Source organism: Pseudomonas sp. (genome assembly GCF_049300855.1).
In the GTDB taxonomy this organism is placed as follows: Bacteria; Pseudomonadota; Gammaproteobacteria; order Pseudomonadales; family Pseudomonadaceae; genus Aquipseudomonas.
Map to the genome: position 1 here is coordinate 168073 of NZ_JBAQKH010000028.1, position 55787 is coordinate 223859.

General features: G+C 59.0%; 55 protein-coding genes (2 of these 55 only partly in view). 29 read left to right on the plus strand and 26 right to left on the minus strand.

The window, feature by feature from the left end:
* Positions 1-117: the 5' portion of a cyclic nucleotide-binding domain-containing protein gene (locus WA225_RS14915; RefSeq protein ID WP_034153174.1), read on the minus strand. Its footprint begins 357 nt before the window's first position; only the first 117 of its 474 coding nucleotides appear in the window; the start codon lies at positions 115-117; its stop codon lies beyond the left edge, outside the window.
* Between the two features lie 202 nt (positions 118-319).
* Entirely contained in the window at positions 320-2374 is a 2055-nt protein-coding gene (locus tag WA225_RS14920) for a S9 family peptidase (RefSeq protein ID WP_422608480.1), read from the minus strand.
* A gap of 237 nt (positions 2375-2611) precedes the next feature.
* On the opposite strand from WA225_RS14920, the gene WA225_RS14925 reads away from it, so the two are divergent.
* From WA225_RS14925 to WA225_RS14935, 3 genes are read left to right on the plus strand one after another with little or no spacing between them, the layout of a single operon-like run.
* A complete protein-coding gene (locus tag WA225_RS14925; protein WP_034153176.1) occupies positions 2612-3109 on the plus strand; it encodes a hypothetical protein in 498 nt (165 codons plus the stop codon).
* A gap of 15 nt (positions 3110-3124) precedes the next feature.
* Entirely contained in the window at positions 3125-3901 is a 777-nt protein-coding gene (locus WA225_RS14930) for a class II glutamine amidotransferase (protein WP_007911322.1), read from the plus strand.
* Between the two features lie 12 nt (positions 3902-3913).
* Entirely contained in the window at positions 3914-4456 is a 543-nt protein-coding gene (locus WA225_RS14935; RefSeq protein WP_422608481.1) for a DUF2937 family protein, read from the plus strand.
* A gap of 109 nt (positions 4457-4565) precedes the next feature.
* Here the strand turns inward: WA225_RS14935 and WA225_RS14940 are convergent, their stop codons facing one another.
* Positions 4566-5477: a LysR family transcriptional regulator gene (locus tag WA225_RS14940; RefSeq protein ID WP_422608482.1), complete on the minus strand. Its 912-nt coding sequence runs from the start codon at positions 5475-5477 to the stop codon at positions 4566-4568.
* A 159-nt stretch (positions 5478-5636) separates the two neighbouring features.
* On the opposite strand from WA225_RS14940, the gene WA225_RS14945 reads away from it, so the two are divergent.
* From WA225_RS14945 to WA225_RS14960, 4 genes are all read left to right on the plus strand, one after another.
* A complete protein-coding gene (locus tag WA225_RS14945) occupies positions 5637-6923 on the plus strand; it encodes an MFS transporter (protein WP_422608483.1) in 1287 nt (428 codons plus the stop codon).
* Between the two features lie 62 nt (positions 6924-6985).
* Complete coding sequence (locus tag WA225_RS14950; RefSeq protein ID WP_422608484.1) at positions 6986-7738, plus strand: 5-oxoprolinase subunit PxpA; 753 nt, start codon at positions 6986-6988, stop codon at positions 7736-7738.
* Positions 7735-8439, plus strand: coding sequence for a 5-oxoprolinase subunit B family protein (locus tag WA225_RS14955; protein ID WP_422608485.1), 705 nt, complete (start codon positions 7735-7737; stop codon positions 8437-8439). Before WA225_RS14950 ends, WA225_RS14955 begins: the two co-directional genes overlap by 4 nt.
* Positions 8436-9353, plus strand: coding sequence for a biotin-dependent carboxyltransferase family protein (locus WA225_RS14960; RefSeq protein ID WP_422608486.1), 918 nt, complete (start codon positions 8436-8438; stop codon positions 9351-9353). Before WA225_RS14955 ends, WA225_RS14960 begins: the two co-directional genes overlap by 4 nt.
* A 159-nt stretch (positions 9354-9512) precedes the next feature.
* Here the strand turns inward: WA225_RS14960 and WA225_RS14965 are convergent, their stop codons facing one another.
* Entirely contained in the window at positions 9513-10691 is a 1179-nt protein-coding gene (locus WA225_RS14965; protein ID WP_007911295.1) for a vWA domain-containing protein, read from the minus strand.
* A 12-nt stretch (positions 10692-10703) separates the two neighbouring features.
* Positions 10704-11549 carry an AAA family ATPase gene (locus WA225_RS14970; protein ID WP_123452482.1) on the minus strand — a complete coding sequence of 282 codons (846 nt, stop codon included), beginning with the start codon at positions 11547-11549 and terminating at the stop codon, positions 10704-10706.
* A gap of 291 nt (positions 11550-11840) precedes the next feature.
* Here WA225_RS14970 and WA225_RS14975 point away from each other — a divergent pair, with 291 nt between their 5' ends.
* Positions 11841-12137: a DUF2442 domain-containing protein gene (locus tag WA225_RS14975; RefSeq protein ID WP_238785231.1), complete on the plus strand. Its 297-nt coding sequence runs from the start codon at positions 11841-11843 to the stop codon at positions 12135-12137.
* On the opposite strand, the gene WA225_RS14980 is transcribed toward WA225_RS14975, so the two are convergent.
* Positions 12097-13173 (minus strand): DUF748 domain-containing protein, encoded by a 1077-nt coding sequence (locus WA225_RS14980; protein WP_422608487.1) that lies wholly within the window; start codon positions 13171-13173, stop codon positions 12097-12099. The genes WA225_RS14975 and WA225_RS14980 overlap by 41 nt on opposite strands.
* A 127-nt stretch (positions 13174-13300) precedes the next feature.
* On the opposite strand from WA225_RS14980, the gene cysK reads away from it, so the two are divergent.
* The 4 genes from cysK to WA225_RS15000 all read left to right on the plus strand — a co-directional run bounded on the left by cysK (position 13301) and on the right by WA225_RS15000 (position 16983).
* Positions 13301-14275 (plus strand): cysteine synthase A, encoded by a 975-nt coding sequence (gene cysK, locus WA225_RS14985; protein WP_422608488.1) that lies wholly within the window; start codon positions 13301-13303, stop codon positions 14273-14275.
* A 184-nt stretch (positions 14276-14459) separates the two neighbouring features.
* Positions 14460-15398, plus strand: a complete 939-nt coding sequence (locus WA225_RS14990) for an aspartyl/asparaginyl beta-hydroxylase domain-containing protein (protein ID WP_422608489.1) — start codon at positions 14460-14462, stop codon at positions 15396-15398.
* Positions 15399-15859: 461 nt separating this feature from the next.
* The gene (locus WA225_RS14995; protein WP_422608490.1) at positions 15860-16024 is read left to right on the plus strand and encodes a hypothetical protein; all 165 of its coding nucleotides are present in this window, start codon (positions 15860-15862) and stop codon (positions 16022-16024) included.
* A 95-nt stretch (positions 16025-16119) separates the two neighbouring features.
* Positions 16120-16983, plus strand: coding sequence for a DMT family transporter (locus WA225_RS15000; RefSeq protein ID WP_422608491.1), 864 nt, complete (start codon positions 16120-16122; stop codon positions 16981-16983).
* 117 nt (positions 16984-17100) lie between these two features.
* Here WA225_RS15000 and WA225_RS15005 read toward each other — a convergent pair whose 3' ends face one another.
* Positions 17101-18009: a DMT family transporter gene (locus tag WA225_RS15005; protein WP_422608492.1), complete on the minus strand. Its 909-nt coding sequence runs from the start codon at positions 18007-18009 to the stop codon at positions 17101-17103.
* Positions 18010-18093: 84 nt separating this feature from the next.
* Positions 18094-19719 (minus strand): methyl-accepting chemotaxis protein, encoded by a 1626-nt coding sequence (locus WA225_RS15010; RefSeq protein WP_422608493.1) that lies wholly within the window; start codon positions 19717-19719, stop codon positions 18094-18096.
* A gap of 398 nt (positions 19720-20117) precedes the next feature.
* Here WA225_RS15010 and aceK point away from each other — a divergent pair, with 398 nt between their 5' ends.
* The 5 genes from aceK to WA225_RS15035 all read left to right on the plus strand — a co-directional run bounded on the left by aceK (position 20118) and on the right by WA225_RS15035 (position 28589).
* A complete protein-coding gene (gene aceK / locus WA225_RS15015) occupies positions 20118-21839 on the plus strand; it encodes a bifunctional isocitrate dehydrogenase kinase/phosphatase (protein WP_422608494.1) in 1722 nt (573 codons plus the stop codon).
* A gap of 416 nt (positions 21840-22255) precedes the next feature.
* On the plus strand, positions 22256-26167 hold the full coding sequence (gene hrpA / locus WA225_RS15020; protein ID WP_422608495.1) for an ATP-dependent RNA helicase HrpA: 3912 nt from the start codon (positions 22256-22258) through the stop codon (positions 26165-26167).
* A 319-nt stretch (positions 26168-26486) separates the two neighbouring features.
* Positions 26487-27608, plus strand: a complete 1122-nt coding sequence (locus tag WA225_RS15025) for a beta-ketoacyl-ACP synthase III (protein ID WP_422608496.1) — start codon at positions 26487-26489, stop codon at positions 27606-27608.
* Positions 27609-27744: 136 nt separating this feature from the next.
* A complete protein-coding gene (locus tag WA225_RS15030) occupies positions 27745-28356 on the plus strand; it encodes an RNA polymerase sigma factor (protein WP_422608497.1) in 612 nt (203 codons plus the stop codon).
* Entirely contained in the window at positions 28350-28589 is a 240-nt protein-coding gene (locus tag WA225_RS15035; RefSeq protein WP_422608498.1) for an anti-sigma factor family protein, read from the plus strand. Before WA225_RS15030 ends, WA225_RS15035 begins: the two co-directional genes overlap by 7 nt.
* A gap of 196 nt (positions 28590-28785) precedes the next feature.
* On the opposite strand, the gene WA225_RS15040 is transcribed toward WA225_RS15035, so the two are convergent.
* A complete protein-coding gene (locus tag WA225_RS15040) occupies positions 28786-30108 on the minus strand; it encodes a putative porin (RefSeq protein WP_422608499.1) in 1323 nt (440 codons plus the stop codon).
* A 359-nt stretch (positions 30109-30467) separates the two neighbouring features.
* On the opposite strand from WA225_RS15040, the gene WA225_RS15045 reads away from it, so the two are divergent.
* A complete protein-coding gene (locus WA225_RS15045; RefSeq protein WP_422608500.1) occupies positions 30468-31793 on the plus strand; it encodes a hypothetical protein in 1326 nt (441 codons plus the stop codon).
* Between the two features lie 107 nt (positions 31794-31900).
* Entirely contained in the window at positions 31901-33025 is a 1125-nt protein-coding gene (locus WA225_RS15050) for a GNAT family N-acetyltransferase (protein WP_422608501.1), read from the plus strand.
* Positions 33026-33142: 117 nt separating this feature from the next.
* Here the strand turns inward: WA225_RS15050 and aqpZ are convergent, their stop codons facing one another.
* From aqpZ to WA225_RS15075, 5 genes are all read right to left on the minus strand, one after another.
* Positions 33143-33835, minus strand: a complete 693-nt coding sequence (gene aqpZ, locus WA225_RS15055) for an aquaporin Z (RefSeq protein ID WP_422608502.1) — start codon at positions 33833-33835, stop codon at positions 33143-33145.
* A 279-nt stretch (positions 33836-34114) separates the two neighbouring features.
* Positions 34115-35947, minus strand: a complete 1833-nt coding sequence (locus tag WA225_RS15060; RefSeq protein WP_422608503.1) for an ABC transporter ATP-binding protein — start codon at positions 35945-35947, stop codon at positions 34115-34117.
* Between the two features lie 88 nt (positions 35948-36035).
* Positions 36036-36593 (minus strand): peptidylprolyl isomerase, encoded by a 558-nt coding sequence (locus tag WA225_RS15065; protein ID WP_201146975.1) that lies wholly within the window; start codon positions 36591-36593, stop codon positions 36036-36038.
* 3 nt (positions 36594-36596) lie between these two features.
* On the minus strand, positions 36597-37400 hold the full coding sequence (locus WA225_RS15070) for an alpha/beta fold hydrolase (RefSeq protein ID WP_422608504.1): 804 nt from the start codon (positions 37398-37400) through the stop codon (positions 36597-36599).
* Between the two features lie 14 nt (positions 37401-37414).
* Positions 37415-38338 (minus strand): LysR family transcriptional regulator, encoded by a 924-nt coding sequence (locus WA225_RS15075; RefSeq protein ID WP_025110609.1) that lies wholly within the window; start codon positions 38336-38338, stop codon positions 37415-37417.
* Between the two features lie 49 nt (positions 38339-38387).
* On the opposite strand from WA225_RS15075, the gene WA225_RS15080 reads away from it, so the two are divergent.
* From WA225_RS15080 to WA225_RS15090, 3 genes are all read left to right on the plus strand, one after another.
* Complete coding sequence (locus WA225_RS15080) at positions 38388-38702, plus strand: 3-phosphoglycerate kinase (protein ID WP_422608505.1); 315 nt, start codon at positions 38388-38390, stop codon at positions 38700-38702.
* Positions 38703-38935: 233 nt separating this feature from the next.
* Entirely contained in the window at positions 38936-39535 is a 600-nt protein-coding gene (locus WA225_RS15085) for an FMN-dependent NADH-azoreductase (protein ID WP_422608506.1), read from the plus strand.
* A 345-nt stretch (positions 39536-39880) separates the two neighbouring features.
* Positions 39881-40747: a carboxylate/amino acid/amine transporter gene (locus WA225_RS15090; RefSeq protein ID WP_422608507.1), complete on the plus strand. Its 867-nt coding sequence runs from the start codon at positions 39881-39883 to the stop codon at positions 40745-40747.
* A 123-nt stretch (positions 40748-40870) separates the two neighbouring features.
* Here WA225_RS15090 and WA225_RS15095 read toward each other — a convergent pair whose 3' ends face one another.
* On the minus strand, positions 40871-42169 hold the full coding sequence (locus WA225_RS15095; RefSeq protein ID WP_422608508.1) for a mechanosensitive ion channel family protein: 1299 nt from the start codon (positions 42167-42169) through the stop codon (positions 40871-40873).
* A 191-nt stretch (positions 42170-42360) separates the two neighbouring features.
* On the opposite strand from WA225_RS15095, the gene WA225_RS15100 reads away from it, so the two are divergent.
* On the plus strand, positions 42361-43701 hold the full coding sequence (locus WA225_RS15100) for a DEAD/DEAH box helicase (RefSeq protein ID WP_422608509.1): 1341 nt from the start codon (positions 42361-42363) through the stop codon (positions 43699-43701).
* 55 nt (positions 43702-43756) lie between these two features.
* Here the strand turns inward: WA225_RS15100 and WA225_RS15105 are convergent, their stop codons facing one another.
* The 4 genes from WA225_RS15105 to WA225_RS15120 form a co-directional block, all read right to left on the minus strand.
* A complete protein-coding gene (locus WA225_RS15105) occupies positions 43757-44356 on the minus strand; it encodes a hypothetical protein (protein ID WP_422608510.1) in 600 nt (199 codons plus the stop codon).
* 12 nt (positions 44357-44368) lie between these two features.
* Complete coding sequence (locus WA225_RS15110; protein WP_422608511.1) at positions 44369-44953, minus strand: papain-like cysteine protease family protein; 585 nt, start codon at positions 44951-44953, stop codon at positions 44369-44371.
* A gap of 243 nt (positions 44954-45196) precedes the next feature.
* Positions 45197-45472: a hypothetical protein gene (locus WA225_RS15115; RefSeq protein WP_422608512.1), complete on the minus strand. Its 276-nt coding sequence runs from the start codon at positions 45470-45472 to the stop codon at positions 45197-45199.
* Between the two features lie 85 nt (positions 45473-45557).
* Complete coding sequence (locus WA225_RS15120) at positions 45558-46292, minus strand: DUF899 domain-containing protein (RefSeq protein ID WP_422608513.1); 735 nt, start codon at positions 46290-46292, stop codon at positions 45558-45560.
* Positions 46293-46467: 175 nt separating this feature from the next.
* On the opposite strand from WA225_RS15120, the gene WA225_RS15125 reads away from it, so the two are divergent.
* On the plus strand, positions 46468-46860 hold the full coding sequence (locus WA225_RS15125) for a transcriptional regulator (protein ID WP_422608514.1): 393 nt from the start codon (positions 46468-46470) through the stop codon (positions 46858-46860).
* 118 nt (positions 46861-46978) lie between these two features.
* Here the strand turns inward: WA225_RS15125 and WA225_RS15130 are convergent, their stop codons facing one another.
* The 3 genes from WA225_RS15130 to WA225_RS15140 all read right to left on the minus strand — a co-directional run bounded on the left by WA225_RS15130 (position 46979) and on the right by WA225_RS15140 (position 49047).
* Positions 46979-47848, minus strand: coding sequence for a DUF6279 family lipoprotein (locus tag WA225_RS15130; protein ID WP_422608515.1), 870 nt, complete (start codon positions 47846-47848; stop codon positions 46979-46981).
* A 77-nt stretch (positions 47849-47925) separates the two neighbouring features.
* On the minus strand, positions 47926-48642 hold the full coding sequence (locus WA225_RS15135) for a TorF family putative porin (RefSeq protein WP_422608516.1): 717 nt from the start codon (positions 48640-48642) through the stop codon (positions 47926-47928).
* A 216-nt stretch (positions 48643-48858) separates the two neighbouring features.
* Entirely contained in the window at positions 48859-49047 is a 189-nt protein-coding gene (locus tag WA225_RS15140; protein ID WP_016985943.1) for a hypothetical protein, read from the minus strand.
* Positions 49048-49387: 340 nt separating this feature from the next.
* On the opposite strand from WA225_RS15140, the gene WA225_RS15145 reads away from it, so the two are divergent.
* The 3 genes from WA225_RS15145 to WA225_RS15155 all read left to right on the plus strand — a co-directional run bounded on the left by WA225_RS15145 (position 49388) and on the right by WA225_RS15155 (position 51873).
* Positions 49388-50224 (plus strand): CvfB family protein, encoded by an 837-nt coding sequence (locus tag WA225_RS15145; protein ID WP_129390679.1) that lies wholly within the window; start codon positions 49388-49390, stop codon positions 50222-50224.
* Positions 50225-50270: 46 nt separating this feature from the next.
* On the plus strand, positions 50271-50672 hold the full coding sequence (locus WA225_RS15150) for a DUF2177 family protein (protein WP_422608517.1): 402 nt from the start codon (positions 50271-50273) through the stop codon (positions 50670-50672).
* 268 nt (positions 50673-50940) lie between these two features.
* The gene (locus WA225_RS15155) at positions 50941-51873 is read left to right on the plus strand and encodes a DMT family transporter (protein WP_422608518.1); all 933 of its coding nucleotides are present in this window, start codon (positions 50941-50943) and stop codon (positions 51871-51873) included.
* On the opposite strand, the gene WA225_RS15160 is transcribed toward WA225_RS15155, so the two are convergent.
* Positions 51818-52999: an MFS transporter gene (locus tag WA225_RS15160; RefSeq protein ID WP_422608519.1), complete on the minus strand. Its 1182-nt coding sequence runs from the start codon at positions 52997-52999 to the stop codon at positions 51818-51820. The genes WA225_RS15155 and WA225_RS15160 overlap by 56 nt on opposite strands.
* Before the next feature lie 104 nt (positions 53000-53103).
* On the opposite strand from WA225_RS15160, the gene ptrR reads away from it, so the two are divergent.
* The gene (ptrR, locus tag WA225_RS15165; RefSeq protein ID WP_422608520.1) at positions 53104-53997 is read left to right on the plus strand and encodes a putrescine utilization regulator PtrR; all 894 of its coding nucleotides are present in this window, start codon (positions 53104-53106) and stop codon (positions 53995-53997) included.
* A gap of 142 nt (positions 53998-54139) precedes the next feature.
* Entirely contained in the window at positions 54140-54268 is a 129-nt protein-coding gene (locus WA225_RS15170; protein WP_007914492.1) for a PA1414 family protein, read from the plus strand.
* Between the two features lie 105 nt (positions 54269-54373).
* Here WA225_RS15170 and WA225_RS15175 read toward each other — a convergent pair whose 3' ends face one another.
* The 3 genes from WA225_RS15175 to WA225_RS15185 form a co-directional block, all read right to left on the minus strand.
* Complete coding sequence (locus WA225_RS15175) at positions 54374-54622, minus strand: phosphopantetheine-containing protein (protein ID WP_034153223.1); 249 nt, start codon at positions 54620-54622, stop codon at positions 54374-54376.
* A 42-nt stretch (positions 54623-54664) separates the two neighbouring features.
* Positions 54665-55390 (minus strand): MBL fold metallo-hydrolase, encoded by a 726-nt coding sequence (locus WA225_RS15180; protein WP_422608521.1) that lies wholly within the window; start codon positions 55388-55390, stop codon positions 54665-54667.
* Between the two features lie 86 nt (positions 55391-55476).
* Positions 55477-55787, minus strand: partial view of a sodium:solute symporter gene (locus WA225_RS15185; RefSeq protein ID WP_422608522.1) — the 3' end only. It continues 1069 nt past the right edge of the window; the window shows 311 of its 1380 coding nt (coding positions 1070-1380); the start codon falls outside the window, past its right edge; the stop codon is at positions 55477-55479.

A 55787-nucleotide genomic window follows, 5' to 3' on the forward strand; every position in this document is an offset into this window, starting at 1 on the left:
GCTGATGCTGAAGTAGCCAGAAGCTGCCGCAAAGTCGGCCAGCTGCAATTGATCGAACAGGCCACAGTCCATCAGCCAGTCGCGGATTTCGTTGTTCAGGAAGGTCGGTTCTGACATGTAATTGCGGTCTTTTTGTTTTCACTTTATCCGGGCGCTGCACGAACCCTGTGGGAGCGGGCTTGCCCGCGAAGGCGGCTTGTCAGTCAGCAATGATGTTGCGGCTGATGGCCTCTTCGCGGGCAAGCCCGCTCCCACAGGGTTTTGTGTGTTATCGACCACCGGAGTCTTGAGTTAAGACCCAAGTGATCGACGGAGTTCCTCAGGCCAGGCCCAAAACCTTGAAAACAAATGCGTATTCGAGCGCTACGTCACGTAATCCCTGATAACGCCCGCTCATCCCGCCATGTCCGGCGCCCAGTTCGGTCTTGAGCAGCAACACATTGTCGTCAGTCTTGGTCGCGCGCAGTTTCGCCACCCACTTGGCCGCTTCCCAATACTGCACGCGGCTGTCGTTGTAGCCGGCAATCACCAGCGTCGCCGGATAATCCTGCGCGCTGACGTTTTCGTATGGCGCGTAAGCCTTGATCCGCTCGTAGACGTCCGGCTCCTCGGGATTGCCCCACTCGTCGTACTCGGTGACGGTCAGCGGCAGTTCCGGGTCGAGCATGGTATTGAGCACGTCGACGAACGGCACTTCGGCAATTGCCACGGCGAACAGATCCGGACGCTGGTTCAACACGGCGCCGATCAGCAAACCACCGGCGCTGCCGCCGCTGATCGCCAGTTTCTCGGCCGTGGTAATGCCGTTGAGGATCAGGAATTCGGCGCAGGCAATGAAGTCGCTGAAGGTGTTGTGCTTGTGTTCCTGCTTGCCGGCGCGATACCAGGCTTCGCCCAGTTCACCGCCGCCACGCACATGGGCGATGGCGAAGGCCATGCCGCGATCCAGCAGACTCAGGCGGGCGTGGGAGAACCACGGATCGAGGCTCGAACCGTAAGCGCCGTAACCGTACAGATACAGCGGCACCGCTTGGCCGACCATTTCGCGCTTCATCACCAGACTGATCGGCACTTGCGTGCCGTCCGGCGCAGTGGCCCATAGACGCTGGCTGACGTAAGCGTCGGCGTCGAACGGGCCGAGCACCGGGGTTTCTTTCAAAACGGTTTGCTCGCCGCTCGCCAAGATCAACTGACGCACTTGCGCCGGGCGATTCAACGCTTCGTAACGCAGACGAATGCGGTCGCTCTCGAACTCCAGGCTGTTTTGCACATAGAGGCTGTAGGCCGCGTCCGGCAGTTGCACGCGATAAGGCGCCAGGCCCTGTGGGTGAACTTCGATGATCGGCAGGCCACCTTCGCGCAGGCTCAGGGTCATTGCCTCGGTGTTGAGGCTGACGCCATCGAGCATCACCGTGTCGCTGTGGGGGATCAGGTTTTGCCAGTCGGCTTCGGTCGGCGCGATGCCGGTGTCCGGGGCCTGATACAGGGCGTAGTTGATGCCGTCACGGTTGGTGCGGATAAACCATGCCCACACGCCATCGAGCAGGCCGTGATCGACGTCGTATTCGTGATCTTCGACCCGTGGCGCCAGGCAGGTGAACGGCAGATACGGCTGGTTGGCGTCGAGCGCCCAGACTTCGCTGGTGGTCTTGCTGCCCAGCGACAGCAGCAGTTGCTGCTCGGAACTGGAACGGTAGCAGTGCAGAAAGAAACGCCCGTCCTCCTCGTGAAAGACTTCTTCAGCAGCGGTGCCGTCAAGACGATAACGGAACAGTTTGTGCGGACGATGGGTGTCGTCGAGTACACCGAAAAACAGGGTCAGGCTGTCGTTGGCCCAGGTCATGCTGCCGTCGCAGTCTTCGAATTCCAGTTCGCTGACTTTGTCGTTGGCCAGTTCCTTGACGAACAGCGTGTAGATCTCATCGCCCGAAGCGTCGACGCTATAGGCCAGACGCTGATGATCCGGGCTGATGCTGAACGCGCCCAACGAGAAGAAACCGCCATTGGCCAGCAAATTCGGGTCGAGCAGCAGTTGTTCGCGGCTTTCGTCGAGGTTCAGGCTGTCGTCCGCCGGACGCGGGCAGCGGTAATGCCGGGCGTATTCGTCACCGGCGGTAGTGCGCGTGTAATACAGATACGGGCCCCACGGCGAAGACAGGGACAGGTCGGTTTCAAGAATCCGGCCCTTGATCTCTTCGAACAGCGTTTCACGCAATTCGGCCTGATCGGCGGTCTGCGCTTCTTGATAAGCGTTTTCGGCCTTGAGGTAATCGAGCACCGCGTCGGTGTCGCGTTCCTGCAGCCAGGCATACGGGTCGGCACCGGCAGCCTTGTGGGCGATCGGGGCACTGTTGGCGTTGGCGGATTGGGGCATGGAAGGCTCTCGGACAATGTACGGAATAGGGGTTTTCGCGGATCTTGAAACCGCCGCAGCCCCATGTGGGAGCGAGCTTGCTCGCGAAGGCGTCGTGTCAGATGACATTTGTTTCACTGACCCAGCGCTTTCGCGAGCAAGCTCGCTCCCACAGGGTTTGCTGCTGGCCGTCTGGTATTGGGACAAGCCGCACGGGCGAAAAGTCGTTACTATAAGCGCCTCTTTGCCTGCCTTGCCATGGACACCATGACCGAGAACGACTATCTGATCGCCTGGGGCCTCTACGCCTTTGCCGCCGTGGGCTGCCTGTTGGTATGGATGCGCCTGACCACCTGGATGTGGCGCTGGTTGCGCGAGCCACTGCGCGTGTTGATGGCGGTGTTGCTGTTCAGCCCGACCATCATTGATCCGGTGAAAGCCAAGGTTGCGCCGTCCATCGCCATCACCGCGCTGGATCTGGCCTTCAAGGTCGGCAACAACGCCTGGCGGGCGATTTCCGATCTGTTCATGTACAGCATGATCGCTTTCGGCATCTACCTGATTTTCGTGCTGATCCGCTTCCCGATCGAACGTGCTTCGCGCGCGCGTCGTGAACAGGCCGAAGCCGCCAAGGCCGCCGCTCGCGCCGATGATCGCGATGACGATCAACCGTTTGGCGGTGCCGGTGACGACCGCTACGGTCGTCCTCCATTGCCGAACAATCCGCAGCGCATGCGGGTCGAGCCGCGCCTGTAACCCGAGAGTCCGCACATGTGTGAATTACTGGGCATGAGTGCCAACGTGCCGACCGATATCGTGTTCAGCTTCACCGGCCTGATGCAGCGCGGCGGCCGCACCGGCCCGCACCGTGACGGCTGGGGCATCGCCTTTTATGAAGGCCGTGGCTTGCGTCTGTTTCAGGACCCGGCGGCGAGTTGCGAATCGGAAGTCGCCAATCTGGTGCAGCGTTATCCGATCAAAAGCGAAGTGGTCATCGGCCACATCCGCCAGGCCAACGTCGGCAAGGTCTGCCTGTCCAACACCCACCCGTTCGTCCGTGAACTGTGGGGGCGCAACTGGTGTTTCGCGCATAACGGCCAGCTCGCCGATTTCACCCCGATCAAAAGCTTCTACCGCCCGGTCGGCGATACCGACAGCGAGGCGGCGTTCTGCGATTTGCTCAATCGGGTACGTGCAGCATTTCCGGAGCCGGTCGATATAGAAGAACTGCTGCCGGATCTGGTCGCCGCGTGCGCCGAATACCGCAGCAAAGGCGTGTTCAATTGCCTGCTCAGCGATGGCGACTGGCTGTTCTGCTATTGCTCGACCAAACTCGCACAGATTACTCGCCGCGCACCGTTCGGCCCGGCGCGCCTGAAGGATGTCGACGTGATCGTCGATTTCCAGGCGGAAACCACGCCCAACGACGTGGTCACGGTGATCGCCACCGAGCCTTTGACCGAAAACGAAACCTGGACCCGCTACGAACCGGGCCAATGGAGCCTGTGGCGACGCGGCGAATGCGTAAGCCAAGGCAAGACCGAATAAGGATCTACCCCGATGTTGCTCAGTTATGTACGGCTGGTGTTGTTTGCGGCGGGCCTGTTGATCGGTGTCCAGGTGCCGGGGTTCATCAACGATTACGCCAAACGCGTCGAGGCGCATCTGATCGAGGCGCAGACCGGTCTGCGTGGCTTTCAGGGCACCGCCGAGCAGTTTTTCAAGGGCGATATGCAGGCGCTGGTCGCGCATTATCGCGCCAGTGAAGACCCGGTGTTTCGCAGCGATGCCGACAGCCTGAGCACCTTGCTCAGCCGTCAGATCGCGCTGGACAAGCAATATCAGGCGATGCAAGGCCCGTGGTACATCCGCTTCCTGCAAGTGGTGCTGGCCGCCGATCCGGATATTCGCAAGGAAACCTGGAACGGTTACAGCTACCAGATCCTGCTGACGCCGGAAGCGATGATCTGGGGCATGAGCGGCGCGTTGTTGCTGTCGTTCGGCATTGAATGCCTGTTCCGCTTGATCGATTGGGTCGTGCTCGGTGGCCGACGTTTGCGCCAGAGCCGGCCGATCGAAGACCGTGACGTGCGCGGTCTCTGATGATCGTTCCCACGCTCTGCGTGGGAATGCCTCAACGGACGCTCCGCGTTCGGCTTTCGAGGGACGCGGAGCGTCCCGGGCTGCATTCCCACGCGGAGCGTCGGAACGATCAACTTAAAGCGATGTAGTCCTTGCCCACCTTGCGCGCGTAACCTTCCAGCACCTGCTGACACAGCGTCACAATCTCCTCGACCCACTCAACGCCCACCCGCCACGACACCACCACCTGCAAGTTCGGTGGCCGTTGATCAATCGCCAGCAAGGTCAATTCCCCTCGCGCCAGTTCCTCGGCGACCAACACCGGTGGCAGCACACCAATCCCGAATCCATCACGCAACAACCGGGTGATCGCCGACACTGAATTCACGCAGTTCAAACGTGGCGCGAGTACGCCATTGGCCTGCATCAACGCCAGAAGGTCCTGATGCGGCCGGGAGTTTTTCGAATAGGTGATGACCCGTTCCTGCGCCAGTTCGGCGAGGTCGGCGTAGTCGCGGTTGTAGATCGAATTACTCGCGACAATCCAGCCCAGCGGATGGCTGGCCAGCTCCAGGCTGCGCACGCTTTCATGACGGATCAGATCGGTTTGCAGAACGATGTCGAGAAAGCCTTTTTGCAGTTGATCGCAGAGGTTCAGCGAGGTATCCGCCACCAGCTCGATTTCCACCCGCGGATACAGCTCTGTCATCTGCGCCACCAACGGGCTGAGCCAAGTGTGAATTACCGTGTCCATCACGCCGATGCGCACCCGGCCGACTTTGCTCGAGCGGGTTTCGATCGATTGCTTGAGCGCCGACATCGTGTCGAGCATTTGCTCGGCATATTCCAGCACTTTCAAGCCTTCGGGCGTCAGGCTGACACCGCGTGAATCGCGCAAAAACAGCTTCACCCCCAGTTCACCTTCCAGCACTGCGATGCGGCTGGAAATCGACGCCTGGGTGGTGAACAGCTTGTCGGCGGTCAGGCGAAAACTCTTCAGTCGGGCGACCCAGACAAAGGTCTCGAGAAACTTCAGGTTCATGGGCAAGGCTCGGGTGACAAATTTTTCTTATGGCTAAGGCGGGTTTTTATTCGTTGGACGCAGCAGGGCCGCGCGACGAAAAATCGACGCATCCGGTCCCCACGATAGGCGTCGTCGGGGCTACGAACAAGACCAATAAAAAACCTGCGGAGATAAGCCATGCGTGCTCCCGACACCCTAGAAGCATCCACGGCAACGGCGCGTCCCGGGCCGTTCGACTGGTATCGCAACATCAATCAGCAGGAACGTCGCACGTTCTGGAGCTGCAAGATCGGCTACGGTCTGGACGGCATGGACACGCAGATGCTCAGCTTCGTCGTGCCGACGCTGATTGCGATGTGGGGCATCACCACCGGCGAAGCGGGGCTGATTCACACCAGCACGTTGATTGCTTCGGCGATTGGCGGTTGGGTGGCCGGGATTCTTTCTGACCGCATCGGTCGCGTGCGCACCCTGCAACTGACCGTGTTGTGGTTCGCCTTCTTCACCTTCCTCTGCGGCTTCGCGCAGAACTACGAACAATTGCTGATCGCGCGCACGTTGATGGGCTTCGGTTTCGGCGGCGAATGGACTGCCGGTGCGGTGCTGATCGGTGAAGTGATCCGCGCCAAGGACCGTGGCAAAGCGGTGGGCATGGTGCAATCGGGGTGGGCGCTGGGCTGGGGCCTGACAGCGATTCTGTATGCGTTGCTGTTTTCCGTGTTGCCGCCGGAAGACGCTTGGCGTGCGCTGTTCATCCTCGGCATCGTGCCGGCGATTTTCGTGATTTTCGTCCGTCGGCTGGTCAAGGATCCGGAGATCTATCGCGAAGCCAAAGCGCAGCAAACGCCAGAGACTCAGTCGAAGTTCTACGAGATCTTCGCCCCCGGCATGCTCTTCACCACGATTCGCGCTTCGCTGTTGACCACCGGTGCTCTGGGTGGTTATTACGCGATCACTTCCTGGCTGCCGACCTTTCTGAAAAACGAACGCGGCCTGAGCGTGCTCGGCACCGGCGGTTATCTGGCGATGGTGATTGTCGGCTCCTACGTCGGCTATGTGATCAGCGCTTATCTGACTGACCTGCTGGGGCGGAAAAAGAACTTCATCCTGTTCGCAGTCGGCTCGTTCACCATCGTTCTGCTCTACACACAGTTGCCGGTGAGCAACGGTGTGATGCTGTGGCTGGGCTTCCCGTTGGGTTTCTTCGCCTCGGGGATTTTCAGCGGCATGGGCGCGTTTCTCACTGAACTGTTCCCCACGCGGATTCGCGGTTCGGGGCAGGGCTTTTGCTACAACATCGGCCGGGCGCTGGCGGCTTTGTTTCCGCTGCTGATCGGTCTGCTCAGCCAGAAAGTACCGTTGAGCGTAGGTATTGGCGCCTTTGCGGCGGTGTCTTACGGCGTAGTGATTATCGCGGCGTTGAGCTTGCCGGAAACCCGTGGCAAGCAACTCGATGCGCAGTAACTGATAACCTGCGCAGCACAGTCCTACAGATAAAAAGACAAGCACCTACAGGAGTGTTCACCGTGAGCCGCCTGCTATTGAATTGCGACATTGGCGAGAGTTTCGGCAGCTGGACCATGGGCCTGGATGCCGAGGTCATGCCCTTCATCGATTGCGCCAACGTGGCCTGTGGTTTCCACGCCGGTGACCCGAGCATCATGCGCAAGACCGTCAGCCTGGCCTTGAGTCATGGCGTGCAGATCGGCGCACACCCGGCCTATCAGGATCTGGTCGGATTCGGTCGCCGCTCCATGGTGTATTCGGCGCAAGAGCTGCAAGACATCCTGCATTACCAGATCGGCGCGCTCGATGGCATCTGCAAAGCCCAGGGCGGGCGCGTCAGTTACGTCAAACCCCACGGCGCGATGTACAACGACATGATGGCCAACCCGGCGCAATTGCGCGCGGTGATTCAGGCGGTGGCCGCTTACGACCACAGCCTGCCGTTGATGCTGATGGCCACCCGCGACAACTCGGCGGCGCAGCAGATCGGTGATGAGTATGGCGTGCCCCTGTGGTTCGAAGCCTTCGCCGACCGCGCCTATGACAGCGCCGGCAAACTGCTTTCGCGACAACTGCCGGGCGCGGTGCATCACGACCCCGAGAAAATCATCGAGCAAGCCCTGACCATCGCCCGTGGCGACCCGCTCAGCGCCAGCGATGGCAGCGCCTTGCGCCTGCACGCCAACACCCTTTGCGTGCACGGCGACAACGCCAGTTCGGTGGCCGCCGTGCAGCGCATTCGTGAAGCCTTGAATCAGCAGAGTGCACCATGAGCCCAAGGATTGAAGTGGTGGCACTGGATTGCCTGATGCTGCGTCTGTTCGACGAAATCGCCGAAGCCAACATGCCGTGGATGCTCGCCGCCAGCGAGCGCTTGCGTGCGGTGTTCGGCGCGCAGCTGATCGATCTGGTGCCCTCGTATACGACGCTGATGGTGCATTACGATTTGACTGCACTGAGTCCGGGTCAGGCGCGGGAATTGATCGGCGAAGCGTTGATCGACCTGTCGCCGAATGCCCGAACCGGCGGCCAGTGCCATGTGCTGCCGGTCTGGTATGACCTCAGCGTCGGGCCTGAATTGAGCCTGCTTGCCGAGCGAAGTGGGCTGGCAGTGGAGGAGGTGATCCGTCGCCACAGTGGACGTGAATATCAGGTATTCGCCCTGGGTTTCGCGCCGGGGTTCGCGTTTATGGGATTGGTCGAAGAAATCCTCGCGGCTCCACGTTTGAACACGCCGCGCAAGAAAGTCGCCGCCGGAAGCGTGGGAATTGCTGAGCGGCAAACCGCAGCTTATCCAGTCGTCTCACCCGGTGGCTGGAACCTGATCGGCCGCACGCCGGCGCAACTGTTTGATCGTCATCGCGACGGCTACAGCCTGATGCAACCGGGCGACACGGTGCGATTCGAAGCGGTCAGTCATGCCGAGTTCATCAATCTGGGCGGCGACGACACGCCATTGGAGGCGCAGGCATGAGCCGATTGACGATTGAGGCGAGTACGCCGCTGTGTCTGTTGCAGGACGCGGGGCGTTTCGGCGTGCGGCATCTGGGCGTGACCCAGGGCGGCGCGGCAGACTGGTGTTCTATGAGTTGGGCCAACTGGCTGATGGGTAACGGGCTGGATGTGCCTGTGATCGAAATCACCCTTGGCGGCTTTGTCGTCATCGCTGAAGATGATTGTTTGCTAGCGCTGGCCGGGGCAGACCTTGGCGCGCAGATTGACGGGCAACCGCTGGCGCCGTGGCGCAGTTTCAAGTTGCGCAAAGGCCAGACATTGCAGTTCACGCAGCCGTTGCTCGGGGCTCGGGCTTATTTGGCGGCGCCCGGTGGTTTCGCCGCACCGAAGGTCTTGGGCAGTAGCGCCACCGTCGTGCGTGAAGAACTCGGTGGGCTCGATGGCATGGGTTTGCCCTTGGCCAAGGGTTCGACGCTGAGTTGTCACGGGGAATCGCTGTTGCTTCGCGAAGTGCCGCTGGCGTTGCGGCCGGATTTGAAATCGACGGCAGCTCTGGATCTGGTGCTCGGCGCGCAGATTGGTCAGTTCAGCGGGCAGAGTCTGTTCGATGCTTTCAACAGTGCCTGGACGCTGGACAGTCGCGCTGATCGCATGGGCATTCGTTTGCTCGGCAAGGCGTTGGAATATCAGGGCCAGCCGATGATTTCCGAGGGCATTCCGTTGGGCGCGGTACAAGTGCCGCCGGACGGCCAGCCGATTGTGTTGCTCAATGACCGGCAGACGATTGGTGGGTATCCACGCTTGGGCGCGTTGACGCCGTTGGCGCTGGCACGGCTGGCGCAGTGTCTGCCGGGGGCGCAGGTGCGGTTAAGGCCGGTGGTGCAGGATGTCGCACATCGCGAACATATCGAGTATTTGCAGAAATTTGGCTGAAGACCAGAAGATCTGAGCCTGCGGCAGCTCCTACAGGGGAACGCGAATTTGATCGTTCCCACGCTCCGCGTGGGAATGCCGCCTGGGACGCTCCGCGTCCCTGTGACGCAGAGCGTCACTGGATGCGTTCCCACGCAGAGCGTGGGAACGATCTGGTCGTCATTTGGACAAAAACCGCATCCCTTCCTCAAGCCCGCGCAACGTCAGCGGATACATCTGATCCTCGATCAGATCGCGCACAATATTGGTCGACGAGGTATAGCCCCAGGTATCTTTTGGATACGGATTGATCCAGATGAGCTTCTTGTACTTCTCCATGAAGCGCTGCATCCAGACATAACCCGGCTCTTCGTTCCAGTGCTCGACGCTGCCGCCCGCCTGAGTGATTTCATACGGCGCCATGGCGGCGTCACCGATGAAGATCACCTTGTAGTCGGCGCCGTACTTGTGCAGCAGGTCCTGCGTCGAAGTGCGCTCTGAGGTGCGGCGCATGTTGTTCTTCCACACCGATTCATAAACGAAGTTGTGGAAGTAGAAGTACTCCAGGTGCTTGAACTCGGTCTTGCAGGCCGAGAACAGCTCCTCGCAGATCTTCACGTGCGCGTCCATCGAGCCGCCGATATCGAACAGCAACAACAGCTTCACCGTGTTGCGGCGCTCCGGGCGCATCTGGATATTCAGCAGGCCGGCATCCTTGGCGGTGTGGTCAATGGTGCCGTCGATATCGAGCTCTTCCGCGGCGCCCTGACGCGCGAACTTGCGCAGACGACGCAGCGCGACCTTGATATTGCGCGTACCCAGTTCCACCGAGTCATCGAGGTTCTTGTACTCGCGCTGATCCCAGACTTTTACCGCTTTGCCCTGCCGTTTGCCGGCATCACCGACCCGAATGCCTTCCGGGTTGAATCCACCGGAACCGAACGGGCTGGTGCCGCCGGTGCCGATCCATTTGTTGCCGCCGGCATGGCGTTCCTTCTGTTCTTCCAGGCGCTTCTTGAACTCTTCGATCAGCTTGTCCAGACCGCCGAGGGACTGGATCTGTGCGCGTTCTTCGTCGCTCAGTGAGCGCTCGAACTCCTTGCGCAGCCAGTCTTCGGGAATCAGCGCCTGCAAGTGATCATCGAGCTTTTCGAGGCCGTTGAAGTAGGCGCCGAACGCGCGGTCGAACTTGTCGAAATGACGTTCGTCCTTCACCAGAATCGCCCGCGACAAGTAGTAGAACTCGTCCATGTCGGCGAAGGTCACGCGCTGTTTCAGCGCGTTGATCAGGTCGAGCAGCTCGCGCACCGACACCGGCACCTTGGCTGCACGCATTTCATTGAACAGGTTGAGCAGCATGGCATCAGCCTCTTAGCGGGTGCCGCGACGGCTCATGAACGCCAGACGCTCAAGCAATTGCACGTCCTGTTCGTTCTTCACCAAGGCGCCGGCCAACGGTGGGATGGCCTTGGTCGGATCGCGTTCGCGCAGCACCGCTTCGCCAATATTGTCGGCCATCAGCAGCTTCAGCCAGTCGACCAGTTCCGAAGTCGACGGCTTCTTCTTCAGGCCCGGCACTTTGCGCACGTCGAAGAACACGTCCAGCGCTTCGCTGACCAGATCCTTCTTGATGTCCGGGTAGTGCACGTCGACGATTTTTTGCAGGGTGGTGCGGTCGGGGAAAGCGATGTAGTGGAAGAAGCAGCGGCGCAGGAACGCGTCCGGCAGCTCTTTCTCGTTGTTGGAGGTAATGATGATGATCGGGCGTTTCTTGGCCTTGATGGTCTCGTCGATCTCGTAAACGTAGAACTCCATCTTGTCGAGTTCTTGTAGCAAGTCGTTGGGGAATTCGATGTCGGCCTTGTCGATCTCGTCGATCAGCAGAATGACCCGCTCTTCGGACTCGAAAGCCTCCCAGAGCTTGCCTTTCTTCAGGTAGTTGCGCACGTCGTGGACTTTCTCGTTGCCCAGCTGCGAGTCGCGCAGACGGCTGACCGCATCGTACTCGTACAGACCCTGATGAGCCTTGGTGGTGGACTTGATGTGCCAGGTGATCAACCTGGCGCCGAACGATTCGGCCAGTTGCTCGGCGAGCATGGTCTTGCCGGTGCCCGGCTCGCCCTTGACCAGCAGCGGCCGTTCCAGGGTGATAGCGGCGTTGACCGCCAGCTTCAGGTCATCGGTGGCGACGTAGGCCTGGGTGCCTTCGAACTTCATCTGCTAATCCTCGAACGGTAACGCCGACCTGAACGGGCAGGGCGGGGGGCGAAATAATCGGATGCCCGACTATAACGCGCAGGCCGGTCGACTGTGAACGCAGACGGCTTATTCAGTCTCTGAATGGGGCGTCACATGTTGACTCAGTCTCGGCGCTTGGCCAGTATTCAGGCCTCGTTGATTTGGCGATAGCCTTTAGGGTGTCCACTGAATCTGTGGCGAGGGAGCTTGCTCCCGCTGGGCTGCGAAGCAGTCCCCCATGTGCCTGGAGGCGCTGAATTGATGCTATCCATGAAACGACCACGCTTGGCGGCAGTTACTGCACTCTCTGATTGCCGGCTTGCACTGGACTTTGTTGATGGTCGAGCGCTGACACTCGATTTGAGTCGAGATATTCAGACGTGTAAGCAGTTGCAGCCCTTGCTTGATCCCCAAGTCTTTGCGACTGCCATCTTGGGCGATAAAGGTTGGACCGTTGAATGGCCGGCCCCGGATATTCAGATTGGCGCCGATACTCTATATCTGGATGCTTTTCCAGAAATGAACCCTAACCCGCATCCGGCTTCGGCCGCTCATACCGCGCATTGAATGCCTGTACAAAGCCATTGCGCAAAATCTGTAAAAAAGCTTCGAACGCGCTGATATTTTGCTGATGGACGTTGCCGCTGAGTTCGACCTTGGTGGCGAACTGGTTTTTCGCCTGGTTTTTCAGCACGGTTTCTGTGCCGCCCACCAGTGCCTCCCAGACTGAGCGGAAGATGCTCTTGTTCTTGTTTTCCACGTCCTGCTGCCAGTTGAACACTTCGACGTCGCGCAGCAGCGGTTTGATGTAGCCGTTGACCTGGGCTTTCTTGGCTTTGGCCTCGATCACCACATCACCGTGGCCGGCGTTGAAGTCGAACTTGCCGTAAGCCGAGGCGAAGTCGTTCATGCTTTTGAGTTCGATGTCTTTGGCGCGCAGGCGGAATTCGAAGTCTTCGAAATTGCTCAGCGGGTCAAACGTGGCGGTGGTTTCCAGCGGTGCGTGGCCGAGCAGCAGGGCTTTACCCTCGAAACGGGCATCGCGCTTGCCCTGTTTATCAACCACGTTAGTCAGGTTGTAGATGCTGGCCTCGACGTTCGTGGCGTTCATGTTGACCGGCGGTTTGGAGTTGAAATTGCGGAAACTGATCTTGCCCTCATGGATTTGCACTTCGTCGAGGGTGATCGGCAGCAACTTGCCCAGTTGCGCGCGCCAGTCAGTGCCCTGACCGGTCTGGGAATTCTGCTTGTTGGCCCCGCCATCGACGAAGTTGATCTCGGGATTGATGAACTTCACTTGCGCCACGACAGCATGGTCGTACCACAGCGAATGCCAACTGACTGCCAGATCGATCAGCGGCGCATTGACGAACGGCACCGGCACCTTGCCGTCGACTTTGACGATTTTCAGGCCGTTGATTTTGTAGGCGCCGCGCCACAGGGCCAGATCGACATCAGTGATCTGGCCCCGATAGTCACCCATGTCCGCCAGCTTGCCGTTCAGGTAGTCGCGCACCATGTAAGGCAGGGCGATGTGCAGGGCGATCAGCAGCACAACGACGACGGCGAAAATCCCTAGTGGCCAACTGTAGCGACGCTTCATGACGGCAATTCCCTGACGATGTAAGCGATTGACTGTTACGTCGCGCAGACGTTCGACCCGACTGGACTGCGCCAGGCAACAGGCATACCTTTGAAGGCTGAATTCAATGCTGCATAAGGACCCAGCCATGAGCCGTATTTTCGCTGACAACGCCCATTCCATCGGCAACACGCCGCTGGTGCAGATCAACCGCATCGCGCCGCGTGGCGTGACCATTCTGGCCAAGATCGAAGGGCGCAATCCTGGTTACTCGGTCAAGTGCCGGATTGGCGCCAACATGATCTGGGACGCCGAAAGCAGCGGTAAACTCAAGCCGGGCATGACCATTGTCGAGCCGACCTCGGGTAACACCGGCATCGGTCTGGCCTTTGTAGCTGCAGCGCGTGGTTACAAATTGATGCTGACCATGCCGGCCTCGATGAGCATCGAACGCCGCAAAGTCCTCAAGGCACTGGGCGCCGAATTGGTGCTTACCGAGCCTGCCAAAGGCATGAAGGGCGCGATCGAGAAAGCGGGCGAAATCGTCGCCAGCGATGCCGACAAATATTTCATGCCGGCACAGTTCGATAACCCGGCCAACCCGGCCATCCATGAAAAGACCACCGGTCCGGAGATCTGGAACGACACCGACGGTGCTGTCGATGTATTGGTCGCCGGCGTCGGCACCGGTGGAACCATTACCGGCGTGTCGCGGTATATCAAGAACACGCAAGGCAAACCGATTTTGTCGGTGGCGGTGGAGCCCATGTCTTCGCCGGTGATCACCCAGGCGCTGGCCGGCGAAGAGATCAAGCCGAGCCCGCACAAGATTCAGGGCATCGGGGCCGGTTTTGTACCGAAGAACCTTGATCTGTCGATGGTTGACCGGGTCGAGCTGGTTACTGACGAAGAGTCCAAGGCGATGGCGCTGCGTCTGATGCAGGAAGAAGGGATTTTGTGCGGCATCTCCTGCGGTGCAGCGATGGCCGTGGCGGTGCGTCTGGCCGAGACGCCGGAAATGCAGGGCAAGACCATCGTGGTGATTTTGCCGGACTCCGGTGAGCGCTATCTGTCGAGCATGTTGTTCAGCGATCTGTTCACTGAACAGGAGAATCAGCAGTAACCCTGTTGATTCAGATCAGCCAGGGTTCAGGAACCTTATGCTAATAAGTGCTTTGTTGCGCAATTCTTAACACTGAATCTTGTGTAAGGCGGGTTTTGCCCGGCGCCGGTAGTGTTTATCATGGCCGGCTGCCATGCCGGGTAAAGGGCATTGCGCAGCGTTGTCTTTATTCAAGGAGTCGTTGATGACCTTTTCGTTAGCCGCCAAGGTATTGGTGCTGCTGCTGTTTGTGGGCAGCATCCTCTATGTGCATTTGCGCGGCAAGGCGCGTTTGCCGGTTCTGCGCCAGTTCGTCAACCACTCGGCGCTGTTCGCTCCGTACAACGCCTTGATGTACCTGTTCTCCGGCGTGCCGTCCAAGCCGTACCTGGATCGCAGCAAATTCCCGGAACTGGACGTACTGCGCGATAACTGGGAAACCATTCGCGACGAAGCCATGCACCTGTTCGACGAGGGCTATATTCGCGCGGCGGAAAAGAACAACGACGCCGGTTTCGGCTCGTTCTTCAAGAAGGGCTGGAAGCGTTTCTACCTCAAATGGTACGACAAACCGCTGCCATCGGCCGAAGCCCTGTGCCCGAAGACCGTGGCCCTGGTCAGTGCGATTCCAAACGTCAAAGGCGCGATGTTTGCGTTGCTGCCGGGCGGCAGTCACCTCAACCCGCACCGCGATCCGTTTGCCGGCTCGCTGCGCTATCACCTCGGCCTGTCGACGCCAAACTCCGATGATTGCCGGATCTTCGTCGACGGTCAGGTTTACGCCTGGCGCGACGGTGAAGACGTGATGTTCGATGAGACCTACGTGCACTGGGTCAAGAACGAAACCGACCAAACCCGCGTGATTCTGTTCTGCGACGTCGAGCGCCCACTGAGCAATCGCCTGATGACCCGCATCAACCGCGCGATCAGCGCCTGGCTTGGCCGTGCCACCGCACCGCAGAACCTTGATGACGAACGCGTCGGCGGGATCAACCAGGCGTATGCCTGGAGCAAGAACTTCAGCGACAAGTTCAGCGGCGTGGTTAAACAGTGGAAACGCCGTCATCCGAAGGCCTACCGCGTGCTGCGGCCGGTGCTGGCGGTGGTGGTGTTGACGTTGTTGGGGTATTGGCTGTTTGGTTGAGGCTGGATGTTGTAATAAAAAAACCGCTCCTTGTGAGCGGTTTTTTTATGAAGAGAAGGTGAACGAGGCGCCAGCGAGGACGCCTCCTGGCTCTTCCGCGGCTGGATTCACCAATGCTTCTCTGATTCGGTGCAACTCCCGTTCAGAAAACTTTCCAGAAGAGCGTTTCCTATCAGCTTTTATCGATCTGGCGCCTGGCGCCTTTTTTTCAACGGCAGCCTTCATGGTGCCTCCGGCGTTGATCATTAAATGAGCAGTTGCTCGATACTAGTCTTAGTCAATTAGCCCTTGTCCTCCATGGTTGGGGTGTCGCAATTGCAATCCAGCCTATTCACCTTGCAGCCAACTGTCCCTGCTGGCCCTTTGTCCAAATCATTGCAATCCATGTCCCACGCTGGTTATAGTCGGCGCTCGTGAGCCCCGTGGCTTACCTTCCACCCCTTCAAAAAAGATCTGCCCCAATGCCTGCATCCCTCATCAACGCGGTAGTCGATTCAGCGGTCAACGCTGGCGTCGTGCCGTGCGCGGATCAGCAACCCCGGCAGATCAGTCATTACCCCCCACCTGTCAGTAGCACGCCGGTGTGCGCCGTCGTATCGCCGCCGGGCGTTGGCGTTTCGGGCTGATCGGCAGTTTCTGCTGACCCCTGCGCCTGCCAGAAAAATCTACTGAATTTCAGCTTCGGCTGAGTTGGCTTCTTGCCTGACTACAGGTGGTATTCATGTTTGTCCTTTCGAAAAAATCCGCGCTCGCGGCTGCGTCCACGAGCCTGTTCGTTCTGCTGTGGAGCAGCGGGGCGATCTTCTCCAAATGGGGTTTGGCCCACGCTTCACCGTTTGCCTTTCTGTTGATTCGCTTTGTGATTGCCCTGTGCGGGCTGATGCTGTTGGCGCCGTTGCTCAAGCTGAAGTTGCCCAAGGGCGGACGGCCGATGCTGTTTGCGATTGCCACGGGTGTGGTGTTGTTGGGCGCGTATCAGATTTTCTATCTGCTGGCGCTCAACACCAGAGTCACCCCCGGTGTGATGGCGACCATCATGGGCGTGCAGCCGATTCTCACCGTGGTGATGATGGAACGGCAGCGTTCCGCGCGCCGGATGTTCGGGCTGGCGCTGGGGCTGGCGGGGCTGATCATGGTGGTTTACCAGGGCATCGGTCTGGCCGGGATGTCCTGGGCGGGGATGCTGTTTGGTCTGCTGGCGCTGGCGAGCATGACGCTGGGCTCGATCATGCAGAAACGCATCACCGACAATCCTCTCGGCACACTGCCGGTGCAGTACCTGGCCGGGCTGTTGTTGTGCGGGATTTTCGTGCCGTTCCAGCCATTTCATTTTGAACACAGCGCAGGTTTCATCGTGCCGGTGTTGTGGATGGGGCTGGTGGTCTCGGTGCTGGCGACGCTGTTGCTGTATCGACTGATTGCGCGGGGCAATCTGGTGAATGTCACCAGTTTGTTCTATCTGGTGCCGGCGGTGACGGCGGTGATGGATTACCTGATTTTCGGCAATCGCCTGGCAGCGTTGAGTGTGCTGGGGATGCTGTTGATTGTGGTCGGCCTGGCATTTGTGTTCCGTAAAACCAGCTAACAGATCGTCAGGTGGCGGCTTTTAGGCCGCCGATCGCGAGCAGGCTCACTCAGGGGAACGCATTCCAATTGTAGGAGTGAGCCTGCTCGCGATGGCCTTTTCGGCCACAGCACAAATTTATCGGGCCGGCACCTCAGCCGGCTTCACCACCGCAGGCTTCAACACCAGCCACAACGCCAACGCAATCAACACCCCGCCATACAAGTGCGCCATCGACAACGGCTCATCCAGCAGCAACGCCCCCCACAACACCCCGAACGGCGGAATCATGAAGGTCACGGTCATCGATTTCACCGGGCCGATCGAACTCAGCAGGCGGAAATAAATGATGTACGCAAACGCCGTGCATCCCAGGCCCAGGCCGAGCAGCGACAGCCAGACATTCCAGCCGCCCCAGCTCGCGGGTGGCGCGGTGATGACGCTGTAGCCGAACAGTGGCAACAAGAACACAGTGGCGCCGAGCATGCTGCCCAACGCCGACAAACGACTGTCCAGCCCACCCGCCTGATCCAGCCAGCGCCGCGCGAGGAATCCGGCGAAACCATAACAAGTGGTTGCCAGCAGACAGGCGAGGGCGCCCATCAGCAGTTGCAGATCGAACGCAACGGGACCGGCGCGGGTCAGTACGCCGACACCGAACAGGCCGAGAAACACCCCGCCGAGTTTGGCTGCGGTGAGCCTTTCACTGAAGAACAGACCGCCAATCAGCACACCCATCAACGGCGTGGTGGCATTGAAGATCGCCGAATAACCGGCCGGCAGCACCTGCGCCGCCACCGAATACAGCGTCGCCGGAATCCCCGAGTTGATCACACCCAGCAACATCACGGTTTTCAGCTTGCCCTTGAAATCCCAGCTGATGCGCATCAACCCGACAATCACCAGCAGGCCGACAGCGGCAATCGATACGCGGAAAAAGGCTGTCGGAATCGTGCCGACCACCGGCGCAATAATGCGCATGAACAGAAAACTCGCGCCCCAAATGGCCGCCAGCGACAACATACGGAAAATATCGACAGGGCTCACGGCGGGTCTCCTTCCTTGATCGGGACGAGAGTGTTGCCGAGTGCCCTGACGATGGCAACCGCTATTGCGGCATGCAACTTTTACCTAGATGACAAAGCGCGTGACCAGACCGTTGAGGTCGACCGCCAGACGCGACAGTTCCTGGCTCGCCGCCGAAGTTTGCGTCGCTCCGGCGGCAGTCTGGGTTGAGAGGTCGCGGATGGTCACCAGATTCTGATCGACCTCGCGAGCGACCAGCGCCTGTTGCTCGGCTGCGCTGGCGATCACCAGATTGCGCTGGTTGATCTGCGAAATCGATGCAGTGATTTTCTCCAGTGCCTGCCCCGCACTGTTGGCCCGGCGCAGGGTTTGCCCGGCCTGCTCGGCACTGCTTTGCAACGCGCCAACGGTAGCGCCGGTGCCTTGCTGGATGCTGCTGATCATCAGCTCGATTTCTTCGGTGGAGTTCTGCGTGCGTTGTGCCAGCGAACGCACTTCATCGGCGACCACGGCAAAGCCGCGCCCGGCCTCACCGGCCCGGGCCGCTTCGATGGCCGCGTTGAGCGCCAGCAGGTTGGTTTGCCCGGCAATCCCGCGAATCACTTCCAGCACTTTGCTGATGTCCTGCGCCTGAGTGGCCAGACCCTCCGCTTGTCCGGAGGCGCCCAGCACGGCGCTGACCAGTTCCTGAATCGAGCTGATGGTTTCGCTGACCTGCACATGCCCGTGCTTGCTGTCCTCATTTGAAGCGGCGGACGCCTCGGCACTGGACACCGCGTTGGCCGCGACTTCGTCCACCGCCGTGCTCATCTCGGTAACAGCCGTGGCCGCTTGTTCGATCTGGTCGTTCTGCTGTTGCAGGCCGCGCGTGCTTTGCTCCATCACCGAGCTCATTTCCTCGGCGGCGGAGGCCAGTTGCTGTGCCGATTCGCTGATGCCGCGGATGGTCGAGCGCAGATTGCCCTGCATCTCGGCCAAGGCGTCGAGTAGTTGCGCCGCCTCATCTTTACCGGTGCTGGTGATCTGACCGCTGAGGTCTCCGGCGGCAATGCGCCGGGCCACATTCAGGGCCTGATTGATCGGGGTGGTGATGCTGCGTGTCAGTAACCAGGCCAATAACAGGGTGGCAATCAGGGCAACCACGATGATCGTCGCGACGATCCACAGCGCCCGTTGGTACATCGCCGCAGCGGCATCGGCGGCGGCGTCGGCACCCTGTTGGTTGAGGCTGATCATCTGCTCCAGCGTCTTGTCGAGTACGGTTCCCTGTGGTGCCAATTCATTGTTAAGACGCGTGTAGGCCTGTTCAGTCTGCCCGGCGTCGATCTGGCCGATGATTTGTTCGAGGATGCTCATGTACTTGGCGGCGTTGGCATTCAAACCTTCGAGCATCACCCGTTCTTCCTCGCTGGCGAGCAGGGTTTTGTGATCGTTAAGGCGTTTGAGCAATTCCTCGCGCTGCGCCCTGATGATGCCTTTGCTTCTGTCGCGCACGGCAGGCTGAGTGCTGGTGATCAATCGCAACGATTCGAGACGGATGCTGGCGATGTTCGCCGCCGCGTCATGGATGCTCTCGATGCTCGGCATCCAGGACTCTTCAATCACGGCTGCACTCTCGCGCAGGGTCTTCATCTGGCCCAGACCGAACAGGCCGACCACCACCAGCAGACTGGCCAAAACGGCGAAACTCAAACTGGCGCGCAAACCTATGCGCAGATTCCGGATAGACATCAGTGTGCTCCTTGATCTTTGAAGGGGGGAGGTCGTCCTCGTCAGGCGAGGATCTTGTTATGAGGCGGGTGCTGGCGGGCTGTATATCAAAGTGCCACTATTTTGGTAAGACCAATCTGGAATAGCCGCTGATGTTCCGTGGTTTCACAGCAAAGCCACGGCCTAGAGGGGCTTGCGGGTATTGGATCCGAAGCCCAGAGAATTCGCGGGCTGGGGCAGAGCGGCAAGAAGGACCAGTGAGGTGATTAACTGACCGAACGGTCGATTAAAAAAACTTTGCAAAAAACTGTGTCGTCGGACGCGCGTGGCGCAGATTTGGCGGAAATTGCACTTCACGCGCACACGCTTGCGTGGCTAAGCTCAGGCACGGATTTCCCACGCACGCCGAGGTCTTATCTATGCCGCAGCAATGGCCAGCCACCGACATCGCCCGCATGATCCTCGATGGCTTTGACGATTACCGCGAGCATTTCCGGCGGATTACCGACGGCGCCCGGGAACGCTTCGAGCAGGCGCGCTGGCAAGAGACGCAAACCGCGTCGGCGGCGCGGATCAACCTCTACGAAGAAAAGGTCGGCGAAACCATCGCCCGCCTGCGCGAATACTTCGACGATGAAACGCTGATGAATGTCAGCTGCTGGCCGCTGGTGAAAAGCGCCTACATCAGCGTCATCGATCTGCGCTTCGACGATGAGCTGTCCGAGACCTGGTACAACTCGATTTTCTGCGGGCTGTTCAGCCACGACCTGATCAGCGACGGCTGCATGTTCATCCACACCACCCGTCCGAGCCTGCGTCGTGCCCGCGCCGCACAGACCCGCACCTACAAGCCGCAAGGGCAGTTGTCGGGGATGCTCGCGAGCATTTTTGCCGACTACCGTTTCAGCGAGGATTACGCTGATTTGCCCGGCGACCTGCTTCGGCTCGAAGCGCAATTGCGTGAGAACCTGCCGGACTGGGTGTGCAAGGATCCAGAGCTGAGCGTCGAACTGTTTTCCTCGGTGCTGTACCGCAACAAGGGCGCGTATCTGGTCGGGCGCATCTACACCCGCGACGAACAGTGGCCGCTGGTGATTCCGCTGTTGCACCGCGAAGGGCGCGGGATCCAGATTGACGCGCTGATCACCGACGAAGCCGATGTATCGATCATCTTCTCGTTCACCCGTTCGTATTTCATGGTCGACGTGCCGGTGCCGGCGGAGTTCATCGGCTTTTTGCGGCGCATTTTGCCGGGCAAGCACATCGCCGAGTTGTACACCTCGATCGGTTTCTACAAGCACGGCAAATCCGAGTTTTACCGCGCACTGATCAATCATCTGGCCAACACCGATGACCAGTTCATCATGGCCCCCGGCGTGCGCGGGATGGTCATGAGCGTGTTCACCCTGCCGGGTTTCAACACGGTGTTCAAAATCATCAAGGACCGTTTCTCACCGTCGAAAAACGTCGACCGCGCGACAGTCATCGAGAAATATCGGCTGGTGAAAAGCGTCGACCGGGTAGGGCGCATGGCCGACACCCAGGAATTTGCCGACTTCCGTTTTCCTCTGAGTAAATTCGATCCGGCGTGCCTTGAGGAGTTGCTGGAAGTGGCGCCATCGACGGTCTCGGTCGAGGGCGAAACCGTGCTGATCCGCCATTGCTGGACCGAACGGCGGATGACCCCGCTCAACCTCTATCTGGAAAACGCCAACGAGGCGCAGGTGCGCGAGGCGCTGGAGGATTACGGCCTGGCGATCAAGCAACTGGCGGCGGCGAACATCTTTCCCGGTGACATGTTGTTGAAGAACTTCGGCGTCACCCGGCATGGGCGTGTGGTGTTTTATGACTACGACGAAATCTGCTTCCTGACCGAAGCCAACTTTCGCCACATCCCTGCGCCGCGTACGCCCGAAGATGAGATGGCCTCCGAGCCGTGGTATTCGATCGGGCCGCTGGATGTGTTTCCCGAGGAGTTTCCACCGTTCCTGTTTGCCGATTCGGGGCAGCGCAAGTTGTTCGATCAGTTGCATGGCGAGTTGTATAACGCCGATTACTGGAAGAGCTTGCAGGAGGCGATTCGGGCGGGGAAAGTCATTGATGTTTTCCCGTATCGGCGTAAAGGGTTGGATAACGAATAAGCCAGAAACCCTCACCCCAGCCCTCCCGAAACGTCGGACCGCCCAGAGGGAGAGGGGGCCGACCGAGGTGTCTTGCGTCAAGCACCGACCTGAGAGCCCTTGGCGATTATGGATTCGGTAAAGCAGTTTCAGGTCGCTGAACATCCTCAGCATCCCCCAATCGGCCCCCTCGCCCTGAGCGAGAGGGGGGCCGACCGAGGTGTCTTGGGTTAAACGCCGACCTGAAAGAGCTTGGCGATTATGGATTCGGTGATGCGCGTTCAGGTCGGTGAAGCTGGCAAAGTTGACTCGGTCGGTCCCCTCTCCCCCCGGGAGAGGGCTAGGGTGAGGGCAGCAATCCCCCTGACACGCCACAAATCCGCCAAATCTGCGACAATCCGCCCCCTGCATAAATAGACGACCGAATTGCCTACCCGATGACCGACGAATCGCCCTCCATCGACAAACTGCTGAAAAACCTCGATCACGCCATGCTCGCCGACCGTCACCGGCTGCGGCGGCAGTTGCTTGAGCTGCGCAAGAAACCCGATGAGGCCAAACTGGCCCAGTGGGTGACGCGCATGCAAGCGTCCTGTGATCAGGTGTTGGCGCGCAAGGCGAGCCTGCCGGTGATTCGTTACGACGACAGTTTGCCGATTGCGGCCAAGCGCGACGAGATCAAAAAAGCGCTGGAGCAGCATCAAGTCCTGATCATCGCCGGCGAAACCGGCTCGGGTAAAACCACCCAGTTGCCGAAAATCTGTCTGGAAATCGGTCGCGGTCAGCATGGCTTGATCGGTCACACCCAGCCGCGTCGAATCGCTGCGCGCAGCGTCGCCAGCCGGGTCGCCGAAGAACTCGGCACGCCGCTCGGTTCGCTGGTCGGCTATCAGGTGCGCTTCGAGGATCAAAGCGATTCCAACACCCTGATCAAACTGATGACCGACGGCATTCTGCTTGCGGAAACCCAGAACGATCGCTACCTCGAACGCTACGACACGATCATCGTCGACGAAGCCCACGAACGCAGCCTGAACATCGACTTCCTGCTCGGTTACCTGAAAACCCTGCTGCCGCGTCGCCCGGATCTGAAAGTCATCATCACTTCGGCGACCATCGATCTCGAGCGCTTTTCCAGGCATTTCGATGACGCGCCGATTGTTGAGGTGTCGGGCCGTACCTTCCCGGTGGACACCTGGTATCGCCCGCTGACCCTGGAGCAGGACGAAGAGGGCAACCGCGTCGAAGATGACCTGACGGTGGATCAGGCGATCCTCGCCACCCTCGATGAAATTGCCGCTTACGAGCGCAGTGAACGCCGCAGCCCCGGTGACGTGCTGGTGTTCCTGCCGGGTGAGCGCGAGATTCGCGACGCCGCCGACATGCTGCGCAAGGCCCAGCTCAAACACACTGAAATTCTGCCGCTGTACGCGCGCCTGTCGCCGGCCGAACAGCAGCGGATTTTCCAGTCGCACCCGGGCCGTCGCGTGGTGCTGGCGACCAACGTCGCCGAGACCTCGCTGACCGTGCCGGGCATCCGTTACGTGATCGACAGCGGCACTGCGCGCATCAGCCGCTACAGCTATCGCGCCAAGGTCCAGCGCCTGCCGATCGAGGCGATTTCCCAGGCCAGCGCCAATCAGCGTAAAGGTCGTTGCGGCCGGGTCGAGCCGGGTATCTGCATCCGTTTGTACAGCGAAGAAGATTTCCTCGGTCGCCCGGAATTCACCGATCCGGAGATTCTGCGCACCAACCTCGCGGCGGTTATCTTGCAGATGCTGCATCTGCGCCTTGGCGAGATCACTGCGTTCCCGTTTATCGAGCCGCCGGACGGCAAGGCGATCAGTGACGGTTTCAACCTGCTGCAAGAGCTCTCGGCAGTCGATCGCAACAGTCAGTTGACCCCGCTCGGTCGCCAATTGGCGCGCTTGCCGGTGGACCCGCGCATGGGTCGTATGCTGCTCGAAGCGGCCAAGCTCGGCAGCTTGCAGGAAGTGCTGATCGTCGCCAGTGCGATGTCGATTCAGGATCCGCGCGAGCGGCCGCCGGAGCGCCAGCAAGCTGCTGATCAGGCCCACGCGCAATGGAAGGACGTTGATTCGGACTTCGCCGGATTGGTGAATCTTTGGCGTGGCTTTGAAGAGCAGCGCCAGGCGCTGACGGCCAGTCCGTTACGCAACTGGTGCCGCAAGAACTTCCTCAACTACCTGCGCTTGCGCGAATGGCGCGATTCCCATCGTCAGTTGAGCCTGATCTGCCGCGACATGCAGCTGAGCCTGAATAAAGAGCCGGCCGATTATCCGAAACTGCACAAAGCGGTGCTGGTCGGTCTGCTCAGCCAGATCGGTCAGAAAACCGAGGACGGCGACTACCTCGGTGCGCGTCAGCGTCGCTTCTGGATTCACCCGTCGTCGGGCATCGGCAAGAAGCGTCCGCAATGGCTGATGACCGCCGAACTGGTGGAAACCACCAAGCTCTATGCGCGCATGGTCGCCAAGATCGACGCCGACTGGATCGAGCCGCTGGCCGGCCACCTGATCAAGAAAAATCACTTCGAACCGCACTGGGAGAAGAAGCGTGGCCAAGTCGTGGCGTTCGAGCAGATCACTCTGTTCGGGCTGATCGTGGTCGGCCGCCGACCGGTGCATTACGGCCCGGTCGATCCAGTGGTTTCGCGCGAGCTGTTCATCCGCGAAGGCCTGGTGCGCGGCGAGATTCAGTCCAGAGCCAAATGCCTGACGGCCAACCAGCAACTGCTGGAACAGCTCGACGAACTGGAAGCCAAGGCCCGTCGCCGCGACATTCTCGCCGACGAAGAAACCCTCTACGCGTTCTACGATGCGCGGCTGCCGGCGGAGATTCACCAGACCGCGACGTTCGACAGTTGGTATCGCATCAACAGTCAGAAAGATCCGCAGTTGTTGATCATGCGCGAAGAAGACGTGCTGGCTCGCGAGGCCAGTGAAGTCACCGCGCGCGATTACCCGGACACGCTGCACATCGGCGATCTGGAGCTGGCGCTGACCTATCACTTCGAGCCCAATCACCCGCGCGACGGCGTGACCCTGCGCGTGCCGGCACCGCTGCTGCCGATGTTGCCGCCGGAGCGTCTGGAATGGCTGGTACCGGGGCTGATCGAGGCCAAGTGCATCGCCCTCGTGCGCAACCTGCCGAAGGCCTTGCGCAAGAATTTTGTGCCGGTGCCGGACTTCATCAAGGCTGCCTTGCAGCGCATGACCTTTGCCGAAGGCTCATTGCCGCAAGCACTGGGCCGCGAATTGTTGCGCATGACCGGCGCGCGGGTCAGCGATGAGGCGTGGGCGGAGGCAGAGCAAGGGGTTGAAGGGCATCTGCGGATGAACCTGGAAATCGTCGACGGCCAGGGCAAGTTCCTCGGAGAGGGGCGCGATCTGGCCGAACTGACCGCGCGGTTTGCCGAGGCCAGTCAGGCTGCGCTGGCAGTGCCGCAGAGTGCGAAAAGTCAGCAACCGGTGGAGGCGAAAGTCTTTGCACCGGTGGCGGAAAAGACTCAGCAGAAGATCGCCGGGCTGTCGATGACGGTGTATCCAGCGTTGGTCGAAGAAGGCGGTACGGTCAAGGAAGGGCGTTTCTCGACCCCGGCCGAGGCCGAGTTCCAGCATCGTCGCGCCTTGCAGCGTCTGTTGATGCAGCAACTGGCGGAACCGGCCAAGTTCCTGCGCGGTAAATTGCCAGGGCAGACCGAGTTGGGCTTGCTCTATCGCGAGCTGGGCCGGGTTGATGCGTTGGTCGAAGACATTCTGCTGGCCAGCCTCGACAGCTGCATTCTTGAGGGCGAAGACCCGTTGCCGCGCGACGGCGCCGGGTTGGCGGCACTGGCCGAGCGTAAACGCGGCAGTTGGACCGAGCATGCCGAGCGCGTGGCGCGCCTGACCCTGGAGATTCTCAAGCTGTGGCACGGTTTGCAGAAACGCTTCAAAGGCAAGATCGACCTCGCTCAGGCGGTGGCGCTGAACGACATCAAGCAACAGATCAACAATCTGGTTTACCCGGGGTTTGTCCGTGAGACGCCGATGCAATGGCTCAAGGAATTGCCGCGGTATCTGAAAGCGGTCGAGCAGCGTTTCGAAAAGCTCGGTGCGCAGGTGCAGAAGGACCGTGTCTGGAGCGGCGAACTCGCCGGTCTCTGGGCGCAATACCAGACCCGTGCGGCCAAACATGCGCAGGAAGGCAAACGCGATCCGCAGCTTGAGTTGTATCGCTGGTGGCTGGAGGAATACCGGGTGTCGCTGTTCGCCCAGCAGTTGGGCACCAAAACACCGATATCCGACAAACGCCTGAACAAGCAGTGGACCCAGGTCGAACCGTGACGTTGATCGTTCCCACGCTCTGCGTGGGAATGCCTCTGGGGACGCTCCGCGTCCAGTGACGCGGAGCGTCACGGGCTGCATTCCCACGCAGGAGCGTGGGAACGATCATCCGTGTTGATCTTGAGAAAGGCGCCAAAAGGCCCCGTTTATGGCAAACTTCGCGACCATAAACGCCGGTTTCGCGACCCAGAGCCTTCGGCCGTGGTGTGAGACGGAATAAAGCGATGCCAGGTTTGCGTCCCCCGGACGGGAATAGACCCTTTGCGTGTTGGTACGACGGTTCCAGCACTTTCTGCCTGAACAGATTAGAGAAACGACCATGCATAACGTCGTCATCAGCGGCACCGGCCTGTATACCCCGGCCAACAGCATCTCCAACGAAGAGCTGGTGCAGTCTTTCAATACCTACGTCGCGCAGTTCAACGCCGACAACGCCGAGGCCATTGCCAGCGGCGAAGTCCAGGCCCTGACCGAATCCAGCGCTGCCTTCATTGAAAAAGCGTCGGGCATCAAGAGTCGCTTTGTCATGGACAAGGACGGCATTCTCGATCCACTGCGCATGGCCCCGCGCCTGCCGGAACGTTCCAACGACGAGTGGTCGGTGCTGTGCCAGATGGCCATCGGCGCTGCCGAACAGGCCTTGCAGCGTGCCGGCAAAACCGCCGCTGATATCGATGGCGTCATCGTTGCCTGCTCCAACCTGCAACGCGCCTACCCGGCCATCGCCATCGAAGTTCAGGAAGCCTTGGGCATTCAGGGCTTCGGTTTCGACATGAACGTGGCCTGCTCCTCGGCGACTTTCGGTATTCAGGCCGCCGCCAACAGCGTGCAACTGGGCCAGGCCCGGGCGATCCTGATGGTCAACCCGGAAGTCTGCACCGGTCATCTGAACTTCCGTGACCGCGACAGCCACTTCATCTTCGGCGATGCCGCGACTGCGGTGATCATCGAGCGCGCTGACACCGCGACGTCCGAGCACCAGTTCGACGTGGTCAGCACCAAGCTGCTGACCAAGTTCTCCAACAACATCCGCAACAACTTCGGTTTCCTCAACCGCGCGGCTGAAGAGGGCGTCGGTGCCCGCGACAAGCTGTTCGTGCAGGAAGGCCGCAAGGTGTTCAAGGATGTCTGCCCGATGGTTGCCGAGCTGATTGGCGAACACCTGGAAGAAAACCAACTCAACGTCGGCGACGTGAAGCGCTTCTGGCTGCACCAGGCCAACCTGAGCATGAACCACCTGATCGTGCGCAAACTGCTGGGCCGCGAAGCCACCGAAGAAGAAGCCCCGGTGATTCTCGACACCTACGCCAACACCAGCTCCGCCGGTTCGGTGATTGCTTTCCACAAGTATCAGGACGATCTGGCTGCCGGTTCGCTGGCTGTCTTGAGTTCGTTCGGTGCAGGCTATTCGATCGGCAGCGTGATTCTGCGCAAGCGTTGAAAAGAGGTTTAATTTCCTCTTAATCGCGCCGATCTTTCCTACATCCGATTCGGCTCAAACGCTGTAATTTTCGGGAATGGCGGCAGGTGCAGACCTGCCGCGATCATTTTCGGAATCGGCACAAGGAGATTTTTGGATGGCGGCTGACGACACCCAACTGCTTGCGCGCCTGCTGGCAGGTGAGCAACAGGCTTTCAAGGAACTGGTGACGACGTATCAAAGCGCCATGCGCGCCGTGGCCTATGCCATTGTCGGCCAGCGTCATGTCGAAGAAGTGGTGCAGGACGCGTGGCTGTCCGTGGTGCGCCACATCGCCGGTTTCGAAGGTCGTTCCAGTCTCAAGACCTGGCTGTTGACCATCACCGCCAACTCAGCCAAAAGCCGTTACAAACACAATCGCCGCGAAGTGTTGATGGATGATTTGCCATCGCCCCACGGCACGATCGACGACGATCGTTTTTCTCCCGGTGACGGCCATTGGCTGGTCGCCCCGTTCGCCTGGCACCAGGACACACCGGAAGCGTTGCTGACCGAAAGCGAATTGCGCGACTGTCTGGAGCACACCCTGCTGAACCTGTCGGAACTGCAAAGCAGCGTTTTGCTGTTGCGTGAACGCCAGGGCCTGGAGCTGGAAGAGATCTGTAATCTTCTGGAGATCTCGCTCTCCAATGTCCGTGTGCTGCTGCATCGTGCGCGGCTGAAAGTCTTCGCGACCGTGGAGCATTTTGAGGAGACCGGGGAATGTTGACCTGTAAGGAGCAAGTGGCGCGCTCCAGCGATTATCTCGATGGCCAATTGAGCTTTCGCGAAAAACTGATGGTGCGTCATCACCTGATGTTCTGCCCGAACTGTCGGCGTTTCATTCGTCAGATGCGTTTGATGCAGGCCACTTTGAAGGCGATGCCGGAGAAGCCGCAAGAGGGTGTGGATGCCTTGGCTGAACGCCTGGCCGAGCAACGACGAAAAGATAATCCCCTGTAGGAGCTGTCGAGTGAAACGAGGCTGCGATCTTTTGATCTTTTTTAAGATCAAGATCAAAAGATCGTCCGATCGCGGCCCGAGCCTTCGGCAGCTTCTACAGGGGATTTTTGCATCCTGCAGAAATAGCTCGGTGCGGGCGAGACGAACGGATGATGGGGATCATCCCGCCCGCACCGGGCTATAGGGTGAAGCGTTTTTAGAACTTGGCTTCCGCATCCAGCTGCAGGGTGTTGGCGTCAGCATCACGCTGAGTACGGCTGGCGAAGTCAGCCTTGGTCAGGAAGTACGTGGCGCCGATGGCGAAGTTCTTGTCGATGTCGTAACCGACCTTGAACTTGTGACCGCGCGAACCGGTAGTGCCGTTGGCGAAGTCGGAGTCGGTGAAGGCGCCGACCACGGCGTTGCGCTGCACGTCACGATAGTTGTAATCGAGGTTCAGGCCGAACACCTTCGACTTGGCACCCAACAGCCATGCGGTGTCCTGATCGGTCACGGCATCGTTGTTCTTCACGTACTGACCGTAGAACGACAATGGCATCGGCAGACCGCCGATGTCGACCTGGCTGAACCCTTCATACAGACGGAATTCGTTGTTGGCCGAGTTGCCGTTGACCGCCAGCGCGCACGGTGTGGAAGTACCGGTGCAGCGGCTGTCTTCGTCGTTCTGGTAGGCGTAGACGCTGCCGCCCAGGGTGACTTTCAGGTTGTCGGTGATGTTGAAGCGGCTACCCAACTGGCCAGCGGTCAGACGCAGGTCGTGACGGAATTGCACGCCATCGCCGTCAACGTTGTCCTTGAGGTTGTAGTTACCCAGGCTGCCGAACAGTTCGGCGCTGCTGCCCAACGGGTATTTGTAGGTAACGGCCAGACCTTCCGGGTTGATGTCGCTATCCCAGATCACGTCGCCCATGCTGACCCACGGCTGGAGCATCTTGCCGCCGATGATGTGCAGGTTCTTGATCTGGTCCGGGTGGTAGTCGATGTAGCCGAGGTCGAGCCAGATCTGCTTCTTGTCGAAGTAGTTGTCCTGATCCTGGTTGGTGGAACGGGCATCGTCGCCGCCGCCGGTGGCGATACGAATGCCGGTGTCGACCTGCGGGTTGATCTCGGTGTAGGCACCCAGACGGGCACGGATGCGCTGACGATCCTTGTCGCGGCCGCCGTTGTTCGGCTCGCCGTCGATCTTGATGGTTTCCTGACGAATACGTACGTCGCCCTTGAACTGGGTCTTCGCGGCCCAGGCCAGTTTCTGGTCGAAAGCGCTTTGTTCGGTGCTCTTCTTCGCGACAGCCGCGACTTGTTCGTTGGTCTCTTGCTGCGCCTGCTGCGCGATTTGCTGAGCCTTCTGATCCTTGGCCAGTTCAGTTTGCAGTTCGATGTACTGCGCCTGGGAAATGGAACCGTTAGCCTTGAGCATGTCGAGCAGTTTGGCGTCGACTGCGGCACTGGCCGGAACACTCATGGCCAGCAACAGGCCGCCACACAGGGCCGCCGCAGTTTTCGTGGAAGCAAGACGCATAGCAATCTCCGAAGATGAGAGGGATGGCTGAACCATCCCGGGCACAACCGACGATTTGAACGTCGGAAAACAGTGTCCGGGTAGAACCCGGCGCTCTAAAAACAGGCGCCAGTATCGCGATGGTTTATGACAGAGCAGTGGCACAGTGATGGCAGGTTGATGACGAACGGCCGCTTGGCCAGTCAGTTCTCAAGAGTGACGAGAGCCTGACTCTTACGTTGCTGAATCGATAAACCTGTAAGTTCTGACAGTGGCGGGCGATGCTGGATTGCTGTTTGATCAGGGATCAAAAAACTGTTTTCGAGCGTTTCTCTTATTTGCCGAAAACGACCAGCCAATCCGGAAAGTGAGACATTCAAATGAACAGTGAATTTAGCGCTTTGATTTCATCGGGTGATCTTGATGAAAGTTTCAATGGAGGTCGTGTTCTCACCTTTCGTTTTTACGAGGGTGAGATCGGTGCTGCATTCGACGTTGCAATAGGTCCCGATCGGCGTATTTACCTTGCCGGTACTGTGGTGGGGCGCTTTGCGATAGTCGTTCTGAATCCAGACGGCTCTTTCGTTGAAGATTTTGCCGTTAACGGTATTTTGCTGGATTCCTTTTTCGGCGCTGAACGTTCGATCGGTTACCGGATTGCAGTAGATGACCAAAAGGTACGCATTCTCGGCACCACTGAAGTGTCAAGGAATGGGGTTAAAAGATATTGCCCGGCCATCGCAAGTTACGATTTAAGTGGCGTCCTGGATACAGCTTATGGAAGTGGGGGGTATCAGGTTATCGATCCAGATTTCGAAGATGGTGACCCTCGCTTTATGAGAAATCAATGGGCTCCCAATTGGTCGGTTGCTAATGGGAAAACCTATGTGGCAGCGTTTCGCTTCGCGGATGGTGCATCCAGCGTATTAACGTGTCTTGATGCAACCGGTCAATTCGATCTGACGTTTGCTGATGCGGGAACGATGAGCATAAAGCACCCGCGTGGGGCTCAACTGGAAAGCGTTCGGGCGACGGCGGAGGGGATTTATATGGCTGGTACGTTAGTTGATGCTGGATTAAGTGCGGGAGCGATATGCAGGGTCTCTCTTCGGGGCGAAGTCGATACCAATTACGGCGAAAATGGCTTGATTATTTTTGAAGGCGCCTACTCGGAAGTCAATAGTCTGCCTGGCACTGGTCACTCAAGCTTATTAACGGTGGGGCGTCATGCACGTTTTGAGGAGGGTGAAACATTTATTCGTCATCGAGGTGCATTGCGACGTTTTATGGCTGATGGCTCTGCGGACAAACAGTTTAATAACGGTGATCCGGTGTTCACCGAAATAAACTTCTCAACGGGTTGGTATCACGGTGCGGTACAGGGGGACGGGCGGATTCTTGCATTGGGTTATGCGTCGGATCCACGAGGTTCAGTGGTGCAGCGCTCCAGAGGTATTTTGACGCCTGTTCGTTATAACGAAATGAGCGAAAATATGGCGTCGCCCTCGCCACGCTATGTACTTTGCCGCTTTCTGAGTGATGGCTCTTTGGACAGCAGTTTCGGTCGAGAGCATAAGGGATGGATTAGCTTCAATATTAATGAAAACGCCGTTACGCAAGGCATCGCAGTGCAGCCAGACAACGCAGTGGTCGTTGTAGGAAGCACGGGTGACGGTCGTGCGTATGCCGTGCGGTTCAAGGGCTGACACTCTGGTTCTGCGACTTTGATCTCTTTCGATGTGGTTTATTGTTTTGGCCTGGATTGAAGATCGGGGATACTCGGTGGTGAGAGGGGCATCCATCGAGAAACGAAATGACGCTGCACGTTTATGAAAGTTTATCGGCAGTAGCAGCACAAAGCTGGGATGCGCTGGTGCCTGAAAGCCAGCCATTTGTGCGCCACGCTTTTCTCAGTGCGCTGGAAGACAGCGGCAGCGTTGGCCCTCACACTGGCTGGCAACCTGAGCATTTGCTGCACATCGAAGATGATCGCCTGATCGCCGCATTACCCAGTTATCGCAAGTGGCATTCCTACGGCGAGTACGTGTTCGATCATGGCTGGGCGGACGCCTGCGCCCGCGCCGGCATCGATTACTACCCCAAGCTGTTGACGGCCGTGCCATTCAGTCCGGTCAGCGGCCCGCGCTTGTTGGCGGCCAGTGTCGAAAACGGTTTTGAACTGCTCAAGAGTCTGCCGGGCTACCTGGAGATCGAAGGGCTTTCCAGCGCACACATCAATTTCACCGACCCGTTTACCGACGCGGCGATGGCCGAACAGCCGGGCTGGCTGCAACGCATTGGCTGTCAATATCACTGGCAGAATCGCGGTTATCGCGACTTTCAGGATTTCCTCGACGTGCTCAGTTCACGCAAGCGCAAACAGATGCGCAAGGAGCGCGAGCAAGTGGCGGGGCAGGGCTTTGAATTTGAATGGCTCGAGGGGCGCGAACTGGACGAGGCGCAATGGGATTTTGTCTATGCCTGCTACGCCAACACTTACGCGGTGCGGCGCCAGACGCCGTACCTGACGCGCGAGTTTTTCAGTTTGCTGGCCGAGCGCATGCCCGAGGCGATTCGCGTGGTGTTGGCCAAACAGGGCTCACGCCCGGTGGCGATGGCGTTCAGTCTGGTCGGTGGTGACAGTTTCTACGGGCGCTATTGGGGCTGTCTGGCGGAGTTTGATCGACTGCACTTTGAAACCTGTTTTTATCAGGGCATGGATTACGCGATCGCGCAGGGTTATCAGCGTTTCGATGCTGGCGCTCAGGGCGAGCACAAGCTGATTCGCGGGTTCGAACCGGTGATCACCCATTCATGGCATTACCTGCGGCATCCGGGGTTGAAAGCGGCGGTGAAAGATTCCCTGCAACAGGAACGCGCCGGCATCCTCGCCTATGCCGAAGAAGCGAAAACAGCGTTGCCTTATCGCCAGACATAGATCTCCTTGTGGGAGCGAGCTTGCTCGCGAAAGCGGTGTTTCAGTGACATTGATATCAGCTGACACACCGCCTTCGCGAGCAAGCTCGCTCCCACATTTGATGTGTGTATGCCTTGTCTAGTCTTCCTTGCCCAGCCAGCGATAAATCCCGCCACCGACCACCGCGCCAAGCAGCGGCGCGACCCAGAACATCCATAACTGCGCGAGCGCCCAGCCGCCGACCATCAGCGCCGGCCCGGTACTGCGTGCAGGATTGACCGAGGTGTTGGTCACCGGAATCGAGATCAGGTGAATCAGCGTCAGGCCCAGGCCGATGGCGATCGGGGCCAGCCCTGCCGGCGCGCGTTTATCGGTGGCGCCGAGGATGATGATCACGAACATCGCGGTCATCACGAGCTCAGTGACAAACCCCGCCGCCATCGAATACTTGCCCGGCGAATGCTCGCCATACCCGTTGGAAGCCAGGCCTGCGGCGATGTCGAAGCCTTCCTTGCCGCTGGCGATGTGGGCGATCAGCGCCGCCGCGAGAATCGCGCCGAGCACTTGGGCAATGATGTAGGCGGGTAACTCTTTGGCCGGAAACCGACCACCGACGAACAGACCGACCGACACGGCCGGGTTGAGATGACAGCCGCTGATGTGGCCGATGGCGAACGCCATGGTCAGCACCGTCAGACCAAACGCCAGGGCCACCCCCAGCACCCCGATTCCCAGTGGTGTAGACGCGGCAATCACCGCGCTGCCGCAACCACCCAATACCAACCAGAACGTACCCAACAACTCAGTGACTGAACGTTTGAACAGAGACATGAGAGGCGTCCTTGATAGACCTGCTATCGAGACTGCATCGAGTTGTGCGTCCTTGCAGACTTACGACAGGTTCCGTTCTGGAACCTTGGCTGAGTACAGCAGGCTTTTGGTGGATTTCCAGCGCCCACAAAAAACCGCCAGCGCCCGTGGTTAAAGGGCTGTGGCGGTGATCGTTCCCACACGCTGCGTGGGAATGCCTCAAGGGCCGCTCCGCGTCCAGTGACGCGGAGCCTCACGGGCTGTGTTCCCACGCAGAGCGTGGGAACGATCTTGGAGGGGTCAATCGATGCCGACAAACCCTCCGGTCTGGTGCGCCCACAACCGTGCATACAGACCACGATGGGCCAGCAGTTCAGCATGGGTGCCGCTCTCGGCAATCTTGCCGTTTTCCAGCACCACCAGCCGATCCATCCGCGCAATGGTCGAGAGCCGGTGGGCGATCGCGATCACGGTTTTGCCCTGCATCAGGGTTTCCAGGCTTTCCTGAATCGCCGCTTCGACCTCCGAGTCCAGTGCCGAGGTCGCTTCGTCCATGATCAGGATCGGCGCGTCCTTGAGCAGCACCCGGGCAATCGCGATGCGCTGACGCTGGCCACCGGACAATTTCACCCCGCGCTCACCGACATGCGCGTCAAACCCGGTACGCCCCTCAGCGTCCGACAACAGCGGAATAAACTCATCGGCGCGCGCCTTGTGCACCGCGTCCCACAACTCTGCATCGGTGGCGTCAGGCTTGCCATACAACAAGTTGTCGCGGATCGAACGGTGCAGCAGCGAGGTGTCCTGAGTGATCATGCCGATGCGTGCGCGCAGGCTTTCCTGACCGACTTCGGCGATGTTCTGCCCGTCGATCACAATGCGCCCGCCTTCGACGTCGTACAGACGCAGCAGCAGGTTGACCAGCGTTGATTTGCCGGCGCCGGACGGCCCGATCAAGCCGATTTTCTCGCCCGGTTTGATGTTCAGATTGAGGTCGCCGATGATCCCGCGCTTCTTGCCGTAGTGAAAATCCACGTGCTCGAAACGCACTTCGCCACGGGCGACTTCCAGCGGTTTGGCCTGCTCGTGATCGGTGACGCTGACCGGTTGCGAGATGGTCTGTAAGCCGTCCTGGACCATGCCGATGTTTTCGAAAATGCCGGTGACCACCCACATGATCCAGCCGGACATGTTGACGATGCGAATCACCAGACCGGTGGCCAGGGCAATCGCCCCGACAGTGATCAGCGATTGCGTCCACAGCCACAAGGCCAGGCCCGTGGTGCCGACGATCAGCAGGCCGTTCATGGTGGTAATGGCGATGTCCATGCTGGTCACAACGCGGCCCGCCAGTTGGGCTTTTTCGGTCTGCTCTTCGATTGCTTCGCGGGCGTATTGCTGCTCGTAATTGGTATGGGCGAACAGCTTCAGGGTGGCGATATTGGTGTAACCATCAACGATCCGCCCCATCAGTTTGGAGCGTGCATCGGAGGACACCACCGAGCGCTCCTTGACCCGCGGCACGAAGTAACAGAGCGCGCCAATGTAAGCAGCGATCCACGTCAGCAACGGAATCATCAGGCGCCAGTCGGCCTCGGCAAAAAGCACCAGCGCGCTGATCGCGTAGATCAGCACATGCCACAGCGCATCCACTGCTTGCACCGCAGAGTCACGTAGTGAGTTGCCCGTCTGCATGATGCGTTGGGCGATACGACCGGCGAAGTCGTTCTGGAAGAAATTCAGGCTTTGTTTGAGCACGTAGCTGTGGTTTTGCCAGCGGATCATGCTGGTCATGCTCGGGCTCAGGGTCTGGTGCACCAGCAGGTCGTGCAGGCCGACAAAGACCGGGCGCAAGATCAGCGCGACCACGGCCATCCAGACCAGCTCCAGGCCATGCTCCTGAAAGAAGTTCGGGTTCGGCGCGCCTTGGGCGAGATCAATGATGCGACTGAGGTAGCTGAACAACGCCACTTCGATCAAGGCGCCGAACAGTCCGACGGTGAGCAGGGCGGCAAAACTCGGCCAGACCTGCTTCAGGTAATAGGTGTAGAAGGGCAGTACGTGATCCGGCGGGGATGCCGTGGGGGCGTCGCGGAACACGTCGATCAGTTGTTCGAAACGGCGATAGAGCATCAGATAACCGCCCGGAGTACGGGCTCTCCTTTTATCGGTGTGAGCGGCGTGAGGTTGAGTTCACGCCCCTCGATACGCCCTGTACAGCTTAGTCGATGACTTTGGCCGACTTGATGAACACAGGGTCGGAAGGCACGTTTTGCATGCCTTGTTTGGTGGTGGTTGGCGAGTTGACGATGATGTCGACGACGTCCATACCTTTGACCACTTTGCCGAACACTGCGTAGCCATCGCCCTGATCGAGGAAGTCGTTGTCCTTGACGTTGATGAAGAACTGGCTGGTCGCCGAATCAGGTACGGAAGTGCGAGCCATGGACAAGGTGCCACGAACGTTGGCCAGACCGTTTTTGTGTTCGTTCTTGATAGGAGCCTTGGTTTCTTTTTGCTGCATCTGTTGAGTGAAACCGCCGCCCTGGACCATGAAGCCCGGGATCACACGGTGGAAAATCGTGTTGTTGTAGAAGCCGCTGTTGACGTAATCGAGAAAGTTTTTGGTACTGATCGGCGCCTTGACCGGATCCAGTTCGATTTCGATCTGGCCGTTGGTGGTCTCCAGCAGCACGTGCGGTGCCTTGGCTGGCGTGGCAGCCATCAGGTTGGCGGCAAACAGCACAGTACCAGCGGCGAGGGCGAGTTTTTTCAGCATGGGTCAGTGATCCTGAGATTGAATATCGGCTGCGGCGAGAAACTCCAGCAGCGTTTGATTGAAGCGTTCGGGTTGATCGAGCGGGGTGGCGTGGCGCGAATCGGCGATCACCACCAGCCGCGCATCCGGCAGCAGTTTTACATAGGTTTCTTTCAGCGCGACGGGTGTGTAATCACGGTCGGCGCTGACGATGAGGGTTGGACAGGTCACTCGGGAAAGTCGTTCCTGAACCCCCCAGCCCACAATCGCATCGAAGCTGGCGAGATAAGCACGTTTGTCGTTTTTTGCCCAGCGTTCGGCCATTTTCTGCCGCAGATCCGCCTGTTGCGGTTTCGGAAAAAGTTTGCCGCCAAGGGCCTTGCCGATGGTTGCGAGGCTAAGCACGCGCATCAGGCTCCAGCGTTTGAACCACTGCCAGTAGTCGTCGCGGCTGCGTAGTTTGACCTCGGGTGCGCTGTTGACGATGGTCAGGCTTTTCAACTGGTGTGGGTGATCGACGCCGAACTGGAAACCGATCATGCCGCCCATCGACAGGCCTGCGTAATGTACCGGGCCGAGATTCAGATGCTCGATCAAGGCGAGCATGTCAGCGCTGAACCCGGCGATGCTGTAGCGCTCGCGGGGTTTGTCCGAGCGTCCGTGGCCGCGAACATCCGGGACGATCACCCGGTAGTGCGCGGCCAGCGCCGGGATCTGCATTTCCCAGTCCAGCGTGCTCGAGCCGAGCCCGTGAACCAGCAGCAACGGCGTGCCGTGGCCATATTCCTCGTAGTGCAGGTTGCAACCTTCGTGCTCGAAATAGGCCATTGGTGAACTCCGTGTCAGGCTTGTTCAGGGGCGGCGAACGGTGCGTCCAGCGGCAAGGTGTCGAAGGTGCGCAGCAATTCGATGAGAATTTGCGTGGCCGGGCCCAAGGGTTTGTCCTTGTTCGAGTACAGATAGAAGCTCGGGTTGCGACTGCCTCCCTGATCCAACGGTAGCAGCTTGAGCGTACCTTCCTTCAATTCCCGTTCGATCATGTGCCGTGGCAGCCAGGCAAAACCGAGGCCGCTGCTGACGAAGGTCGCGGCGGTGGCGAGACTGCCGACGGTCCAGCGCTGCTCGGCGCCGAGCCAACCGACATCGCGGGGTTGTTGCCGGCCGGAATCGCGGATCACCACTTGCATCTGGGTTTCCAGGTCCTGGAAGCTCAGCTCGCGGTTGAGCCGATGCAGCGCATGATCAGGATGGGCGACGGCAACGAATTCGACGTCGCTCAATTCTGCGCCGAGGTAACCGGGAATGCTCAGGCCGGTGATGGCCAGATCGGCCACGCCTTCGAGCAGCACCTCTTCAACCCCCGACAACACTTCCTCACGCAGACGCACACGGCAGCCACGGCTTTGCGGCATGAACGCGGTCAATGCGCGAACGATCCGCGCGCTTGGATAAGCGGCATCAACCACCAGCCGCACCTCGGCTTCCCAACCTTGCTCCATGTGATGGGCGAGGTCTTCCAGTTGGCTGGCCTGTTTCACCAGTTGCCGCGAACGGCGCAGCAACACGCCGCCGGCTTCGGTGAGCACGGCTTTACGCCCATCGATGCGCAACAACGGCACGCCGAGTTGGTCCTGCATGCGGGCGACGGTGTAACTCACCGACGATTGCGAACGGTGCAGGGCCTCCGCCGCCTGGGCGAATCCGCCGTGGTCGACCACGGCCTGCAATGTTCGCCATTGATCAAGGGTCACGCGGGGCGCTTTCATCAATAGCTCCTCTTGTCCTAAGCTGGCCGTCCCTCATGGAGACTGCCGAATGAAAAAATTCTGTTGTGTGCTGCTGGCGCTGCTTCCGCTGACCGCTTTTGCTTATCCGATTGATGTGGAGAAAGATCTCAACGGCATGAAGATCGATTTCCAGACCTTCGCAACCGACAGCGACATCGGCTCGATTCAGGTGGCCAACTACGGTGATGTCGACGCAATCTGCAAGGCGGTTTTCCAGAATGGTCCGGAAGCACCGCGCACGCGCAACATCGATGTCCCGGCCGGCAAGCACAAGAACGCCACGGCCAAGTTCAATCGCTCGATCATCAAGCTGCGCATCAAACTGACCTGCACCCCGAAATAACACCGTCAATCCCTTGTGGGAGCGAGCTTGCTCGCGAATTGGCCGTATCAGTCGACATCGCTGTTGAATGACACACCGCTTTCGCGAGCAAGCTCGCTCCCACAGGGTATACGTCAGCATATAAACTAATTATTCGATGCTTTGCAGCAATTATTTGCGCTTTTTCATCGATTCGACTCTGTTTAACCTTCACTCCATCGACCTACAACATTCTCGGATGGAGGCTACACAACATGTCCCGCGTTCTGATCATCGAAAGCAGCGCCCGCCAGCAAGACTCGGTATCCCGTCAACTGACCCAAACCTTCATCAGTCAGTGGAAAGCGGCGCACCCGAGCGATCAGATCACCGTACGTGACCTCGCCGTGACCCCGGTGCCACATCTGGACAGCAACCTGCTGGGCGGCTGGATGAAACCCGCCGAGCAACGCAACGACAGCGAGCAAGCGTCGCTGGACCGCTCCAATGAACTGACCGATGAATTGCTCGCCGCCGACGTACTGGTCATGGCCGCGCCGATGTACAACTTCGCCATCCCGAGCACCCTCAAAGCCTGGCTCGACCACGTGCTGCGTGCCGGCGTGACCTTCAAGTACACCGAAACCGGTCCGCAAGGCCTGCTCAGCGGCAAACGTGCCTACGTGTTGACCGCTCGCGGCGGCATCTACGCCGGCGGCCCGGCGGATCATCAGGAACCATACCTGCGTCAGGTGATGGGCTTCATCGGCATCCATGACGTGACCTTCATCCACGCCGAAGGCATGAACCTGGGGGGCGACTTCCAGGAGAAGGGCCTCAACCAGGCCAAGGCCAAACTGGCCCAGGTCGCTTGATAAGTTAATCGCCAGATAATCGCCGATTGTTTAAGTGACCTGGCGCAACCCCTTCAAGGCTCTACGCGCATCGAACCTCCCTTTGCACTTGTTGCTCCTGAGTGCTGTAGCCCGATTGAACGCTTTAGCGAGATCGGGCTTTTTTTTGCCTGGGATTTGTTGAATGTCATCAGATCCCTGTGGGAGCGAGCTTGCTCGCGAAAGCGATATTTCATTCAGCAACGATGTTTACTGACACGGCCTCTTCGCGAGCAAGCTCGCTCCCACAGGAGTCGGCGTTGTCCGTGGGTTCGCGGTCTGGCGCAAAACCCGCTATCGTCGCCGCCATTCGATTTCGAGGCGAGCATGGGCTATCTACTTTTTGTCACGCTGATCCAGGCGTTTTCCTTCAGTCTGATCGGCGAATACCTCGCCGGTCATGTCGACAGTTACTTTGCGGTGCTGGTGCGTGTGGTGCTGGCCGGGCTGGTGTTCATTCCCCTGACCCGCTGGCGTTCGGTGGAACCTTCGTTCATGCGCGGCATGCTGGTGATTGGTGCGCTGCAGTTCGGCGTGACCTACGTCTGCCTGTACCTGAGCTTCCGCGTGCTGACGGTGCCGGAGGTGTTGCTGTTCACCATCCTTACGCCGTTGCACGTGACACTGATCGAAGACGCGCTGAACCGCCGCTTCAATCCATGGGCGCTGATCGCGGCGCTGGTCGCAGTGGGTGGGGCGGCGGTGATTCGTTTCGACAGCATCAGTCCGGACTTCTTCATGGGCTTCCTGCTGCTGCAACTGGCCAATTTCACCTATGCGGCAGGGCAGGTGATGTACAAGCATCTGGTGGCCAGGCATCCGACCGATCTGCCGCATTACCGGCGTTTCGGCTTCTTCTACCTCGGTGCGCTGGCGGTGGTGTTGCCTGCATTCCTGATGTTCGGCAAAGCCAACTTTCTGCCTGAAGCGCCGCTACAGTGGGGCGTGTTGCTGTTCCTCGGTCTGATTTCGACTGCGTTGGGGATGTACTGGTGGAACAAGGGCGCGTGCATGGTCAACGGCGGCACGTTGGCGGTGATGAACAATCTGCATGTGCCGGTAGGGTTGCTGCTGAATCTGCTGATCTGGAATCAGCATGAGGAACTGGGGCGGTTGTTCCTCGGCGGGAGTGTGATTCTGGCGGCGGTGTGGATCAGTCGTTTGGGAATCCGCAAATCACCAATCACTAGCTGACTTTCGACTGACAAATATCTCTGTGGGAGCGGGCTTGCCCGCGATAGCGGAGTATCAGACGATGAGTTTCTCGCTGACACTCCCTCATCGCGGGCAAGCCCGCTCCCACAGGTTTCGGTGGTGTTACATCAAATGTTTTTCAGGTTCCGGAATGTGGGCTGAACCCAATAATGCCGGCAGCATTCCCGCACGCAAATCCCCACCACTCGGCTGCTGATACAGACTCAGCCCAAACTCCGGCAACACCGCCAGCAGATAATCGAAAATATCCCCCTGAATCCGCTCGTAATCGGCCCAAGCCGTGGTGCGGGTGAAGCAGTAGATCTCCAGCGGAATACCCTGCGCCGTGGTCTGCATCTGGCGGACCATGCAAGTCATGTTCGGCTGAATCTCCGGATGGCTCTTCAGATACGCCAGCGCATAGGCGCGAAACGTGCCGATGTTGGTCATGCGCCGGCGATTGGCCGACATCGCCGCGACATTGCCCTGGGCCTCGTTCCACGCCTTGAGTTCGGCTTTTTTGCGGCTCATGTAGTCGGTGAGCAAGTGCACCTGGGTGAGCTTTTCTTCCTCGTCGTCGCGGATGAAACGCACGCCGCTGGCATCGATGAACAGACTGCGCTTGATCCGGCGCCCACCCGATTGCTGCATGCCACGCCAGTTCTTGAACGACTCGGACATCAGCCGCCAGGTCGGGATCGAGACGATGGTCTTGTCGAAATTCTGCACCTTGACCGTGTGCAGGGTGATGTCGACCACGTCGCCGTCGGCGCCGACTTGCGGCATCTCGATCCAGTCGCCGACCCGCAGCATGTCGTTGCTGGTCAATTGCACGCTGGCGACGAACGACAGCAAGGTGTCCTTGTAGACCAACAGAATCACCGCCGACATCGCACCCAGACCGGACAGCAGCAACAGCGGCGAACGGTCGATCAATGTAGCGACGATGATGATCGCGCCGAACACGTACAAGACCATTTTCGCCAGTTGCACGTAACCTTTGATCGAGCGCGTCCTGGCGTGTTCGGTGCGTGCGTAGATGTCCAGCAGGGCATTGAGCAGGGCGCTGACCGATAACAGCAGGAACAGAATGGTGAACGACAGCGCCACATTACCGAGGAAGGTCATGGCGGTTTTGCTCAGTTCCGGCACCAGATGCAGGCCGAACTGGATCACCAGCGACGGTGTCATCTGCGCCAGACGCTGAAACACCTTGTTGTGCCGGAAATCGTTGATCCAGTGCAGCGCCGGTTGACGACCGAGCATGCGGCTGGCGTGCAGGATCAGATAGCGCGCCACTCGTCCGAGTACCAGCGCGATCACCAGCAACACGGTCAGCGCGAGGCCGGCCTGCAAGAGCGGATGCTGTTCGAGGGTGCCCCAGAGGTCCTGGGCGTTGAGCCAGAGCTGTTTGAAATCCATATGAGCAACGATTCTTCTGTAAGACGCGATGGGCGATTAGAGCATTTAAGACGCTGTGTATTACCGTTGGAGACAAATCGAGCAACAAAAAAGCCACTGATTGCGTCCGTTTGTATAAAGAAACTCGGCCTGAGCGCTCGAAACCGGTAACCTATGCAGCTGTTTTTTTGCATATCTTCGAGGTAGCACCCGTGTTTTCCCAATTCGCCCTGCACGAACGCCTGCTTAAAGCTGTGGCCGAGCTGAAATTTGTCGAGCCAACGCCTGTGCAAGCCGCGGCCATTCCGCTGGCGCTCCAAGGGCGTGATCTGCGGGTGACGGCGCAAACCGGTAGCGGCAAAACCGCCGCTTTCGTTCTGCCAATCCTCAATCGCCTGATCGGCCCGGCCAAGGTTCGCGTCAGCATCAAGACGCTGATCCTGCTGCCGACCCGCGAGCTGGCCCAGCAGACGCTGAAGGAAGTTGAACGCTTTTCGCAGTTCACTTTCATCAAGTCCGGCCTGATCACCGGCGGTGAAGACTTCAAGGTCCAGGCGGCGATGCTGCGCAAAGTGCCGGACATCCTCATCGGTACTCCGGGCCGGATGATCGAGCAACTCAACGCCGGCAACCTCGACTTGAAAGAAGTCGAAGTGCTGGTGCTCGACGAAGCCGACCGCATGCTCGACATGGGTTTCTCCGAAGACGTCCAGCGTCTGGTCGACGAATGCCCGAACCGTCAGCAGACCATGCTGTTCTCCGCCACCACCGGCGGTTCCGGCCTGCGCGAGATGATCGCCAAGGTGCTGAACAACCCTGAGCACTTGCAGCTCAACGCGGTCAGCCAACTGAACTCGACCACCCGTCAGCAGATCATCACCGCCGACCACAACCAGCACAAAGAACAGATTGTGAACTGGCTGCTGGCCAACGAGACCTATCAGAAGGCCATCGTCTTCACCAACACCCGCGCCATGGCTGACCGCATCTACGGTCGCCTCGTGGCTCAGGAATACAAAGCGTTCGTGCTGCACGGCGAGAAAGACCAGAAGGATCGCAAACTGGCGATCGACCGTCTGAAGCAGGGCGGCGTGAAGATTCTGGTCGCTACCGACGTCGCGGCCCGTGGTCTGGACGTCGATGGTCTGGATCTGGTAATCAACTTTGATATGCCACGCAGCGGCGACGAATACGTGCACCGCATCGGTCGTACTGGCCGTGCCGGTAACGACGGTCTGGCGATCTCGCTGATCTGCCACGGCGACTGGAACCTGATGTCGAGCATCGAGCGCTACCTGAAGCAGAGCTTCGAGCGCCGTACCGTCAAGGAAGTCAAAGGCACCTACGGCGGACCGAAAAAGGTCAAGGCTTCGGGCAAAGCCGTTGGCGTGAAGAAGAAAAAGACTGACGCCAAGGGCGACAAGAAAAAAACCGCCGCCAAGACGCCGACCAAGCGCAAGAGCGCCAACCGTCCGAAGCCGGACTCGTTGGTGAGCAGCGATGGCATGGCGCCGCTCAAGCGCCGCAAGCCAGCAGAGCCTGCGGCTGAATAAGGCGTTTCAGGCGCACAGAAAAAACCCGGACAGTGTCCGGGTTTTTTTTCGTCCATCAGTTGCCGAGCTGGCCACTGGTGTCGGCGTCAAAGCGCCGCTTGGCCTGATCAGCCGCCGGTTTCAGTGCGGCGAGCAGGGCCGTTTCGCTGTACAACCGGGTGGTCGCCAGTTCTTTCGGCGTTGGCTCGATCGGGATCAGCACATCTTCACCCTCGGCGTGCAGCCAGATCGCGACAACGTGCAGCGCCGAAACAAACAGCACGCGCAACTCAACGGTCTTGCCCTGCAGTTGCGGTGCTTGTTCTGCCAGTTTCAGCGCACCCACCGTAGCGGCGCCGTGATCGCCGTGGTTCAACGAGGCGAACTCGACATGCCCGCGCACTTCGGCCAATTGCGCATCGGCAATCGTTACGCCGTCGGCAAACACCAGGTAATGCCAGTCACCGAGGCGGGCGTCTTTCAGACCTTTACCTTGGCTCAGGTCCTCCAGATTCAGTGAGTAGCCGCGATAGGCCTCGCTGAGGCTGATCTTCGCAGGTGCCGCGTTGGCGAACCGGCGATTGGCACCAAAGCCCTGGGTTTGCAGTGCCGCTTGCAGTGCCGGACGCAGGGTCTGAACGCCGTTGGAAGGCGCCTTTGGATAAGTCAATTGCATGATGTCGCCCTCCTAGTTTTTTACCGTGAAGTAGGTGTGAGTCCAGTTGCCGCCGCCGTTGTAGGCACGGGGAAACGCGTTCAGTGCACGGGTCGAATAGCCGTAGATCGAGTCTGCGACCAATACGTAATCGCCGTTGGTGCCGTAGATCGTCAGGAAATGCGCACCGCCGCCGTACCACGCGCAGCGCAAGCCCACCGGGCGGCCCATGCTGATCTGGTTATGAATGGCCGACATCTGCAGCGAACCCTGATTCATGCCGTTGTAGCTGCGGGTGGTTTGCAGCGCCGAATCCAGATAGCCGTAAACGTTGCACGGCCCCGGTTGATTGCAGCAGTTGCGGTCGAGCTGGGTGCTGGCGACGCCGCACTGCGTCCAGTTGCCGGTGCCGTAATAATTGCCGACAGACGCGGAAACGGCGGCCCAGCACCAGTTGGTCTGGGTCTGTTTCTGCATGTTGAAGTTGAGGCTGCCAGCGGCGAAGGCGCGGATCTGTTCAGCGGCTTCGACTTCGGCGAGTTGCGGGTCAAGCAGGTGACCGGCCAGGCACCTTGGCAATGATTCGCCGGTGAATTGTGTTGCTGCTGTGGTTAACATTTTTCAATCCTCCATGAGTGAAAACAAGCGTCCAGCTTGTGCGGTGTTGCGGTGTTGCCGAGCGATCGGTGTTCAACGGTTGCCATGTCAAATGGCAGGTTCCGATCTCGTTGCTCGATGTAACCGTAGATGCGGATATGCGTTTATGCAAACAAATAAATGCATTTGTGCATTTTTGAGGGCAAAAGATCGCAACCCTCAGCAGCTCCATGCAGGAGTGCCGAGGGCTGCGATGTTTGCTTTTTAGCCTTCGGCTTTTTTCTCGGCGGTATCCAACTCTTTCAACCGTTGATCAATCAACTGGCACTTGTCCGGCAGATCCGCACTGGCCGTGCCCAGGTCCATTTTCTGCAACTCGGCGTTGATCTCCTTGGCCTTGGCCGGATTCTGCTCGGTGAGTTTGGCGACTTCCTTGGCCAGTTGTTCGCGCTTGGCGGTGGCTTCTTCCGGCGTGCAGGCCCAGACGGGCAGGGCGCAGGCCAAGGAGGCGGCGAGGGTGAGCTTGATCAGGGTTTTCATGGGGATAGGCCTCAGTTCCGGTTAAGGCGGGTTAACCGGTTGAGCGGCGAAACTGACGAAAAGTTCAGACGCCTACAAAAGGCTCTCAGTTTCCGTGGCAGCAACTGGATTCTGTCGCTCCCTCGTACCGATCATGATGCCGCACCCACTCCATGATCTCGTCCTCATTCCTGCCCTTGGGCGTGAGGTCGAGGTAGTTGTAGGCGCCGACCAACATGTCGAGGCCGCGGGCATAGGTTGAGTAGGTGTGGAAGAGGTCGCCCTTTGCATCCCGATAGAACACGCTCAGCCCAGGCATTTCTTCTTCGGCGCTGTCAGTCTTTTCGTAGTTGTAGGTAGCCGTTCCAGCAGCGACCTCTTCAGCCCGAGCGCGAACACCGAAGTCGTAGTTGAAGTCGCAACCCTCTGAAGACACCCAGTCGAACTTCCAGCCCATCCGTCGCTTGAAGTCCTGAAACTCGTTGAACGGCGCATGGGATACCGCAACCACGGCGATATCGTGATGCGCCAGATGCTGGTTGGCGCCGTCGATGTGGTCGCTGAGGAACGAGCAGCCCTGACAGCCTTCCTCCCAGTCCTTGGCAAACATGAAGTGGTAAATCACCAATTGGCTGTGTTCACCGAACAGGTCAGCGAGTTTCAGTTCGCCGTTCGGACCCTGGAAATGGTAGTCCTTGTCGACTTTTACCCATGGCAGCGCACGGCGTGCGGCGCTGAGGCGGTCGCGTTCCTTGGTGAAGGCTTTTTCGTCGGCGAGATGTTGCTTGCGGGCGGCGAGCCATTCTTCGCGCGATACCACCGGATGATGCTCAACGTTCATGATGATTTCTCCTGCGGGGTTGAAACCGTCTGTTTCAGACTAGTCGTTTAACCCTGTGGGAAATCGACAGACCGCCGGTCGGTCGGCTCGGCAATTGCGGCTGAACGGCGGCGGGCGACTCAGGTCACAACCTATGAACGCGCCAAAACTCACGCGCACCGGAGGTTGTATCAGGATGACGACTTATAACTGGGATTTGATTGAACGCTTGCTGCACGAAGTGCAGAACAGTGCCGGCCACAGTTTTGCCCCTCGGGCCTACGCCGAAGACTATGCCGCGGAAAAAGCCGCCGCGGGCGAGCCGATCGAGAACCTTGATCACCTGAAAACGCTGGCCTGCGACTATGAAAGGTTGCTGCTGTTGCGTGGCTATATCGCACCGCGTCCGGATGAAGAGGGCAGCACCGGAAACAATTTTGTCCTGACCCCACGCGGTTCCAGCCTGTTGAGCCTGATCGACAGCAGCATTCCCGGCAATGATCACCCGCGTCAGGTGCTCGATGAGCAGGAAGATGCGCTGGCCGAGGCGACGTTCGACGAAGTGGCCTCTAAAGCGCAGATCGCCTGACTAGCGCAGATCCCCTGTAGGTGAGCCTGCTCGCGATAGCGGACTTCCAGTGACATCAATGTTGACTGGAAGACCGCTATCGCGAGCAGGCTCACTCCTACACTGGATTCGGGAATGGTCAGGTTTTTTGCGTGGCCTTGAGGCATTTGAGGTCTTTGAAATCTTTACGCACACCCTCGATCTTCTTCAACAACCGCTGACGCTGCTTCGGCGTACTTTCGGCCATCAAATCCACCGCTAACGAACGCCCCTGTGCTTCGGTATCGGCGAAGGCCTTGCGGTAATCGGCTGTCCATAAACTCTCGCGATTTACCAGAAGCGTCTCGATTCTCTGTGGGAATTCGGGACTTTTGCGTTGGGCGACGGCAGCACTGAATTGCGTCTGCCAATGGGCCCGGTTGGCGATCCATTGACTGTATTGATCGCCCAACGCCGTCGACCACGCCATGACCCGCTGCTCTTGCGTGGCGCTCAAGGGGCCGAGCCAGTCGTTCAGGCGTTTGACCATTCGCGCGCCACGCTCGGCAATTTGCTGATCCAGCGGTGGTTTGAGGTACTCCTGCTGACGCTTGCGCAAATCCTTGGCGAACGCGTCATTCATCTCCGCCACTTGTTTGTCATCCAGACCTTGCAACAACTCGATGGCCGAAGGCGTGATTTCCTTCGCCGTTTCGGCAATCGCCTGCTTGGCTTCGACAGTGCGCGCCTGCAACGCGGCGTCGGTGACTTGGTTGGTCTCGACCATGGTCTGTAAACGATCGAGCCAGTCCAGATAACCCGGCAGTTGCGTGGTGCAATGCCAGTTCAAGTGATCCTTGAGCCGCTCGTTGAACCAGTCCTTTTGCTCACCGTTCATGTCCAGATAGTCGCTGAGCGTCCACGGAATGATCACGTCGAGGTTGCGATAGGCCAGGCCAACGCGACTGCAAGCGCCGAGGGCGAGGGTGAAGATCAGTAGTGCGGCGATGTGTTTGAACCAGCGAGACATGAGCGAATCCTTGCGATGGCCAGCCTGGGGGATCTGATTCTTATGTGAACGCAGAATGAACCCGGCAGTTCAGCCGATCAATAGAACGCGCGCGCAGCCTTGAGCGTGACGAGTCCGTCGCACTGGCTGTTGTGCCCGGAATAGGCCGAACAATCGCTGCCGCTGAGGCTGGAGTTGCTGTAGATCAGGTCGAGGTCGACCCCCATGAACGGCCGCGACAGTTTCACCGACCAGTCGGTGAAACTGCTGACATAACCACCGTCCACAGCGACGGGCGTGTTCAGCTGGTGGGTGGTGTATTTCATGCTGACGCCGATGCCAAACGGCTGGTTGCCGCCAAGGTCGGCAAATAAAGTGTTGTTCTGTTTATCCGGGTCGTTGCTGATGGCCACGCCGAAACGACTGCCGAGCAGGGTCAGGCCACCGAACAGCTCCTGGCTGTCGAGGGTGTCTACTTTGGGATAGCTGTATTGGATCATGCCGACTTCGTAACCGAGGGTCTGATCGAAAGGCTGTTTAAAGCCGACGTAAGAGTCGATTTCGAGGTTTTTGCCCGGCGTGATGCCCATGCTCGGCGCGTACTGACCGACATAGAGGCCGCTGTCGTGACTCAGATCGAGGCCGCCGTGGAATGAACCGATGGCTGCCGGTTTGACCAGGCCCTGGGCCATGCTGCGCGTGGGGGTGGTGCCGAGTTTGAGGTCGAAGTCGCCGAGTTCGCGCTGGAAAATCTGCGCGTGCGCGGTCGCACTGGCCAGCAGGCCTACGAGTAATAAACAGGATGGTTCGCGCATGCGTCACTCCATGAACAGCGAGCGCAGGACTGCGGGCCTGCTGAAACGCCTGATCTAGACGCGTGCAAGGATACCGGCGAATGATCGGCATTGATGGCCGTTCGTCGATTTCTGAAAATTTGATAGATGTTTTGTTTAAAGCGGAGGGGGATTACGCGGTGCCAGTCCAGACGCTTCGAAGCTCAAAGCGCCTCTGGACGGGTGTAAAACCGGGTGTTACTTCTTGCCCAGGCTGATCTGCTTGGACGGGCCGAACGTCTGGCCACTGACGCCTTTGGCAATTTGCTGGATCTCGCCGCCGGACTTGAGGAACGCTGCGATTTGATCGTTGATCGATTCGCTGGTTTCAACGGCTGGAGCTGGCTTTGCTTTGCTGGTGGATGCTTTTACACGCATGGCGGCCATTAACCTGTAGAAAAGTAACTCGGCCAGGCATCGTACAGGAATAACTTGACAATTGCTTGGTAAATATCCTCCGGAATAACCCAGCGCAGCACTGCATTAATGTCGCTTCAATAATTGAAATAAGCGCCTAACCCGCTGTTTTAAATAAGAACATTCAGGCGCTGCGGCACAATGATGTTGCTTGCCTGCGGGCGATGCCGGACTGACGAGCGGCAGCTTGTGAGCCTGCGAACAAGGTAAATCAAGGCTGCGCGCAGATTTTCCCGCACGCGCGGATCTGCCGCCCGACGGCCAGCACAAAAACGGGTAGAATGCCGCCCACGCAATGAGGGTTCTGGAAATGGCTTTAGTCGGGCGTTACAACAGTTTGCAAGTGGTTAAACACACTAACTTCGGTTTATATCTGGACGGCGGTGCTGACGGCGAGATTCTTTTGCCCAATCGTTATATTCCGAAAGATATTCCCAGCGAAGATGAAGATTGGCTCAACGTTTTTGTTTATCTGGACAGCGAAGACAAACTTCTCGCTACCACGGAAAAACCAAAAGTTCAGGTCGGCGAGTTTGCCAGTCTGAAAGTCGTTGAAGTCAACAGCATCGGTGTGTTCCTCGATTGGGGGCTGCCGAAGGATCTGTTGCTGCCGTACTCCGAAGAAAAGCGCCAGATGACCGCCGGCGAATACTGCGTGGTGCATGTCTACCTCGACAAGCACACCCGCCGCATCACCGCCACTGCGCGTCTGGATCGCTACCTCGACAAGACCCCGGCCAACTACAGCCAGGGCCAGGAAGTTGATCTGCTGGTTGCCGAAGCCACCGAGATGGGCTTCAAGGCGATCATCAACAACAAGCACTGGGGGTTGATCCACAAGAATGAAATCTTCAAGTTCATGCGTGCCGGCATGAGCGAAAAGGGTTACATCAAGGAAGTACGTGCCGACGGCAAGATTGCCTTGAGCCTGCAACCGGTTGGCCAGGAAGCGGCAAGCAGCCTGAACTCGAAGATCCTCGCCAAGTTGCGCGACAACAGCGGCACACTGCCGGTCAGTGACAAGAGTGATCCGGCATTGATCAGCAGCCTGTTTGGCGTCAGTAAAGGCAACTTCAAGAAGGCCATCGGTGCGCTGTACAAGGAAGGCAAGATCGTTATTCATGCTGATCGCATTGAACTAACCTGAGCCTTGGGTGGCCCATGTTGCATGGGGCACACACGAGGTTAGGTCGATGAAAAAAACGCTGATTGCCTATGTTGCAACGCTGCTGACGTTTCTGCTGCTCGACGGCCTCTGGCTCGGCCTGTTGATGGCGCCGACCTATCGCGAACTGCTCGGTTCGCTGATGCTCGAAAAACCGCTGCTGGTTCCGGCAGCGGTTTTTTATTGCCTGTATGTTTTTGGTTGTGTGGTGTTTGTGGTGATGCCGGCAGTGACCTGGCAGCGCGCGGCGAAGATGGGCGCGTTGTTGGGGCTGGTGGCGTATGGCACGTATGACCTGACCAATTGGGCGACGTTGCGAGGGTGGTCGGTGCAGGTGACGTTGATGGATTGGGCTTGGGGGGCGTTTGCCACGGCTGTGGCTTGTAGCGTCGGATTTTTGCTGGCTAAACGACTGAATTCAGATCCTTGAGCCGGGTTGATTGAACTGACGCCATCGCTGGCAAGCCAGGCTCCCACAGGGTTTTGTGTCGAACAGTGGAACAGCGGACGACCCGGTCACTGTGGGAGCTGGCTTGCCAGCGAATGGCGGCGCAGCCGAAGGCCACTCACCGCTGACGCCGCTGAAGCACAAAATGTCTTTTCCAGACGGCTTTTTCCGCCCGAGTCATTGATAATCCTCGCCACTGATTTCTGACCATTGGATGGCCTGCCATGTTGTGTGTGTTCGAGGTGTTGCGGTGAGTGTCGAGCGGCGCAATGCCGACAGTTTTGCCCTGCAAGTGATGATTGGCCTCTGCCTGATCTGGGGCGTGCAGCAAGTGATGATCAAATGGGCGGCGCCGGACATTGCACCGGTGATGCAAGCGGCGGCGCGCTCGGGGATTTCGGCGTTGCTGGTCGGTTTGCTGATCTGCTGGAAGGGCGGCTGGGCTCAGGTTGGCAACACCTGGCGCGGTGGTTTGCTGGCCGGTGCGCTGTTCGGTCTGGAGTTCTTTTTCATCGCCGAAGGTCTGCAACTGACCACTGCCGCGCACATGTCGGTGTTCCTCTACACCGCGCCGATTTTTACCGCACTGGGCGTGCATTTTCTGCTGGCCAGCGAGCGGCTGCGGCCGTTGCAATGGCTGGGCATTCTGCTCGCGTTCATTGGCATCGCGATTGCCTTCGCCGGCGGTGTGTCGTGGGACAACCTCGACCGACGCATGCTGCTCGGCGATGCCTTTGGCGTGTTGGCTGGCGCCTGTTGGGGCGCGACCACGGTGGTGGTGCGCGCCTCACGATTGTCGGAAGCACCGGTAACACTGACCCTGTTCTATCAGTTGATCGTCGGTTTTCTCGGCCTGCTGCTGATCGCGCTGTTCAGCGGCCAGATCAGCCACGTCAGCCTGACCCCCGTGGCGGTGGCCAGCGTGTTGTTCCAGGGCCTGGTGGTGTCGTTCTTCAGCTATCTGATCTGGTTCTGGCTGTTGCGCCGTTATCTGGCGGCCAACCTCGCGGTGTTCTCGTTCATGACACCGCTGTTTGGCGTGACCTTCGGGGTGATTTTGCTCGGCGAACAGTTGAGCCTGAACTTCATCCTCGGCGCCGTGCTGGTGTTGCTCGGCATCACCTTTGTCAGCGCCGAGCAGTGGCTGCGTCGGCGTTTGCGCAAAGCGCTCGGCCAGCGCTAGGCGAGTGCATCGCCAGACCGCCGGCAATCAGCAAACCGCTGCCGGCGATCACCAGCGCCGGCTGCAAACCGCCGCTGAAATGGCTGCTGAGCGCGGCCAGCAACGGGCCGCAGAGTTGGCCGACGGCGAAGCAGGCGGTGAGCATTCCGGCGTTGCGCTGGGTGGCGTGTGGGGCCAACTCCCGCGAGCGCTGCATCACCAGTTGCATGCAGGCCAGGAACGGTGTGCCGCAGAGAAGTACGCCCAGCGCCAGGCCGAGGCCACTGCCCAACAAGCAGGCAAACACGCCGGCCGCTTGCAGCCACAGTGTCGCCATCAACCAATGCCTTGTGGTCTGCGGATCGTGGCGGCGCAGGCTCACCAGCAACACGCCAATCGCTGCGCCCAGACCGAAGCAAGGCCAGAACAGATCGGCCTGCCATTGCCCGTGAAACTGTGCGTTGGCCATTTGCGAGAGAAAAGTCGCCGGGATGATGTAGCCGATGCCGAACAGGGCGTAAATCACCGCCAAGCGGCCAATGCCGCGATTCGATGAACAGGCGGCCGCCACAGCTACCGTTTTCGCCGCGACGGGCTGCGGCAGCAGTCGCCACACGCCCAACATCATCACCAGTGCAACCGCGGCATAAATCAGCCACAACGTCGCGGACGTCTGCTGCAGCAGATGTGAGACCAGCGCCAACAGCCCCGTCAGAAAAATCCCCAGCCCCGGCCCGGCAAATACCAGAGCGCCCAAGCGCGGGCGACCTGCTGCCGCTGCCAGCGGCTGACTCAACGACGTGATCATCACCAGCACCCAGGCGCTCGCCACGCCCGTGCCGAAGCGCAGCAACAGATGCGACCAAAACCCATTGGCCCAGAACGATGCCAACGTCAGTAGTACGCACAACCACAAGCCGCCGTGCAGGCGCCGCTGAACCTGCTGCGGGCGATGCGCGAACATCGCATCCACCGCGCCTAGCAGGTAGCCGAAGTAGTTGGCCGCCGCAATCAGACCGGCGGCTGTCAGGTCGATCTGTCCTTCGCTGAGCAGGTGCGGCATTTGTGGCGTGAGGGCGAAACGCCCGATGCCCATGGCCATCATCAGGGCAACGAAGCAGGCGGATAAGCGAATCAGTGGCGACATGCTCGGGATTCCTTGGAAGGATCAATGACCGTCAGGCTAGGACTGATTGACTTTCTTTAAAATTGAATAATAGTGAGTAACTTGTTCTGTTATGGAGAAAGGTTGTGGAGTTCAGTCAGCTACGGATCTTTCAGGCGGTGGCCGAGGAAGGTTCGATCACCCGTGCCGCCGAACGCCTGCACCGAGTGCCGTCGAACCTGTCGACCCGGCTCAAACAACTGGAGGAGCAACTGGGTGTAGAACTTTTCGTCCGAGAGCGTCAGCGTTTACAACTGTCGCCTGCGGGAAAAGTCTTGCTGGACTACACCGGCAAACTCTTCGCCCTGCGCGATCAAGCCAATGCGGCGGTGATGGGTGGCAAGCCGGCCGGCGACTTTGTTCTGGGCACCATGTACAGCACGGCGGCGATCCATTTGCCGGCGCTGTTGGCGCAATATCACAAGCAGTATCCGGCGGTGAATCTGCAAGTGCAGTCGGCGCCGAGCGGGGAGTTGCTGGAGGGGTTGCTCACCGGACGTCTGGATGCCGCATTGGTCGATGGCCCACTGGAACTGGCCGGGCTCGACGGCGTGCCGTTGTGCGAGGAACGGCTGGTGTTGATCACTGAAAGGGATCATCCGCCGGTGCGTGGCGCCGGAGACGTCGAAGGGCGTTCGGTGTTCACCTTTCGCCGGGGTTGTTCCTACCGCATGCGTCTGGAAGCGTGGTTTTCGCATTACCACGCGACGATGGGGCGGGCGATGGAGATCGAGTCCTATCAGGGCATGCTCGCCTGCGTGATTGCCGGCAGTGGCGTAGCCCTGATGTCGGAATCGATGCTGGCCAGTTTGCCGGGGCGCGAGAGCGTCGCCGCGCACCCATTGGCCGAGCCATTCGTGGGTGCGACAACATGGCTCATGTGGCGCAAGGGCATGCTCGGCGCCAACCTCAATGCCTGGATTGAGGTGCAGCAGGCTGTCTATCCTGCGGCTCAGATCGAAAGCCGCGAAACGGCCTGAACCAATGGCGGCGAATTCTGTTCAATTCAGTAACAGATCATTGCGGATTTGGCCGAGCATTGCGTAGGACTTCGGACTATTATCAGTGCGAAGCGGCCTCAGAATTCCGGCCGCTCAGCACCACCCTGAAGGGGGCATGACGATGAAAGAGAAAATTCAAAACTGGCTGCACGATTTGGGTGTTGCTCTCGGCTTGATCGAACCGCCTCTGCAACCTGTGCCGATCCGCACCGATGACGAGCAGCGCCGCCGTCAACAACGGCGCCGGTAACGCCCCCGATCCGAGATCACTGGATTCAAGATCAACAGATCGCAGCCTTCGGCAGCGCTTGCATTAATCCGTGCAGGCGCTGCCGGAGGCTGCGATCTTTTGTTTTCAGTGCCGCCCGATCTCCAGCAAGAACCGGCTCAAGTCATTCGCCGTCTTCGCGGTCTTGAGCATGCGGTCTTCTTCTGCGGTGAACGCCGTCAGTCCGAATTCATCTTCCAGATGAAAGATCAGATCTTCGATATCGGCTTTCTCCAGACCCAGTTGCACCAGGCTGGTGTTGTCGTTGAATTCGCGGGTTTCCAGCAGACGCCGGATATACCGGTGCACGGCGGCACGTACGGCAGCTCTTCTCATGGCAGTCGTTCTAATCGTTGTTCTGCTTGAGTGAAGCAGGCCTCAAGCGTGCCCGCGCAACCATTCGTCAATCATCGAGCGCAAATGCGCCCCGGAAAAACTGCCGAAGTGGCCGCCATGCACCGTGCGGATCGGCAACGCCTGCAAACGCCGCAGACTGGCGGCGTAATCCTGCAGATTGGAGTGGTAGGCGTCTTCGATCAACGGCCCGTCGTAAATGATGTCGCCGCTGAACAGGGTTTCGGTCGCCGCTTCATACAGGCTGATGCCGCCCGGCGAATGCCCCGGCGTGTGCAGCACCTGCAGCGCGCGATTGCCCAGATCGAGCACATCGCCGTCCTCGACAAAACCGGTGGCCGGCGCGGCTTTGACGCGGTATTCGGCATAGCACAACGGGCAATCCGGGTGCGCTTCAAACATATCGTCGCCGACGAAGGCGCGGCTCAAATCATTTTCGCCATCCGGCGCGGCCAGAATGTCAGCCTCGGCCGGATGCACCAGCCGTTCAGCAAATTCATGATGGCCGGCGATATGGTCGAAATGGCAGTGACTGGCCACCGCCACCAGTGGCCGCTCGGTAATCCACGGCAACTGCTCACGCAAGCTCACCAGACCTGAACCGCTGTCCAGCAGCAAATCTTTGTCGCGGCCCTGAACGTGCCACAGGTTGCAGCGGTAAAACGGCCGAATAAACGGTTCATGAATCAGCTTAATGCCGTCACTCAAACTCTGTACTTCGAACCATTGATCACGAGAAACGATCTTCATCGGTACTTTTCTCCAAGCGTAAAAAAACGAGTGTGGCAACCGACGCCACACTCGTCGAAGAAAGCATCAAGTCGTTATGTTTCAGCTTAGATCGCGCGGGCCACCGAGACAGGACGGCGCGAGGCGAGGCTGACCACGACAAAACTCACCAGACCCACCGCCAGGCTGTAGTAGATCGGCGTATTGGCATCCAGACCGTCCTTGAACATGAACAGCAGCGCCGTGGCGAAACCCAGGCCCATGCTGGCGATGGCGCCGGCGGTGGTCGCGCGTTTCCAGAAGATCGCACCCATCAGCGGGATCAGCATGCCGCCCACCAACAGGTTGTAAGCAAGAGTCAGGGCGCTGATCACATCGTTGACCACCAGCGCGATACCCAGCACGACAATACCAGTGA

Coding starts and splice junctions, on each gene's coding strand:
- WA225_RS14920 (WP_422608480.1), bottom strand. CDS start 2,374: ATGCCCCAATCCGCCAACGCCAACAGTGCCCCGATCGCCCACAAGGCT.
- WA225_RS14925 (WP_034153176.1), top strand. CDS start 2,612: ATGGACACCATGACCGAGAACGACTATCTGATCGCCTGGGGCCTCTAC.
- WA225_RS14930 (WP_007911322.1), top strand. CDS start 3,125: ATGTGTGAATTACTGGGCATGAGTGCCAACGTGCCGACCGATATCGTG.
- WA225_RS14935 (WP_422608481.1), top strand. CDS start 3,914: ATGTTGCTCAGTTATGTACGGCTGGTGTTGTTTGCGGCGGGCCTGTTG.
- WA225_RS14940 (WP_422608482.1), bottom strand. CDS start 5,477: ATGAACCTGAAGTTTCTCGAGACCTTTGTCTGGGTCGCCCGACTGAAG.
- WA225_RS14945 (WP_422608483.1), top strand. CDS start 5,637: ATGCGTGCTCCCGACACCCTAGAAGCATCCACGGCAACGGCGCGTCCC.
- WA225_RS14955 (WP_422608485.1), top strand. CDS start 7,735: ATGAGCCCAAGGATTGAAGTGGTGGCACTGGATTGCCTGATGCTGCGT.
- WA225_RS14960 (WP_422608486.1), top strand. CDS start 8,436: ATGAGCCGATTGACGATTGAGGCGAGTACGCCGCTGTGTCTGTTGCAG.
- WA225_RS14965 (WP_007911295.1), bottom strand. CDS start 10,691: ATGCTGCTCAACCTGTTCAATGAAATGCGTGCAGCCAAGGTGCCGGTG.
- WA225_RS14970 (WP_123452482.1), bottom strand. CDS start 11,549: ATGAAGTTCGAAGGCACCCAGGCCTACGTCGCCACCGATGACCTGAAG.
- WA225_RS14975 (WP_238785231.1), top strand. CDS start 11,841: ATGAAACGACCACGCTTGGCGGCAGTTACTGCACTCTCTGATTGCCGG.
- WA225_RS14980 (WP_422608487.1), bottom strand. CDS start 13,173: ATGAAGCGTCGCTACAGTTGGCCACTAGGGATTTTCGCCGTCGTCGTT.
- cysK (WP_422608488.1), top strand. CDS start 13,301: ATGAGCCGTATTTTCGCTGACAACGCCCATTCCATCGGCAACACGCCG.
- WA225_RS14990 (WP_422608489.1), top strand. CDS start 14,460: ATGACCTTTTCGTTAGCCGCCAAGGTATTGGTGCTGCTGCTGTTTGTG.
- WA225_RS14995 (WP_422608490.1), top strand. CDS start 15,860: ATGCCTGCATCCCTCATCAACGCGGTAGTCGATTCAGCGGTCAACGCT.
- WA225_RS15000 (WP_422608491.1), top strand. CDS start 16,120: ATGTTTGTCCTTTCGAAAAAATCCGCGCTCGCGGCTGCGTCCACGAGC.
- WA225_RS15010 (WP_422608493.1), bottom strand. CDS start 19,719: ATGTCTATCCGGAATCTGCGCATAGGTTTGCGCGCCAGTTTGAGTTTC.
- aceK (WP_422608494.1), top strand. CDS start 20,118: ATGCCGCAGCAATGGCCAGCCACCGACATCGCCCGCATGATCCTCGAT.
- hrpA (WP_422608495.1), top strand. CDS start 22,256: ATGACCGACGAATCGCCCTCCATCGACAAACTGCTGAAAAACCTCGAT.
- WA225_RS15025 (WP_422608496.1), top strand. CDS start 26,487: ATGCATAACGTCGTCATCAGCGGCACCGGCCTGTATACCCCGGCCAAC.
- WA225_RS15030 (WP_422608497.1), top strand. CDS start 27,745: ATGGCGGCTGACGACACCCAACTGCTTGCGCGCCTGCTGGCAGGTGAG.
- WA225_RS15035 (WP_422608498.1), top strand. CDS start 28,350: ATGTTGACCTGTAAGGAGCAAGTGGCGCGCTCCAGCGATTATCTCGAT.
- WA225_RS15040 (WP_422608499.1), bottom strand. CDS start 30,108: ATGCGTCTTGCTTCCACGAAAACTGCGGCGGCCCTGTGTGGCGGCCTG.
- WA225_RS15045 (WP_422608500.1), top strand. CDS start 30,468: ATGAACAGTGAATTTAGCGCTTTGATTTCATCGGGTGATCTTGATGAA.
- WA225_RS15050 (WP_422608501.1), top strand. CDS start 31,901: ATGACGCTGCACGTTTATGAAAGTTTATCGGCAGTAGCAGCACAAAGC.
- aqpZ (WP_422608502.1), bottom strand. CDS start 33,835: ATGTCTCTGTTCAAACGTTCAGTCACTGAGTTGTTGGGTACGTTCTGG.
- WA225_RS15060 (WP_422608503.1), bottom strand. CDS start 35,947: ATGCTCTATCGCCGTTTCGAACAACTGATCGACGTGTTCCGCGACGCC.
- WA225_RS15065 (WP_201146975.1), bottom strand. CDS start 36,593: ATGCTGAAAAAACTCGCCCTCGCCGCTGGTACTGTGCTGTTTGCCGCC.
- WA225_RS15070 (WP_422608504.1), bottom strand. CDS start 37,400: ATGGCCTATTTCGAGCACGAAGGTTGCAACCTGCACTACGAGGAATAT.
- WA225_RS15075 (WP_025110609.1), bottom strand. CDS start 38,338: ATGAAAGCGCCCCGCGTGACCCTTGATCAATGGCGAACATTGCAGGCC.
- WA225_RS15080 (WP_422608505.1), top strand. CDS start 38,388: ATGAAAAAATTCTGTTGTGTGCTGCTGGCGCTGCTTCCGCTGACCGCT.
- WA225_RS15085 (WP_422608506.1), top strand. CDS start 38,936: ATGTCCCGCGTTCTGATCATCGAAAGCAGCGCCCGCCAGCAAGACTCG.
- WA225_RS15090 (WP_422608507.1), top strand. CDS start 39,881: ATGGGCTATCTACTTTTTGTCACGCTGATCCAGGCGTTTTCCTTCAGT.
- WA225_RS15095 (WP_422608508.1), bottom strand. CDS start 42,169: ATGGATTTCAAACAGCTCTGGCTCAACGCCCAGGACCTCTGGGGCACC.
- WA225_RS15105 (WP_422608510.1), bottom strand. CDS start 44,356: ATGCAATTGACTTATCCAAAGGCGCCTTCCAACGGCGTTCAGACCCTG.
- WA225_RS15110 (WP_422608511.1), bottom strand. CDS start 44,953: ATGTTAACCACAGCAGCAACACAATTCACCGGCGAATCATTGCCAAGG.
- WA225_RS15115 (WP_422608512.1), bottom strand. CDS start 45,472: ATGAAAACCCTGATCAAGCTCACCCTCGCCGCCTCCTTGGCCTGCGCC.
- WA225_RS15120 (WP_422608513.1), bottom strand. CDS start 46,292: ATGAACGTTGAGCATCATCCGGTGGTATCGCGCGAAGAATGGCTCGCC.
- WA225_RS15125 (WP_422608514.1), top strand. CDS start 46,468: ATGACGACTTATAACTGGGATTTGATTGAACGCTTGCTGCACGAAGTG.
- WA225_RS15130 (WP_422608515.1), bottom strand. CDS start 47,848: ATGTCTCGCTGGTTCAAACACATCGCCGCACTACTGATCTTCACCCTC.
- WA225_RS15135 (WP_422608516.1), bottom strand. CDS start 48,642: ATGCGCGAACCATCCTGTTTATTACTCGTAGGCCTGCTGGCCAGTGCG.
- WA225_RS15140 (WP_016985943.1), bottom strand. CDS start 49,047: ATGGCCGCCATGCGTGTAAAAGCATCCACCAGCAAAGCAAAGCCAGCT.
- WA225_RS15145 (WP_129390679.1), top strand. CDS start 49,388: ATGGCTTTAGTCGGGCGTTACAACAGTTTGCAAGTGGTTAAACACACT.
- WA225_RS15150 (WP_422608517.1), top strand. CDS start 50,271: ATGAAAAAAACGCTGATTGCCTATGTTGCAACGCTGCTGACGTTTCTG.
- WA225_RS15160 (WP_422608519.1), bottom strand. CDS start 52,999: ATGTCGCCACTGATTCGCTTATCCGCCTGCTTCGTTGCCCTGATGATG.
- WA225_RS15170 (WP_007914492.1), top strand. CDS start 54,140: ATGAAAGAGAAAATTCAAAACTGGCTGCACGATTTGGGTGTTGCTCTC.
- WA225_RS15175 (WP_034153223.1), bottom strand. CDS start 54,622: ATGAGAAGAGCTGCCGTACGTGCCGCCGTGCACCGGTATATCCGGCGT.
- WA225_RS15180 (WP_422608521.1), bottom strand. CDS start 55,390: ATGAAGATCGTTTCTCGTGATCAATGGTTCGAAGTACAGAGTTTGAGT.